The organism is Colwellia aquaemaris (assembly GCF_057548755.1).
In genome coordinates, this window is sequence record NZ_BAAJLV010000009.1 from 57,672 (window position 1) to 102,754 (window position 45,083).

Sequence of the window (45,083 nt, forward strand, 5' to 3'; positions counted from 1 at the left end):
GAACAACCAAGGGTTAGGCTGATTTAACGTAGCAACTAAATCATGACCACTCTTTGTTCGATATATATCTTCATCAACACCAGAGAAAACTTTTTCAATTTGTTCATCAAGCTCTGTTCTGTCGGTCACAATCAGTACGCGAGAATCGGTAACATTCTCTCTAATCCATTTTGCTAACCACACCATGGTTAGGCTTTTACCTGAACCTTGCGTATGCCAAATAATACCGTCTTGTTTTGACTTAACGTGCTTTTGTGCTGCTTGTATGCCAAAAAACTGATTGTGGCGGCAGGTTTTCTTAACCCCTGCATCAAACACAATATAATCATGTACTAGCTGTAAGAAGCGTCCTTTGTCACAAAGCTGTGCTACATGAGTATCTAATAAGGTTTCTGTTGAAACATCTGTTGATGGTAGGCTTCCAGAACCGTCAGGCTCTTTCCACTCTAAGTAATATTTCTCTGATGTTTCAATGGTGCCGTACCGAATACCTTGTGTGTCGTTACCTGCCATCACTAACTGCATGGTGGTGAAAAAGTTACGAATAAAATCTTTTTTCTGGTTATCTAAATTTTGACGAATGCCTTCACTTACAGACACTGACGAGCGCTTAAGTTCAATAACACCTAAGGCAATACCGTTAACGTAAATCACAATATCAGGACGCTTTTTAAGTTCACCTTTTACAGTAACCTCTTCAGCTATGGCAAAATCATTATTCTTAGGGTTTTCCCAATCAATCAGCCATACCGTTTGGTTTTGCTCACCCGTACCTTCTTTTTCTTTCACGCCATAACGCAGCAGGCGATAAACTTCCTTATTGGCATCATAGAGCTTTTTACCTTCACCAATAGCTGCGGCAGCATCTAATTTGCGTAATGTTCGCTTAATAAGCGCCTCAGGTACTCCACGATTATTTAGCCACTTGGTAAGCAAATCAGTTTCAATGTTGCTATTACCTTCACGGTATTCCCAATCGCCTAGGTAATCATAATCAAGTTGTTCTTTGAAAAATTTAACAACTCGGTTTTGGGTTTTTCTTTCTAATTGACCGACATTACTCATCCATGTGCTCCGCTTTAGAATCATTAGTTAAAATCGTTAGCATGTTTGTTTCATGCTTTTCTATTTGTGCTTCTGCCCACTCGCCATCGTTATTCATCAATTTAATCATTTCTAAAAGCTTGAGCGTATCAATACTTTTGCCTGCTATGGCAGCTTTAAAATGATCACGCTTTGCTGTCGGCTGTAGGTTGCTCAACTTTGAATTTTTACTGTGACTAATTAAACAGAGGTTGCCAAACCGATGCAGTTCGCTAGTTGCAAGCTGTCTATGTCCATCAAGTGGGTGTTGAGGGTAGAAATGCTCAACAGAACTCCTGAAAGTAAATTCAAATTGAGTAATGACATCACTAGCAGAGTTATTAACGCCTTCGCACCACAGCAAGTAATCCAAGTAGTTAAAAACTAAGTTATTTTCTATAACGCTATATTGAAGCAAACGCTTAACACTGTTACTGCTGGTATCGAGTGATGGGAAATTATGGCTTTTATAGATCATGTTGTAATAGTCTGCACCTTCATCACAAAGAAAGCGACTAAATACAAATTGACGCGCTAAATTCTCAAGCTTTTGCAAATAGCGCTGTGGAGTAATGTTTTCCATATAATACAAATTATACAGGGCACCATTAAGCCAATGCTTATAAACCAAGGTTGGGGTTGATACATGTAAAGCGCTTAGTAACATCAATATTTTGCGATTAACCCCTTCAAAACCATCTTCACTGTCTTTATCAAAAGTATTGATGTAGCTCTGACTTTTTGAATTATAAAAATGCAATCTTTTCAGGCTCCACTTGTCATCACCTTGGCTAAATTCTCGCTTAATAATATATTGATCAAACAGGTACTTACATTTGAGCAAAGCAAATATAAACGCTTTTACACAGGTAACGGGGTCTTGCTCATTATCTTTTAAATACTTATCAAATTGCTCCAGCAGTCGTTTATCGTCTAATGGCACATCATTCTTAGTAGCGACTCTCAAAACGTGTAATAAAAAGTTAGAAAAATTAATCACACTATTGAAACGCTCTGGCGTTAACGTTGTTTCAATGTTAGCTGAAGATTCTGGAGGGGTAGTTAACATGTCATAAAGTGAGCGAGACACATCAACTTTTGCTTTGTTTTCTTTGTTTGTTGCTGTTTTAATGCAATCGGCTAATTCAGTAAAGTTAGATGGAGTAAATTGTCCCCAATCTTCATTGCCAAACAAGTCGTGTCGCTCAGTAGTCGTAAAACCATACTGAACATAACGCTCCATATTCGCTGTGGCGTCCCATATTCTACTTAATAAGTTTTTGTCTTCCTCATCATTTAATACAGACATTAACCGGGCTTTAACAACCTCATGCTTTTCAAGTTGCTCTCCACGATTATTCATTACTTCAAAGTAATGATTTAAGTCAGTATCTTTGGGCACTGAAACCCGTGCAATTTGAACATGATTAAATAAGTAATCGCAAAATTCACTTAACTTATCACCTAAAGCTAACAATGCCTTTTCTAACAATTCATAGCCATTAATCACATCAAGATTATATTCGTCTGTTCTCAGATGTTTTAAATCAATCCCTTGAATTAAACTGGCAAAGGTCTCAGTTGATTTTATACGGCTTTCAAAATCTAGATTAGCTTGGACATACCAAGACATATCTACAGCGTTTTTTTGTGCCGCTAAGCGCTTTAGTGCAAATGCCAATAAGGTAAGTGAGGTAAATCGCTGTTGACCATCAATTACTTCAAAACTGCCATCGTTTCGCTCAAATGTCACCAAAGTACCAATGTAATAAGTTTGCTTAGGCTCTGTATTTTGATTTTTTTGTTGGTAATCTAAAACATCTTGAATAAGCTGATTTATCTCACTTTCACCCCACGCATAGTTCCTTTGGTACATAGGAACTAAATAACGATTAGCATCCGTAAGCAGTGCTCTAATACTATAGCTCAGTACCTTATTGCTCATAATACTTCATCCTTTTAAACAGCTCGGTAATCTCCGCTATTTTGGTGCCTTTGCATTCAGACTTCTTCATCGTTTTTAACGGCCAATTTAATACATCACTAGGCTTTACTGCTTGTTTTATAAGCTCAAATATATTGTTGGTTAGTGCGTGTTTATCCATTCTTTCTATTTGTATTACTTGCATTTCTAGGCGGCAGCTATAAGCCCAAATAAACAGCTTTTCAATTGCTTGTGATAACTGATGCGCCCCAAATTTATCCAAATAAAAAATGACAGCACAATCAAACAAAGTACGAATATAACCATCACCTGTGCGAGTACGAGATGGATAAGTGTTTAAGGTGCGTAAAATGTCGCAAGCTAATGGTTCAAGGTCATTATCTAATATTCGAATGGAGTTATTTTGCTCAGCCTTATAATTATCTGGATGTTCAGCACTCACAATTTCGGTAATTTTTTGTTGGTAATGGCTGGTCATTTCAAAAAAGCGTCTACCATTAATGATCATTTGATCTAGATGAAAGGGGAAGTTCATATGTTGATGGTCAATGTGGCGCTGGTATTGACCGTTATACTCATCAACAAAATGGTGCGAAATACGAAGTGGTTCAACGTAGGGGTAAAGTCCAACCTGTTCAAGGTTAACCCCTTTAAACAAACCAACCTGTGATTTACCAAAGTATTGCGCTGATTTCCCTTGCGCCCAATTTCTAATTCGAAAGAGATAATTCGCAAACAGTTGAGCAAGCTCTTTACTGGCAAGACTTTCCCAATGGCTAACCGATTGTGATTTAAGATGGCTTTCAGACTGCGAAAATTCACGCAAATGGAAAGCTTTTAATAAATCATGAGGGTCTAAATCTCGTCCTCTAGCATTTTGCGAGTCAAAAAACTGGAAGGCTTCAGACACATCGGTAAGCACAAACGTCACAACTTCACAGCGATTTAATACAAACTCAATATCTGCTTCGGTAAAATCACTACGTGCAACTGCGCGTTTAGCGGCCATAAAATTTTGGTGCAAATTTCGATACGAAATATCGTTATTAAAACGTTGTCGATTTAAAAAGTCAGATACAGGCTCAACAAGTGCATTGAGCATATCTTTTACATCTTGCCTTTTTAATGTAGTCAGTCGCTCATCTATGAGTGCCTTAACCAGTAAAACTAAGGTTAGGGTACGCTGCTGACCATCGACAATATCAAGTTGGTTTTCATCAACTTGATTATGTTGATGAAATACTACTGCTCCTAAACGATATGCAGATTTATCTCGATATATCTTTAAGTCACTGAGCAAATCAGCGAGGTTGGCTTGTGTCCATTTATAAGGGCGTTGATACTGGGGGATGCATAAGTCAGCCAGTGAGAGTAACTGGCTAACTGAGATAATTCTTTTATTTAGTTCTTCTGTCATGTGTGTCCTTACTAACTCCCTTTATTACTCCTGAATTTTTATGTCTAGAAGTCCTCACAAATTAATAATGCAGTTAAGTAAATTAACTTAAGATAATTTTTCCAAATTAGTTAAAGCAAATTCTATTTCTCTATCACCAAATAAGTTTAACTTTCGCTTTGCCCATTTAGCGCCAGCAGGCCAATTGGCTATACCTTCTTTAATAGACTCAACTGTTCTATCACAACCTTGCTTAGTAACAAGCCAATCTACTGTAGATAAAAGCTCTAGACCAAAAGGAGATTCAAAGCCATTAATCACTTCAGTTGCTTCTTCTAATGCGGGTAAATATTCTTTAGCTTCAGTATTTAAGTACGTTGAAACTTTTAGCTTCTCTGATTCATTAAACCAAATCACATCTAACGGTTCGCAATCAGGAATTCGTTTATCAGACTTTAAATAACTACCATCTAACGCATTCAATAAATGATCTAGATTATTGGCATATGGGCCATAATAGTTTGCTTCAAACTTGAGCTTTAATTCATTCTTCAAGCCTGTATTTTCGATGGTTCTTTGTAAAAACCAAGCGAGCTTTTGAATTTCCAATAAACTACATTCCATGCCCAAAATCCAATAGCGTCTCACTAATTCTGCAACCAATGCTCTTGCTGGAGTAAGTTTTTTAACGCCTGATTTTTTAGCCACATTTTGATATTTGTTGGTAGGCTCAAACACAATAATGTTTGTTGTTTCAATGTCTGATAATGCTTTTTCAATTTCTACTTTAACATCAGGCCAAGACAATCCACCTTGTCCTGCGCCAAGTGGTGGTATTGCTATAGAACTAACATTATTGGCCTCTAAAAAATGGCGAAGGTCGATTAAACCATCTTGTATCCATTCCATTTTAGATTTTGCACGCCAATGCTGCTTAGTAGGGAAATTAACAATCCACTGAGGACCCATTAACTCGCCTGTTTGAGTCACAAACATTTTGCCAGTATTTACTTGTTTAGCTTTACAAGCGCTAGCATACTCAGCCATGTTTTTAGGAAAGCGCTCTTTGAACATTAATGCAATGCCTTTCCCCATAACCCCAACAGTATTTACTGTATTAACGAGTGCATCTGCTTGTGCTTCGAGCAAATTACCTTGTGTATAAGTGATCATTAGAAGTACCATCCCGGACGTACAATAACGTCCAAATTCATATTGCGCTGTTGAATATGTTGTTTTAATTGTTGTTCAACTTGCGTGTTGTAACAAGCTATACCGACTAAAGCATTTATCGGACAATGCTGCTTTATTAATGCTTCTGCTTGGTATCGTTCAAACTTGGCTGGATCATTTAGATCCCTAGCAAAATTTCGCGTTTGTAAAATAGGCCAATCAATTTTTCCCAAGTGATTCAAATCAGAGTAAAAATTCGCCCACTGATAGTATGCATGCATGTCTGTATAGACAAAATCTAAGTTCAGTTGTTCAACTTTGTGTAACGATGATACCAAAATAACGATATCTTCGTTAGCCCTCTGTATAACACCTCGCCCCGACTTAATATTGAGTAACATTGGCGAGAAAGGGGTAAAGTAAAACGGCACATAGTCATTTAAAGAACCAAATGGTGAAATAGGCACTGGATGAGTTGCTCGTTTCTGTATCAACTCCGAGCTTCCTATTGCTTCCCAATTAGGTGATTGCACCTGACTATTGCCACAAAATAAACCGTTATCTAAAATCCACGGAATATTATTGCGATGCACAATACGCCATATCAGCGCTTTTTGTGGGTTAAGGGTCTGACTATAGTTATACAATTTACTCACCAACAAACATTACAGAATTAATATCTACATGACAATTAACATTATGTGAATTCACCAGTCTATCTACGACTGCTTTAACTCGTGCATCTTTGACATAAATACAGAAAATCAAGTTAGGGTTTACACTCGTAGGCGACAAACACTCAGCCATACAGGCTACTTTGCACGCTCTATCATCATAATCTCTTTCTTCCATCAATTCCCAATCAATCGCTGAAAAGCCAGCATCATAATCTAAAATTTGATAACCCTCTTCAGCTAAAGGATGTGTAGGAACAATTTGCCAACCATTTGCTCTAGCCGTAGCTCTCTGAAGAGAAATTAATACAAAATCTTTATCTGAGTGAGTACGTTGAACACCATAATCAAAAGGGTTCTTGGCAAAAAAGTGAAAAGGTACAAAATTATCTAAACTATGATTTGCCCGTGAATCTAAAATTTCACCATCAGCAACATCATTAAATTCATCATTGTTTAGTTCACATCTAGGTTGCAAACCATGCTGAAGGATTGATTCTAAATTCTCTAAATCGGTTAGGTGATATATTAAGCTTCTGTCTCTAATCATTAGTAATTCCTTTTATTTAATATGGCAACCTAGTGCGGCCTGTAAGTAGTTGTTGCATCATGCCTTGCTTGATTTGGCGAGTTTTCGTCAAGCGCTGTTCAAGTGTTTGGATTTCGTTATCCATATCTGAGAGGATATTGGCGATGGCGGTTTGTTCTTCTTTTGATGGTAGTGTAATCAACATGTCAGAAATCATTTCTCTGCGAACAGAATCCACAGAAGACTTTGCTGTCATAGACATGATCCTATCGTAGAAGAAATTACTGAAATAAATATAAAAGTAGTAACCATCAATACGTTCACCAAAGTTATGCATCAAATACACTCTTTGGTGATAGTCAAATTTTCCATTAATATAATGAAAAATTTTGCCAGTACCAACACCGTCTCCAGCAGTAAGCACCGCTTCACCATCGAATGAATAAGAATCAATTCGCTCAACGGTCTGCGATCTTACAAAGAATGGATATTGCCCATTTGATAACTTGTCTTGAGTGTTTCGGCTGCCTGTTGTAATGGACACAACAGAACCTATTTTATCAACCTCCCAATCCTCAGGGATTTCGCCTAGTTCGCTGGGTTTTGTGCCTTTTGGCTGGCCTTGGCTCTTACCTTGGGCTGCGCCTTCTGTGTAAGTGGCGAATTGCGGTAAACGGGTTTTGCCTGTTAGCAGTTGCTGCATGGTAGCGGTTTTAATCGCTTGTTTTTTCGCGATCAGGTTTTCTAATTCCATTAATAGCGCATCAACATCAGATAAGGCATTGGCAATAGCGGCTTGTTCTTTAGTGTGAGGAACAGGAAACTTAAACTTCAAGGTTGTACCTATACCAAAGAAGTTCATAGCGCTACCACTATCCTGACCCTGCACTTGATTTTGTACCCAAAATGATTTCATTATATGGTAGAGGTACAAAGGTTTTATTAAGTCATTAGATCTTAATAGCGTTAACTGAGGTCCAATATTTCCATTAGCGATACTTTCGTCAACGAAGGCTATTGCACCAACTGAAGCCCCTCGATTTGTAAATAAAACATCGTTTAGTTTTAGATGGGCTTTTGCAAGTTGTTGGTGCTTTTCTTTTGAAATGAAGTCTATTTTATGACTGTTAATATTTCCTGTTTTACCCAGCACTTTAGACGTTAGGAATGGTATACCAAAATCTATAAATTCAGATGATTTAGGATAAAAAGCGCCATAGTTACCGTCTTGTACTTTATTACATACATCTCCTAACTGTTTTACATCCCAATCTTGGGGAATTAATCCAACTTCAGTTTGTTTATATTCTTCAGCTATTTCCTGATTCGCGACTAAACTCATAGTGACCACTCCAATCCCATTGATTTTAGGTGGCCTGAGACCTTATCACCTAAGTCATAAACCGATTGAGTTAATGTTGGTAGTGGCGTGCTATAACGCAATTCTAGCTCTTTAACACGGTTAGCCATTTGTTGCGTGACACGTTCAATTTCAGCAACGATATTAGCTTGCAATGTGGCTAGCCATTTATCATCGACAATTAGGGTTTTTATTTCATCAATAGTTAGTTTTGAATATTGGTTAAATACGCTTAAATCGAGCGCTTCTTGAGCCTCTTTTACCGCTTTTTTAGCTGCGCTTTCAGCGTTAAACAATTTGGTTGCTTGTTTAAGTGCTTTAACTTCATCAATGTCAGTTGCCAGTTTAGTTCTAGCAGCAACGCTGGCTTTAGTGATTTTGTCTTTGTCGTTAAGTGCTTCAACTAATGAACCATCTTCACCACCATTTTCTTCAAGGTAACTTTCTAGTGCTTGAGTTGCTTCATCTTGTTTAGCTTGCAGGGCATCAACTTGCGACTGTTCATCAGCAAAGTAACGAGCGACAATAAGCCTTGGTGGAATAAGTTCAGCTTTGTATTTTTTCTTGTTGATAATTAAATCAGGTGTTTCTTTGCTCTTGCTAGAGACAGTCTCGCCTTTCTTAGCCACTAGCTCACGTAAAGTATTACCTGCTTGCCAATCGTCTTGCGCCAGTACATAAACATCGTCTTGAAGGGTATCAGCCCAGTAATCCATGAGGATTTGGTAAATATCGTATTTACTGAGTAGTTCGCTATTGGCATAGGCGCTAAGCAAGTTTTCTGAAATGTTAAAGATAAAGTTTTTCGGGTTATCCCCGACTTTTATCTCTTTTAATTTAGCTTCTGGTATCCAATTTTTAAATGGTAATAAGCTGCGGCTGGCAAAGTCTTTAAACTCTTGATGAGCAAGAATGCTGCTTTTAACCGCACTTGCTTCAATCATGCCGTGACTGTAACCGTCACGCGCAGGCTTGAAAAGAGTTGCACGAATGCTTGGGAATACTTGCCAGTAATGCTCAAGGGCATCAATATCACGATTAGGAATACCGCCTTGCAGGTGAGCGCTTAAATCGTGTAAATCTTCTGGCTCAGATGAGTCGATATAACGAGGGATATTAAGGTTAAAGTCATTCTTGGCTATTTCATCAAGCGGCACTATTCGGCTAAATCGATCTAACTCTAAACCTTTGTTAAATACATCAACAACTTTGTGAATGTCTTGGCTACGCAGGCGGTTTTTGTTACCGTCTTTGATAAAGCCTTTAGAGGCATCAATCATAAATATTGGCCGGCCTGATACGGTTGGTAGCTCTGTATCACCTTCATTAAAATTAGTGACTGCTTGTTGTGCATGTTCTTTATCAATCACAATAATACACGCAGGAATACCAGTGCCGTAGAACAAGTTAGCAGGTAGACCAATAATACCTTTGATGTAACCTTGTCTAATTAAATTTTCACGGATATTAGCTTCAGCATTACCACGGAATAATACACCGTGCGGTAGTATCACCGCGCCTTTACCCGTACTTTTTAAGCTTTTGATAATGTGCAGCAAGAAGGTGTAATCACCATTTTTCTCTGGTGGAATACCCCAGGTAAAACGATTGTATAAGTCATTCTCTGGATTTAGTCCGCTGGTCCAGTTCTTATTCGAAAATGGTGGGTTAGCCACTGAAAAATCAAAAGTTTTTAGTTGACCATCTGCATCTTTCCATTGCGGCTCTGAAAGCGTATTACCTTTGAATATTTTAGCCGTAGTGTTGTTATGCAAAATCATGTTCATACGAGCAAGTGCGCTGGTGGCGTTATCCATTTCTTGACCGTAAATAGATAAACCACGCGGTGCTTCATCACTGGCTTTCAATAATAATGAACCTGAGCCAGATGTGGGATCATATGCGGTTGCGTCTTGTGGTGTGTTTTCATTTATACCAACCACTTTAGCGAGTATTTGAGAAACCTCAGATGGCGTGTAAAACTGGCCTTTTGATTTACCAGACTCAGTAGCGAAATGACGCATTAAATACTCGTATGCATCACCTAATAAATCGTCTCCGCCAGCGCGGTTGCTAGATAAGTCTAATCCTTGAAATATGCCGACTAGCTTAGTGAGGCGGTCGATCATTTCTTTGCCTTTACCAAGCTTGTCTTCGTCATTGAAGTCGGCAACGTCAATTACGCCTTTTAGGTCGTTCTCTTCTGCAAGGGCTGCGATGATTTTATTAATTTTATCGCCAATTTCTTTATCGCCTTTGGCAGCCACCATGTCGTCATAGCTAGCGCCATCAGGCACAACAATCATACCGTAAGGGTCACCTTTGTATTTGTCGCTGACGTACTTCATGAATAACATCGTAAGTACGTAGTCTTTGTATTGACTGGCATCCATACCGCCACGAAGCTCGTCACAGCTAGCCCATAGTGATGAATAAAGTTCTGTCTTTTTAATTGCCATTTAATTGAAACCTTTAGGGAAATGCTTAAGAGTAAAAACGAAATTGAGCTGTAAACAATAAATCTAATTTTGACGTCGTTTAATATGAATAAAGCGCCATATTCTGTATTCTATGTAAGCGCATAGAATACTATAAAATATCTAACTACAATAATTAATTACCTGTAACAAATGCAATTTTTTACTAATCAGCAACCAATTTAGTAACCGCTGCCTTTAATACCTTTTTAGGCTTTCTTCCGTTCAACAAACAGCGCAACTAGTTCTTTGTTAATGTAATAGTTACTTCGGCCTATTTTTTCTTTATGCAACAAGCCTATATCAACTAATTGATCTAAGTACTTTGCAGCGGTTAAGCGGGTTACTTCAAGGTCATTCATAACAAACTCAATTTTTGTGTAGGGATGATTAAATAAGTTATTAAGTAATTCTTGGCGATATATCTTAGGTAGCTCACTACGAATTCTTTGTTTAAACTCTTGCATGAGCACTTTAATATTTTTGATCATGGCTATTGTTGCTTTGGCCGTTTCAGCTATACCATCAAGCATATATAGTAGCCATGGTTCCCATTCCCCAGTATCCCGAACAGCTTGCAGTTGCTTGTAATAGTCGGATTTGTTCTCAATTAAATATCGACTTAAATACAGTACAGGCAAATCAAGTAGATCTTGCGCCACCAAATACAGCATATTGATAATACGCCCTGTTCTACCATTACCATCATAGAATGGATGGATACTTTCAAATTGATGATGAATTATTGCCATTTTCACTAATGGGTCTGCACTACAAATTTCATCATCGTTAATATACTGAACAAGATTATCCATCAAGCGCTCAATATCTTGAGGATGCTGTGGGGGTGTATATATTATTTCTGCCGTCTGTGCATTTTTTAGTTCAGTGCCTGGTAGTTTTCGAAGGCCCGCTTTATTTCTTTCTAGCGTTTGTTGAATCTCTAATATATCAGAAAGCCTGATAAGTCCTGTTCCACGAACTAATGCAAACCCCTGTCTTAATGCTATTGCGTAATCTTGAACTTCTTTGGTTGTTGGGTTTATTGCAGCTTCAGTTAAAAGCTCAGCTTTGAATAGTTCATCATGAGTAGTAATTATATTTTCTATTTCAGAGCTGTGTTTAGCCTCTTGTAAAGTGAGGGTATTAATTAAAATGGCTTCATTAGGTATTGATTCTGCCACACCTTTTAGCTCAGCAAGGTACCTATGAGCAAGAGCGGTCTTTTTTAATACTGCCCGACTTTCCCATTTCTCGATATCTGCTAATGGTAGATTTTCCATTTTTGCACTCATAATTAACTGGTTAGATATGTATATAAACGGAGTTAGTTTATACATATCACCTTTATATGTATAGAAAATCAAAATATTTATACATGTCATATTATATATATATAGAAAATCGAGAAACTTATACATGTGACAGTACCATGTATAAATATATCAATAATTTCGATACGTCTTTATATGGTTTTGGTACAGAGATTAAGAATTGTGGCAAGGTCGTTTAGAAACGTGTAGACAACAATCTATTATTCCCTTCGCACTAAATAGTTATAACTTGCCCCTTAGCTTCCATCGATCTCCATCTATAGAAATAAGGTCTTTTTTAACGCCCTTTTTCCCAGACTTCAAAAAGCGAGTACCAAATAGAGAAAGATCACCCTTTGACGAAATATAAGCAGATTCGAATACAATTGATATTTTTCTTCCCTGATCATCAACATAATCAACAATGTCACCGATGTGGCCATCGATTTTCATTAGTGCATATTCTAGTACCAGCTCATCTCTTTTAGCTTCTAGTTCACAATAAGTTTTGTCGATAGTGCTAGATACATCAGTAATGTTTTTTAAAAACACCTTACAATCTTCACTTAAATCTAAACTAAGTATTTTAGCTAACTCTTCAGAGCACCCTAATATTCCCTCCCATTCACTACAAGTATGATCAAATTCATTAAAAGCGTTTTCTGCTTCTACAGCTTTTTTCTTAAGTTCAGATAACATATTTATTAAAAATTCCTTTATGATTCATAATGATTGAAAACTATTCTACTATGTCTAACAAAGCATGATCGCCTTGCTAAGTATTTGACGACATCTATACTTGATCAGCCTGATCAAATTCAAAAACAGTGATCAAACCCTAATCCATTGAAAAATAATAGATAACCATGAATTAAATAATTTTTTGATTGTTTGGTTAGTGAGTAATTTTAGTACGCTGCTTTAATTACCCTACGTGCAAGTACCATCAGGTCCGTATACCCTGCCATATAATAAGCTTTGCTTTTGTTCAGTTTTTCACGAAAAAAAATAGCACCTTTATATCTTTCTTTATGCTGTAAATATACTCCCGAAACCGAGCCCCAGTACTCATCTTGCTTTTTAATACTATCTAATTGTTCCATACACAAGGCTCGATACTCAAACCTTGTAAGCTCTATATCAAGCGGTACACCATAGCGCACCCTCGCTCTCCCTCCATGTTTTATAGCATTTTGATTACCTTTGGGTGCGCCAGCACCTTCTCGTTTACCACCTCTAGGCATAACTGACTTCCTATTAAATTTATTTAAGTATTGAATAATTTAACCATTAACTATCAAGGAGGTGGCTTCTCTACAACTGGTCTATTTCCTATTACCTTTTTAACTTTTTTATTTAAGTAATTATGGTTTCTATCTTTACTTTGATTGCGTGTTATACATCTTATTCTTAGCCTTTCTCTTTTAACGAGCACTAAACTATTATTTAATTCATGATCAGAAGTACAAGCTACGCTTGCCTTATTCAGCTTCTGCTTATTTTTATAGGTAATTTCAGGGTTAACAAATAATATGTCACTTTTCGGTATAATGTTTTTATTTCTGGAACGACTGAAACCGTAACTTTTAGCTAAGCCATTCTTTTCTTTCGTATAATTCTTAGTTAAATAACTTAAACGATAAATTACTGGGTCAATGCTATTTTTGTTACCACGTTCCATGACTGCCAATGAGTTTTCCACAAAATGAACTGTGCCAGAGCAATGTTCATTCCATGCCCCCTTAAGCCTCTGCTCCATTTCATATGCACTTTTAACTTTATGACCACTAAAGAACAATGCCAAGTGATAATGTTGTTTTTCAGATTCGTTTTGCTCCCGAGTATAAAAGTAAGTGAAAGTGCAACCATACGTTTTCTTTAGTTCCTTAACTTGCCTAGTTAAAAAATCAGACATGACCCTATTGTTGTTAGAAAATTCTTTTGGACTAAAATCAATTCTTAGACTCGCAAACTTTGAATAATCAAATGCTGCTTTCTGGATTATTGTTATGACTCTATTTAACGCATTAAAGTTTAGGCCTTTACTCGTTTTATACACGGGGTAAGAATGATCTTTAAAAGGGAAAAGCTCCGAATTATCTTTTGTTATTAAAAATGACATTGAAATATTTAGTACCGTTTATATTACTTATATATCCGCTTAAAAATATTTAAATAAAATAGATGTAAGCCATATTAAATAAGAGATTCTGAGGTTAGTTGCTGCTTGATATTAAATGGTAATAGTGTCTCAATGTGTATCATCACACTTGAAAAATATAATTAATTCTTTTCATTATCGTATTGCTCAGCTATCCATTGTTGAACATCTTTAAATAACCAGATAGACCTACCGCTCTGTTTCATTGAGGGTTGAATGAATTTGCCCGATTTAATCCACCTGGCTAATGTTGCACGACTAATGCTTAATAATTTCTGAAGTTCAGGCTTGCGCATCAATCGATTTTCTTCAATGTATTGCTCGATCGGTGGTTGAGAGTGATTCATTAATACTCTCCCTTTGAGTTCACCACTTCCCGAGTGTTAACAAATTCCATTAATTCTGAATAAAGCCAACATACAGCCGAGCCACCAGATGGGTTTAGCTTCCTTCTTTTAGGAAATAAGCCCTGTTGCTCTAAATTCCATGCAGATGTACGACTTAGTTGTGTGATTAATTGACGCTCTTTTTCACGCACCAAACGATCGGCTACAATTGTTTTATTTTGATCAATCATGTTTACTTCCGGTTATTGTTTCTTGGAAGTAATGTAAAAGTTTAATTTATTTTTAAAAATACCGATCTGCTAGCAGAATAGGTATTTAAAAAATAAATTATAAAAAATATGATTGAAATGACTCTTTAAAGTGCTTACTTATCCAAAGATTTATATCGTCCATCTCGTGACTTTTCCTCCCTCGCTTAATACCAATATTCAATTCTTTCATGACTAGCTTAATGTGGGTTTCAATTTCCTTAGTACTTAGAATAACTGAGGTTCGTTGACTCATAAAAAATTGTCTAATCGCTGAGGCTTTGGTATTTAAAGTTCGGTCATGATAAAGGTTCTCTTCCAACATTCTTGTAACGATATCTGCTACCAATTTCTTTTCTGGTAATTTCTTTTTTTCCTTTTCTTCAGGACCTTTTCTCTGGCTTTTTTTAGATTGTTTATGCTCATACAATGCTGGGATATTCTCAACATTCTCATTAAATTTGTTTATCTCGACGCCTGTTTCAATTGAGATAGTTAAAAGCTTTTCCAAAAAATGAAGGTCATTCTCATCTAGAGATTTGGACAAAACATGAAATATAGGTAATAGCTTACCTGCAACATTTTTTCGTATTAACTCTGAGCTATTTAAGTAGTGTTCTGCTAATGACTTTGATTCAAATTCTTTTCTAGGGATAAGTGTTATAGAAGTTAAAATATTTTGTAGAACTTCTGGTGTAGTTTGATCTGTAAATGAGTATGGGATCTCAAAGTCGACTTCTTCACTTTCTTTTTTATCTAAGGCTTCTATTAATAATGATCTATCAGTATAAATTAGCTGTTCTTGTGTAGGCTTCAAGTCAGGAAAAAGTTCTGTTTTTGTTTTCATTTTTTATTTGTTCACAATTGGTGCGGTTAAATTAGATACGATATTCAAAGCTGATTTTCTTTCATCAAAGTAGTCATACCTGTCATATATTCCTTCTACACCTTTTAGTTTATGATTTAAACAACGTTCCGCGATATGAACTGCTATACCAGCCTTAGCCAATAAACTGCGACATGTTCTACGTAAATCATGCACTGTAAAATGCTCGACGCCGGCATTACCAAGTAAATTAGGGTAGGGCTGTTTGTTACTATCTACTTTCTTGCCAAACATTTTTGCTAGGGCATGGTTTAGTGTGTCGTCAGAAATATACCCCCTACGTTTACTAGCTCTCCTTGATGGGAATACAAATTCAGAACCAGCAGATCTCACTTTTAATTCTTCAAGCCAACCTAAAACACTACCAGTTAAAGGGATGGTTATAGCAACGCCAGTTTTACTTCTATTTTTTGGTAAGTTCCATAACTGCTTTTCAAAATCAATCTCTTGCCATTGAGCAGCGATTAGTTCTCCTTTTCGCACGCCTAAACATACGAGTAGCGCCACAGCTAAGTAATTATCTCTTGTAAAAATATGCGAATTATCACGCAATATATGAAAAACAATTTCGAGTTCGCTGATATCGAGTATACGTGTTCGACTTTTCTCAATTCCGCCGGCGTCAGATATTTTAAAAGCACTAGCTGGATTCGAATTTGCTAGATCAAGTTTACAGGCATGGTTAAAGAGTTGTTTGCAATAAGCTAAAGTATCATTAGCAATTGACGGGCGCCCACTGACTGATACTTTTTGAAGTATAGCTCTAATGTCACGGGCGTTAACCTGCTTTATAGCTAAATCACCAATAAGTGGCTTTATTTCTTTTTCATAAATTCTTTTTGGAATGTTAGGAAACTTAAGCCTTTTTGATAAATCTATATACCAATCATCAAACAACTGATTGACTGTTTTTATTGTTAATTCATTTTCCCTAGCACGTTCCGCAAGCGGATCGACTCCTTCTCTAGTTTTTTGCTTAACCAACGCTGCTTCTAACTTAGCAACAGCTAAAGACATGCTAGGGTATTGACCGCCGGCAATACGCATAAACCTTCTTTTACCATTTATGCTATACCTAACCTCCCAATAAGCTTTGCCTATTGTTTGAACTCTAATATACAAACCGTCTCCAATTTGCTTTCTGGCAACTACTCCAGTTTTTATAAATGCTTTTATCTGTTTGTCATTCATAGAGATTTTTCTCAAATGGTTACTAATAATATTAGTAACCATTTTAGTAACCACTTTTTAGTTAACTTTACGAAACAGTATAGAACAACAAAAAACAAAAAGCCCCACAAAAGTGAGGCTTTACAATGTATTATTTACAAATCAGAACAAAACAAAGCACTATTCTATATTTTGGATCTGTTCACGCATTTGCTCAATCAAAACCTTTAATTCAACCGCTGAATTAGTGATTTCGGCATTAATAGATTTTGAACCTAAAGTATTCGCTTCACGGTTAAATTCTTGCATCATAAAATCTAAACGACGGCCTTGTGCACCACCCTTTTTCAATATGCTGCGAGTTTCTTTTACATGGCTGAATAGACGATCAATTTCTTCATCTACATCCATTTTTTGTGCTAATAGCACAAGCTCTTGTTCAACACGTGACGATTCAAGTTCAATGTTTGCATCTGCAAATTTGTCAGTAATACGCTTACGCTGCCAAGCAATAACTTCTGGCATATGGCCTTTTACTAGCTCAGCCTGTTCAACAATACCGTCTAGGCGTTGTTCAATCAGTAACTTCATATTGGCACCTTCATCTGCTCGCGCTACTATGAAGTCTTTCAATGCTTGATCAAAGCCGACGAGAATTTCAGCTTGAATAGCATTCATATCTGATTCTTCAGCTTCCATTACACCCGGCCAACGCATAATTTCTACAGGGTTAATTTGACTATTTAATGTTTGCTCATTGATCCAATTTGCATGTTTAAGCAAATTTTCAGCAAGTGCAGTATTCATTGTTAAATTACTTTTTTCACCAGCTTTAGCATTAAAACGCAGGTTACATTCAACTTTACCGCGGTTTAGCTGTTTACGAAAACGTTCACGTAACACGGGCTCTATGCTTCTAAATTGCTCAGGTAAACGAAAGTAAGTCTCTAGAAAACGTTGGTTTACGCTGCGAATTTCCCATACTGCATTACCCCATTCCCCTTTAACTTCATGGCGGGCGAATGCTGTCATACTGTGGATCATAGAATTTCCTAAATTTTGAATTTAACTAATATAGGAATTATGCCTGAGGTCGGTAATGGTATCTACTAGATTAAAGTGAATAAAAGCGAACTTTGAGGTCCGCCCTTATTCAAAAACAAAGCTTTGCTGACTAGCTAGCACTTTCCTGCCAGCGCTTTTTAAGATGATCCGCTACGCGGAACGAGTTGGCGTAAATAGTAAAAGTATACGGAACACTGCCGCCAGTAGGCATAAACGAGGCATCAGTAACAAATAAGTTTTCTACTTCGTGTGCTTGACAGTTTTTGTTTAACACCGACGTTTTTGGGTCATCACCAAAGCGGCAACCGCCAGCCATTAAGTTGGATGCTGGTGTGCTGCTTATTGATGATGAAACATTGGTCGCGCCCATTGCCACTAAAAGTTTTTCAGCTTTCTCCGCTAAATATTCCCCCACATCAATATCATGGTTATGGGCACCAATACGTATTTTAGCAACGGGATCGCCCCATTTATCGGTAACTTCATCATCTAAACTGACAAAGCAGTTATCATTTGGCAACCAGTCATTAAACACTTCAAAACGTAAAGTTTTATAGGTGGTGAATTCAGTTTTCATACTTTGCTTAAGCTCTTCACCCCATAATAACTTTTCGCTATCTAGTTCTTCATCATATTGCCATTTAGTGCCTTGCGCGCGAGCTATCGGGTTTTGATAAAATAAGAAATCTATGGTGCCCCCCTTAGCCTTGCCATTACGATTAACGCCGGTAAAGGCTTTGTCGTCAATTTGATACCAATCTTGCAAAGCACGATTAATAAATGGCCCAACTTGTTTCAATTGTGCCTGTTTCTCTTTGTTTAGGTCTTTATAAAAGAAATCACCTCGGCCAGTGCCGCCACCACTGAATATTAAGTTTTTACCTACTAAACCATTATTGTTGGCGATACCATTTGGGAATTTCTCGCCCTTTGACGCTAACAATAAACGTGATGTTTCAACCGCTTGGCAAGCCACAACATAAAATTTTGCTTGCGCTACTTTTTTACGCCCTGCTTTGTCGTAATAAAGCACACCTGATATTTCGCCTTGACTATCGGTTTCAATTTTATAAACTTTTGCATGCGGTGTTATAGTGCAGTTTCCTGTCGCTACGGCATGATTAAGTAATGCTGCACGGCCACTACCTTTAGCTCCTGATGAACAACCATAACTACTGCAATAGCCAGAATATTCACAACTATTTCGCCCCATTGCTGGTCGTGACAATATTGCCCTTGGTACAGGTACCGCGTGATAGCCAATTTCTTTTGCCCCCTCATCTATCCAAGACGATATTGCGTGTTCTGCAACAGGCGGATATGGAAAGTCAGTTGAACGAGGCTCTTGATGAGGATGCTCAGAAACATGGCCCGAAACACCCACGACTTGCTCAACCTGAGCGTAATATGGTTCAAGTTCATTATAACTAATTGGCCAGTCTTCAATATTAGCCCCTTCAATAGCACCAAACTCTGATTTCAATCGAAAATCAATTGGCTTTAAGCGATGAAAATAACCACTCATAAAGTTCGACGAGCCACCAACAACTTGGCCATTCCAAAAGCTCCAGCCAGATTCACTTGTAGCTTCACCTTGCCAAAAACTTTCACCGTCTTCAGTTTCATATTCTTCTTCAATAACGTGCTGTTCATCTTCAAGTTTCGGGTTATAAACATCACGTAAACTAATAGCCAACTCATCTTTGAAGAACTCTTTTTCAGTAAGCCATGCTCCCTTCTCAAGCACTAAAACTTTTGCGCCAGCTTTTGCCAAGGTATATGCAACAGGTGAAGCGCCAGCACCACTACCCACTATACAAATATCATATTTCATGCTTTTCGAGTTCCTACTTGCTTGCCCATATATTGCTGATGGCTAACCACTTGTGTGGTCGTTGTATTTGAAAATGGGCTTAGACGACTTAAATTGATCGGTTGTTGCCCTGGTAACTCATAATAACGTTGCCCAGCTTTTGGTAGCGGAAAACCTGCTTGATGCTCTAACCATTGCCACCCTATACCGTTAGGATTGCCACCATAACTAGGCGGGGCAAGCATGGCCTCAAAAATATAACCAACTAAATTGCTTAGCCAGTTTTCACCAGCACTTGACTTACTAATTGCTCGTAGAATAGTTTCTTTTTCATCAACACTTAACGAAACAAAATTTTTCTTCAATTGGCTATTGCTAAAGCCATTTAACCAACCAACACCTTTATAAATAAAATCTATCTCTTCAGCTTCTGTTGGTTGTTGAAAAACAATATTATATAAATACTGTGTCGCGTGAATTTCTTTGGCACTTGGCCCAGTTGGCGATTCTGGCAGTAAGTGCGCAAGTACCGCATCTAAAGTTAACCAAGGGTCAGTTTTCAAAGCATTATTAAGTTTATTACCAAGTGCTGCCGACCAACTGCGCATTGGCATTGCCGCAACCATAGTTGCTCCGGCTGCAGACTTTAAAGCAGTACGACGTGAAAGCTTTTTTTTCAACCATTTAGGTGTTTGATAATTATCGTCAACAAATGAATTAACTTGCGGCATTACGTTCACCTTTTGCTGTTGAACTGTTGTCATTTTTTTGATTATTTTTAACCTGCCATTTATCTAAAAATTGTGTCCAATATTCCACGGAATATTCCAAGTTATCTAATAATTCGGCAGTATCTTTTGATAGCAGCATACGGCCACTGTTAGTTGATACATACATATGCGGATAACCTTGTACTGGCGGTAATGACTTCATAAACGCTTCATTTTCATTACTATCACTAACGCTAATTTTAAGCACTACATAGTTATCATGTAACTGTTTATACACCGCTGGATTAGCTTCTAAAAAAGCATCCATTTTGTGACACCAAGTACACCAAGTGCCACCTATTTCGATAAGCACATTGCGATCAGTTGCTTGTGCCAACTTAATTGCTGCTTGTGCATCTTTAAACGGGTCACGATTGTCGCTGTAGATTTTACTGTATAACGGTAGTTCGTTAGCTACACTTTGCACGCTATCTTTGGCGCTCGCTTTATTTAAAATAAATAAACTCGATAGAAATAAAACAATAAGCAGATGAAATTTCATAAATTTTCTCTATTACGTTGGCATTTAATACCAACTGACGATAATTACACAATAGAATGACCTTACAACAATTAACTATATTTCAAATTAGTGAATTGTTGTACTCAGAAATACCTGATTCATGTTTTTTAAAAAATATTACACGACATTACACGCCATTGAATGACCTTATTCATACTGTTAGCCTGTTTAATTAAAAGTAGCTTGCTATTAAGAGACTTAGCATACGCATATCTAAAGGTGATTTATGTTTTATATTATAGCTTTTATAGCTTTGGTCATTGTTTTTTTACTTATTTCACGAGGAAATACAGTCAAAGAAGCGCCTGTTTCTTATTCACTGAAAGGGCCTTTATTTACCCCTGCAGAGAGAACATTTTTAGCTGCGCTTAATCAAGCATGTGGCGTAAACGCTATTGTTTTTGGCAAGGTCAGAGTGGCTGATGTTATTAAACCACAAGCGGGTTTAAACCAAAGCCAATGGAAAAGTGCCTTTAACCAAATTTCTGCAAAACACTTCGACTATATTTTATGTGACCCCATAAGCCTTGCCGTTATGGCAGTTGTTGAACTTGATGACAGCCGCCATACTCAACCTAAAAATGTTGAAAGGGACACATTCGTTGATGATGTTTGCGCAACGGCATCACTAAAATTACATCGTTTTTCTGCTGAATACGCCTACGATAAGGATGAAATACGCAAGATACTTTTCCCTGAATTAGAAAGTGCTAATGCGGCTTAATTAACTACAACAATAACAAGGTAACTGCGCGTAATTGCAATAATAAGCTCGCGTTGTTAATCGACGTACAAATTTCAAATTATACGCAATAACCTTTCCTTTCATTTAATCGCTATAGCGCATAAATTATTGGTTTTGTTAACGAGATAGCCAGCACCTTAAAACCTCTGAGGTGCTGCGCTGTTATATCAACAAATCAAAATAGCGATATTTCAAAATACTTGCGACATCATTATGTCAAATTGCTAGCCGAACGATTATAATGCGCAGCAATTATACTACGATAGGAAATTCCACATGCGTCCAAGCGGCAGAACTTTAGGGCAAATTCGTCCTGTAACCATTACTCGTCAATTTACAGCTCATGCAGAAGGTTCAGTACTTATTGAGTTTGGTGACACCAAAGTTATCTGTACTGCTACTGTTGAAGAAGGTGTGCCACGCTTCCTTAAAGGTCAAGGAAAAGGCTGGATTACTGCTGAATACGGTATGCTGCCTCGTTCTACTCATACTCGTATGCGTCGTGAAGCGGCAAATGGTAAGCAAAGTGGTCGTACATTAGAAATTTCTCGTTTAATTGCTCGTTCATTGCGCGCGGCGGTTGATCTAGTAGCACTTGGCGAAAATACCATTACTGTTGATTGTGATGTTATTCAAGCTGACGGTGGCACTCGTACAGCATCGATTACTGGTGCTTGTGTTGCTTTAGTTGATGCATTAAACCATATGCGCGCTAAAGGCATTATCAACAATAACCCGCTTAAGCATATGATTGCCGCAGTTTCAGTAGGTATTTATAAAGGCGAAGCAATTGCAGATTTAGAATATGTTGAAGATTCTGCTGCTGATACCGATATGAACGTAGTGATGACTGAAACAGGCAAGTTAATTGAAGTACAAGGTACCGCAGAAGAAGAGCCATTTAGCTTCGACGAAATGCAGCAAATGCTAAAACTTGCTAATGATGGTATTAACGAGTTATTTGATATCCAAAAAACGGCTTTAAATTAAGCTAGAGATAGGAACTAATAATGAAAGATTATCAACGCGAATTTATTGAATTTGCTTTATCTAAACAAGTATTACGTTTTGGTGAATTCACATTAAAGTCAGGTCGCACTAGCCCGTACTTTTTCAATGCGGGTTTATTTAACACGGGTGGTGATTTAGCTCGTTTAGGTCGCTTTTATGCGGCCGCTTTACAAGACTCTAAAATAGACTATAACTTGTTGTTTGGCCCTGCTTACAAAGGTATTCCAATTGCGACAACAACAGCCGTAGCATTGGCTGACGGTTACGATATTGATATGCCATATTGTTTTAACCGCAAAGAAGCAAAAACTCACGGTGAAGGTGGCAGCTTAGTTGGCTCAGCATTGACAGGTAAAGTGATGTTGGTTGACGATGTCATCACCGCAGGCACAGCTATTCGTGAGTCAATGCAAATTATTCAAGCCCATGGCGCAGAGCTTTCAGGCGTGCTTATTGCCTTAGATCGTCAGGAGAAAGGCAAGGCTGAACTTTCGGCTATTCAAGAAGTAGAGCGTGACTTTAACACTAAGGTTATTTCTATTGTGACCTTGGCTGATTTAATTAGCTACTTAGAAGAAAAGCCAGATATGGTAGACAGCTTAGCTAGTATTAAAAAGTATCGTGAAGATTACGGTATTTAAGTGATAGCTAAATGCGAAACTAAAAAAGCCTGCAATTGCAGGCTTTTTGTATTTTGGCTATATAAAATATACGCTAGGCCGTCAGTTCAAATTGATGGCTCGCTTGTTTATCATAAGCTTGATTAATATTTAAATAGAACTGTTCTATACGCCCTGCTCGCTGATCAACCTCAAGTGGTCGACTCGGTGCTAACGTCTCTTGTGATGACAAGGTATGATGAATGTGGCGATCAAAATCGGCACTACTTTCATTGCTGCCACGGTTATCATCATCTTGAAATATTGCTTTATCTCGATATAAATTTCCAGGCTCAGGCTTGGTTTTAGCATCTTCAGCATTTGTCGCTATTAGCTCAGCTTGTGCCTCAAGAATAATGTTTGCAGCAGACGCAGCAACTCGCACATCTTGTGCTGATGGCTGTGCCGGAGCAAGTGCAGCAGCTTGCACTTTTTTCATTTTAGCTATGGTTTCTTTCGGATCCCCCGCTACTGGAGTTAAGTCAACCGAAACCTCACCTTCAACAGCATATTTTTTACCATCGGGACCAATTTCAAATGAATATGACGGAGAGCCAGTAAATGCACCACCAACGGCAGCATGCGCCATTTCATGAGTGCGAACTTCTTTGTCGCGGTTTTCTAATTCTCGAATAACTTGTTTTTCAGCAAACACTTCAGCATCTGACTTACCGTCATTTTCTACTGATTCAGCATTCTCTTGCGAATTATTAGCTGTGGTATCTTCATTGTTATTTTCAGTCGGGTTGTCTGAGGCGTTTTGTTGAGAGCCTTCATTGCCATCAGCATCGCCATTTATAGAAGCACTTGCTTGCTCTGCCTGCTTACGTAGATTTGTGAAGTCGACCTGTTCATTAACTTGAGCAGGAGTACGGCCGCGTTCTTTGTCTGACGCTACCCCCTTTTCAGCCGCCGACTGACTCAAGGCTTCAGGTTTGGTAATGATTTCTCTTTGCTGATTTTCACGGCGCAAGCTATCTGTCTGCGGGTTAACTGCAGTTTGTATGGGTAAATTATAACTTTGCGGTGTGATATTCATCAGAGGTTAAACACGTACATCGATTAATGTGCCTAAGTTTTCATCAGCAGATTGAATTACTTCAGCTGACGCTTGCGCTTGCACTTCTGCAACCCGCAAGTTAACAATAGATTCTGTTAATCCATTCGGCTCATTTGTTGAGGCAGTTTGAGTTGGAGTATTAGTTTCTAGCGGCTGTTCACTTATCTCTGCACTTGCAGCAGAGCTTCGTGCAATATCGCTCGCAGCTCTGTTTGCTTCTTCGGTCGCGGTTTGAAAGCCTTGCACGCCAGCATTAAATGCTGATTGTATTTCCATAACTTTCTCCTAAATATATTCGTTTAATTATTAACCAAAACAGGTAAAAAGTAAACTATTTGGCCTTGTTTAAACGTTCGAACAGCCAGTCTGTCAAAATTGCAATGAACTCGCTTTGGTGGGAAATAAACGGTGCATGTGAAGCTTGTTCAAAAATATAGCTTTGGCTATTTGGTGTTAGTTGGTCAATAAGTGGTATAACTTGCTTTGGCACTAAACCATCGAGTTTGCCGTAAAGCCTTAAAAATGGCTGAGTGATATTTGCAATATCGTCAGTCATATCTGAAGTTTCTAAAAGTTTGAGCGAGTCATCTAATACATGCTGGCTTGGTAATTCATATTGCATGACTAAATCACGAATTTTCTTAATATCTTGACGAATATGCGGGCTGCCCATCGCCTGAATTTTTAAAAAATTATTAATAGTTTTTGTGGTGTCTTTTGCCAGTTGCTGATGGAACATTGCCAAGACATTTTCTTTAATGCCAGACCAGTTCTCACGCTCTACAAACTGTGGGGAACTCGCCACTGTAACTAGGCCAAGTACTTGCTCCTTGTAACTCGTGGCAATTTGACTAGCAACTAAACCACCCAATGACCAACCAATGTAAACAGCTGGTTTGCCAATTGCTTGCTGTATAGCAGTGGCAATTTCAATTAACGAGTATTCAGCAAGGCAATATGAGCTATTAGTAGCAAAACCTGGTAGGTCAACGGTAATCACTTCAAAGTCAGCTTTTAGCTGTTCAATACACGGTTGCCAAACTGCGGAATTTAATCCCCAGCCATGAATAAGTACTAACGGAATACCTTGCCCTTGGCTCGCAATTTTCAAACTTTCTGCCATGCTTACTACGCTCAATATAAAATGAGCGCATAGTTTAACGAATGGGTGCTAAAAATGGAATTTGGCAATCACATCCTTGCTGAAAATTTATTAAATATTAAACAAAAAGTAATCCAAGTATTATGCAAACTTAGACTGTCGATAAGTTGCTGTACTTTATGTGGCAATGCCTGCCAGCAGCATCAGCTACTTTGCCTGTTTTGCCAAGAAGATTTACCTTATTTTAAACGAGATCTCGTCGGGTTCAATTTATTGCTGTGGCCGGCAATTAATCAAATACTGCCTAAAGCCCAGTTTGACCATCTACTAAGTTTAGGGCCCTACCAATGGCCATATTCGCTGTGGATAAGCCAACTAAAATATCAAGGTCGAACTGAGTTAAGTGGGCTATTAGCTTTTTTGCTCAACCAGCATTGGAGTAGCTATTTAGCTGAAGAGAACCACAGCGCAATAACAAAAAATACCTTAGTATTGAGTGTGCCACTACATATTAGTAAATGGCAAAGTCGAGGCTTTAATCAAGCACACTTAATAGCCAAATGTTTTGCTCGACAATTTAACTACCGCTACCAACCCGAATTATTGCTACGCCAGAAAGTAACACAAAGCCAAGTAGGTAAGTCAGGTGTACAGCGTAGAAAAAATTTGGCTCAGGCTTTTATCATCAACCCAGCATATAAAAAGATAGCCACCGAACATGTTGTACTCATTGATGATGTCGTGACAACCGGTACAACTGCCAATGAAATTTGTAAATTACTTAAAAAAAGAGGAGTGCAAAAAATTACCCTCCTCAGTATTTGTTTAGCCTTACCTAACTAATCTAGCTTGTTAATGCTTACTCTGCAGGATTAGCACTAAAGGTTTTAGCAAAGAATAAGCTATTGGAAATTATTTTCATACTACCTAAAAAATAACCTCTAAATGCAAAGTTGTCGGTACTGGCAATAACCTTTCCCTTACCCACATTGTGCGCAACTAATGTCGGATTATTTGCCAAAAGATTCACTAAGTTTTGGTCGGTATAACCGCTTAATAACGGTGTATTACTGTATTTAGCAACACTCACAAACGGTGCCGAGGTTTGTTCCATTATAACGGTACTATTTCTAAACACAGGTAATGCATTTGCTTGATAACCATATGCTAAAGGATGACTGGTATCTAATTTCGCTTGAAAAATAGCACCTGCAATGCGTTTACGGCCTGCTAAAGTTTCTTTATCACCATACGTTAGGTGCTCAGTATCAAATAATTGATTCAAATGGTCTTTACTCACAAAGTCCATTTTCAGTAATTCTTTATCTGCTAACCAGCGAGCAGCACGTTTTTGAGCAAACACCACTCCACCAGCAGCCAACCACGATTTCAACTTATTCAACGCCGTACCATTTAACTTATTATACTTGCCATCAACCATAATAATATGACTGTATTTGGCCAAGTCGATAGCCGCCAAGCGTTGCCATTCAACCACAGTAACGGGAATTTCTAGCAAGCTGTCGATGTAATACAGCATTTCACCTGCTTCATATTGAGATGTGCCTTTACCACCCACCATTAACACTTTTGGTGTTGAAATTGGACGGAATGAACTACTACCAATATCAATACCTTGTGCGGTAAGCCCTGTTGTTAACGCCGACATGGCAATATTATTTTTCGATGCAAAGTTTGCTACTAAATCACGCCAATTATTTACAGTTTGATTACTTGCCGGGATTATGATGGTGCCTTTTTCAAACGCTTTTTCAACGCCATTAACAGTTGCAGAAAAGGTTTTCGTGGCGACCTTAGTATTTATCCCTGCCTTTGATAGTTTATAAAGTACTTTTGGCGCCAAAAAGTCGTACCATTCAAAAGCATAGACATACGCTGCAGTATTAATTCTATCGGATGCAGAAGCTTTAGCTTGCCATGGCGACTTTTCAGTTTTTAGGCCCCAAGTACTGTTTAGCTTCGCAAACTGAATATTCATCGCTAATGGTAAAGTCCAGCCAGAAACATCATAGAAAGTATTGTCTTGAAAGTTTTTCTGTTGGTTAAACAAAGCTTTAATAACACGATATTGAGGTTGGGCTAACGGAATATAATAACTACGTTTGGCTAGATAATTATTTTCTTGAACCTTAATGTCTTGCGTTACTGGGTAAACTTGAATTTGGTGTTGCTTTAATTTTGTTAGAAAGGCCTGTAAACGGTAGTCGTCTTTAGCTTCAGTAAATATATAACCATTAAAATTTTCATCGCTTGCTTGCTGCTTGGCAAGCTCAAAAAACTTCTCTCGGTAAGCTTTCAGCTTTGCTTGGTTTTTCCATGCACCTTCAATGGTCGACAACGAAGTTAACACATGATTTTGCACACCATATTCAAACGTTAGTAAACCATTCACCGTGTCTTGTTGAAAACCTCGGCTACTGGCCTGCTCAAATAAAATACCGATGCCACCATTAATATCTGGGTAGGTAGAGCCTTTGCCATAATAAAAATCATCAAAGCTTTCTTCACTGTAATACAAACGATCCTTAGCATCGAGCGCTTTGGCGTGATAGGTTGCTAATAATTGCGTCAGTTCAGTGTTCGTTGCCGGTGTCAAAGGATGAGTGCGAGTTGGAATACCCGGTTGAAAGAAATAGCTACCATTAGCGCCCATTTCATGAAAATCGCCTAAAACATTCGGCTGATATTGATGAAAATACGGAATTCGGTTTTGGCTTTCTTTTTGAGACAACAGCAACCAATCGCGATTTAAATCAAAACCGAAATGGTTAGTGCGACCTGTTCGCCAGTTTTGATGATGCTCAATATGGTTTGGATCGGGGTTGTTTGTAATGCCGCGATGTGTGGTAACCCAGTTTACAAATCTGTCCATACCATCTGGGTTAAGGCTAGGTTCAATTACAATAATGGTGTCGTTTAGCATATCTTCAACAAGCTTGTTTTCAGACGCTGCCAAATGATAAGCAACTACCATAGCAGCATTGGTGCCACTAATTTCATCTCCGTGCACACTATAGCCAAGCCAAACCACAAGCGGGTCGTTCGCCGAAGCGGCAATATCGCTTCTTCGTGCAAGTATTTGTTCAATATTTGCTAAATTCTTCGGGCTTGAAATTGTCAGTAGAACTTGTGAGCGAAACTGAGTGGTTCTGCCCATTTCTTCTATCATTACACGCGAAGAGCTTGCTGCTACCTGATTAAGGTACTGCACAACTTGATCATGACGAGGGTGACGTTCACCAATGCCAAAACCTAACGACGATTCTGGTGTTGGTACTAATGCGTTATAGCTTTCACTACTAGGTAAGTAGGTACTTACATCTGCACTGTATACTTTAAAATTAGCTAAGGTTGCAATGGTAACTAACATTAGCAACAAAGAACGACACGACAATAACAACATAAAAAGTTTCCTTATTCTATTGCCCGATAAAATAACAAAATAATGCTCTATGAACCAGTTATCTTATAAAATCAGCACTTAACAGCTAGATCTAAAGTAATTTTCTCGTGTTATTAATTGCAATATATAAATTATGCCAACAAGTACTAGCGCCAAAAGTCAGAGCAGAGTAAAATGCTCATACTTGAGTAGAATAGTCGGGTATTGAGGTCGTCAATCCCAGTAGTGAAGAGTAAAAAAGTATGATGATTAACATTTCAGAAACTGCACAAGAGCATTTTGTAAAACTACTTTCTCAGCAAGCTGAGGGAACTAGTATCCGTGTATTTGTTGTAAACCCTGGAACAGCTAGTGCTGAATGTGGAGTATCATATTGCCCTGCTGATGCGGTAGAAGCCGACGATATTGAACTAAAATACGAACATTTTTCAGCGTATATTGATGCTGATAGTAAGCCGTTTTTAGAAGAAGCAGAAATAGACTTCACCACTGACCAAATGGGCTCTCAATTAACCTTAAAAGCACCTAATGCTAAGTTACGTAAAGTGGCTGATGACGCGCCTTTATTTGATCGCGTAGATTACTTCTTAAAAGCAGAAGTTAACCCACAACTTGCAGGTCATGGCGGTGAATGTACATTAATGGAAATTACCGAAGATGGCTACGCTGTTCTACAATTTGGTGGCGGCTGTAACGGTTGTGCGCAAATTGACGTAACGGTTAAAGATGGCATTGAAAAACAATTGCTTGAGATAATGGCCGGTGAAATTAAAGGGGTTAAAGATATGACTGAGCACCAACGCGGTGAGCATTCATATTACTAAGTTTTTATAGCATAAATTAGCTATAACAATGTCATTATTAGAAAAATTAGGCCAAGATCCGCAGCGCAGCATGCAGCGCTTTTTATGTGGACTTGGTCTTTTTGCTTTTGGCGCCGGCTTAATATTCATAGGTGTGTACCACAGTCACATCTGGCAAATTGCGGGCATAGTTGTATTGGCGTTAGGTTGCTTATTTGCTATTTATGGTTATATCGGTTTATTTGCCAACCGTTTGTGCCATAGTTTTAATAGAAGAAAGCCTTAAAAAAGATATTTATTGGTTTGATAATGCCAAGCTAAGGTAGCTCCCCGCGCCAGCATAAATATTGAAAATGCTGCCCAAAGACCATGATTTCCATATCCATTGAGTAACCACCAAACCGGAAAGAAACAGCCAAATGTGGCAATAAGCATACTATTTCTCATAATATTGGCCTGCATTAAACCAACATAAATGCCATCGTAGAGATAACACCAACAAGCAAGTATCGGCAGCGCAATAATCCAGGCAATATGCTGTTGAGCATAATTTACCACAGCAGGAATACTTGAAATTGTCGCTATAAAGTAATCACCAAAAAAATAAAAAATCAAACAGTAAGCAAGCGCAAAAAGTGCTGTCCAAAACAACGCAACATTAACACTTACAAACATATTTTGTTGGTTCTTTTCCCCTTTTGCTTTACCCACCATAACCTCCGCGGCATTGGCAATACCATCTAACCCAAAGGAAATTAGTAGTAGAAAATTCATTAAAATTGCATTAGCCGCTACAACATCATCACCGAGTCGAGCCCCTTGAAAAGTCATAAAGACAAAACATATTTCTAGGCATAAAGTTCTGATCAAAATATCACGATTGAGTTTAAAGTAGCTGAGCAGCGCAACACGCTCAATGACGGCGGTAAGTAGTTGTCGAATATTAGCAAAGGCACTTAAAAATCGACTTTTAAAGTTTATGTATACCAGCGCAAGCCCAATGACCAAACCACTATATTCAGCAAGTAATGTTGCCCATGCTACACCTTTTACTTGCCACGAAAAACCAAGCACAAATAGCAAATCAAGCAGTAAATTAATAAGGTTTGTGGCAATCACCAACCACATGACGATTTTCGCTTTATGATTACCTAATAACCAGCCCAAAATCACCAAATTGGCTAATGCTGCTGGTAAGCCCCATACCCTAATAGTGCTGTATTCTCGCGCATAAAACTGTACTTGCTCTGAGCCACCAGCTAAAGACAATGCGACATCTAAGTAAATTCCCTGAAATAGAATAACAATCACACCAACGCTAAACGCCACGATAATACCGCGCAGCAATATCAAGCAGTTTAATTGGTTATTATTTTGTCCATACGCCTGTGCTGATAAACCTGTGGTCGACATACGTAAAAAACCACACAGCCAAGTAATAAAAGTGATGATCATGGCGCCAACAGTGCTGCCACCTAAATAGTAAGAATAATCTAAGTGACCAATCACTGCCGTATCAACCAAACCAAGTAATGGCGCAGTAATATTTGACAAAATCATCGGCAAAGCGAGAATAAATAACTGCTTATGACGTTCTATATCATGGAATCTCAAAAAAAGCCGACCTTTGTTGGCAAATGGGCTATATAAATAGTAGAAAAAACGCTATTTTAAGCGTGAGCTTAAAGCCCTATTATTATCTTAGGAAGATTACCATGAAATACCGTTTGTTGGCAGCACTATGCTATTGTCTTCACATGAGCAGCTTTGCCACTGTTATACTGCAATATCATCATGTCAGCGATACTACGCCAGCAAGTACCAGTATTTCTCCAACGCAATTTTCAATGCACATGCAGTACCTTAAAGATAAGAACTTTAATGTTATTGCGCTATCAACGATGATGGAATCGATAAAGCAGCAGCAACCCCTGCCAGATAAATCTGTGGTGATCACTTTTGATGATGCCTATTTAGATATTTTAACAAACGGTAAACCTATTTTAGACAAATATGGTTTTCCATTTACCATCTTTGTTAATCCCAGCATCGTTGAGCGAAACTCATCAAGTTACTTATCTTGGCAGCAACTAAAAGCTATGGCAGACGATGGTGTTATTATTGCCAACCATGGTATGAAGCACGACTCGTTAGCACGAATTCCTGATGACAAGTCTGAACAGCAATGGTTAGCAGAAAATACTCAGTCACTGCTAGCTGCCGAGCAGTTAATTAAAGAAAAAACCGGGCAAAGTTGGCATTACTTTGCTTATCCTTATGGCGAATACACACCAAACATTCAACAGTGGATTAAAGAAAATAATTTTGTAGCCTTTAGTCAGCAATCAGGCGCTGTAGGGCTAGCTACGGATACCACTGCAATTCCTCGTTTTCCTGCATCACAGCCGTATGATCAAATATCTAGCCTGCGCGATAAATTAAACGCTTTGCCTTTTAGCATTACGTTAACCGATGAAAACCAGCAAACACTATTTCTAAAAGGTCAATCAAGGTCAGTAACCTTTAATGTTGAAGTTGATGACTTTAATCCAGCTCAGCTAAATTGTTATATTTCAGGTTTAGGTCGTCAGAAAGTTGAATGGCAAGGTGATGAAATGTTTACCATAAATTATAGCGCTCCATTACCTGTAGGTCGTGTGCGTTGTAATTGTACAGCGCCAAGTATTAGTGAGCCAGGGCGCTATTATTGGTTTTCAAAACCCTGGTTTATCCTGAAAGAAAATGGAAAATGGTACTCGCTTTAAACGTTAGCTAACTCAATATAAGGCGACAATTTTCCCAAAATCACTAATTAACTTTTCACCATCAATAACAGGTACTTGCCCAAGTGCCTGTTCAGGTTTAAAAATTGCTTCCACTTGTCCAGCAGGATTAATTAATACCAGAGAAGCACTGTGGTCAACCAAATAGCTTTGACCACTTTGGCCATGGTTGTCTTTCTCCTGATCATCCGGTTCAGTTATCGCGTACATTAACCCAAGGTTACGGGCAAACGGGAATAACGCCCCATGATCGCCAAACAAAGCTTTAAACTCCGAATTAAAATAACCAATATAGCTGGCCAGCTTGTCTTGTGTATCGCGTTGTGGATCAACAGAAACTAGTAATACTTGCGTATCTGCTGTCACCTTCTTCAAGTCGTCATAAATAAAGTTCATCTCTTGCAAGGTAGTTGGGCAAACATCTGGGCAAGAGGTATAGCCAAAAAACACCCAACTCCAATTTCCCTGCAAGGATTGATTATTAAACCTTGCACCATTATGGTCAGTTAACTGAAATGGCTTAATGTCTCTTGGCTGCTGATAATGCAGAGCAAATTCAGCTGGCGCCTTTTGGTTTAATTGACCAAACAACAACACCCCAGCGACCAGTGCACCTAGAGCAATAATAATGGTAACAATTTTATTCATTATCCAGCCACCGGTAGTAAATAATGATCCAGTAATAAAATAATGAAAAGTGCCATTAAATGTACAATAGAAAACTTAAAGGTATCCATTGCAGTATTTTCGTCAGCATTAAACTTTAATTTCCATGCATAAGCAAAAAATACTAGGTTTAGAACTATGGCACCAATTAGGTATAACCAATTGCTCATGCCTACAAGGTAAGGCAACAAACCGACAACGAATAATAATACGGTATAAAGTAGAATTTGCGTTTTAGTAAAATTAACGCCATGGGTAACTGGCAGCATAGGAATATTTACTTTTGCATAATCATCTTTACGATGAATGGCTAATGCCCAGAAATGCGGTGGTGTCCAAGTGAAAATGAGCAGCACTAACAATAACGCATTTGGGTGTACTTCATTAGTCATGGCTGTCCAGCCCAATAAAGGTGGAATCGCACCAGCTAAGCCACCAATAGTGATATTTTGCGGCGTTGCCCGTTTTAAATACATGGTATAAACAAAGCTGTAACCTACTAATCCTGAAAACGTCAACCATGCGGTTAAAGGGTTAACAAAGCTAAACAATACAGCAAAGCCTGTTACTGCCAATGTTATTGCAAACAATGATGCATTACGGGCACTTAATCGCCCATTAGGCAAAGGACGGTTATGCGTTCGCCCCATTTCACTATCAATGCGTTCATCAACAATATGATTAATTGCCGCCGCCGCTGATGACAAAAAACCTATACCTATCATCGACGGCACTAACACTTGCCACGGAATAACACCAGGAACAGACAAGCACATACCCACCAGTGCCGTTAATACTAACAGTGCAACAACACGTGGTTTGGTAATCTCGTAATAATCGCGCCAAATTGGCGTACTAGGCGCTCTATGACTAGCTTCTAAAGTATTACTTTGACTCATATTTTGCCCCTAAATTTTACGTTTCAAACTATATGTCATGGTGATTAATGACATCATTAACATGGCAGCAACTACATTGTGACTCACTGCGACGCTTAACGGCAGCGAAAACCAAACATTACTAATGCCTAAACCAACTTGTACGCTAAGAATAAAGCCTAAACTCATTGCTGCATTTCTAAAAAATGGTGACTGTGCTTTACGATATACACTAAAGGCAAACCAAAATAAGTACAATGCTGTGACAATAGCGCCAATTCGATGCATGACATGAATTGTAACTCTTGAAGCATGGTCTAAATGACCGAACTCATAACTGTCTTTTTCCGGTGGAATTAAGTCAAACGAATGTTCAAAGGTGAGCTGTTCAGCCCAACCCGCTTGGCAAATTGGTAATTCTGTACAAGTTAATGCGGCATAGTTAGATGATGTCCAGCCTCCAAGGCCAATTTGCCCAACGAGGATGAATATTCCTAAAAAACCAAATTTGGCATATTTTTTTAAGGCGAAATCACCACCTGGAACACGATAATCACTTAAGCGCAAATACAACAAAAATAATAAGCATAAGGTTGTAAAACCACCTAACAAATGCCCCATGACCACTACCGGCATTAGTTTCATGGTAACGGTCCACATACCAAGTGCTGCTTGAAAAATAACAACAAGCAATATTAATATTGGCAAACCAAGTGGCCCACCTTGAGCTCGTCGCTTAAATGACATAAAGGCAATCAGTAATATTAACAAGCCCAACGCACCAGCAAAGTAACGGTGGATCATTTCATTCCACGCTTTTTCTGGCTCTACTGGTCGCTCGGGGAATGCCTGCTCTGCGGCAACTATTTGCTCTGTGGTTTCTGGCACGTCAATTAAACCATAGCAGCCCGGCCAATCAGGGCAACCAAGACCGGCATGGGTCAATCTGGTATAAGCACCTAAACTCACCACTAATATAGCGAGTAAAATGCTGACAAAAACAAGTTTTCTAATATCGGAAAAGCTTTGTGTTCTCATTAGCCAATCCTTGAGTATTTAAGTAATTTTTTAAAGTCAGCGAGAATTGCTTTACCAAAAGCAGGGAGTTGCTCAATATTCATTGGCGGTACATGACTTAGAACAACATTGCCGAGAGGGTCAACTATAAATACCTGAGATTGTGTAATTTCAGCTTTTGCGAGTGCCGGCATGGTTTGCATATGCCACTTATTAGTTTGAATTTTCTCAAGCTGCGCTTGTGTTAATTGCTGCTGTGTTAATGCTACCGGCTTAACACGTGGCATTTCTTTACCTAAAGCGATATAAGTATTATGCACACTGGCAAAGGTCTTCTCACATTGCGCATCACAAATTTTAGGTAAGGTGTATAGCATTAACCATTGATGATCAAACGCGTTAACGTCAAGGCCTAGTTTAGCGAGGGTTAATTCATTCTCAATTAGCTGACCTTTATTTGTTACACCATAATTAAACCATTGCTGGTTTAAGGCTAGTTTCGCCAATACTACGGGAATGATAAAAACAGCAAGTAAAATTAACATACTGCGGCGCGATTTTTTTAACTCGGAAGAACTCATACAACTCAGCCTTTTATTCTTATTATTCGGTTTCGGTACTTTTCTTATAAAATTATTAAACTACATAGTTAAATAGCTAGGACTGCTCTTTACCTGACATTTTCACTGCCGCCCATATCATCAAACTTAACCAAGCAATTGCTAAACTAAACCACTGAAATGCATATGCACGGTGTTTTTCTGGTGGCATAACAATCGGCTGCCAGTTCTTTTTATAACCAATACTTTCTTTTTTATCTAAGTAAACAACAAAGGGCAACAGTTTCTTTGCAATTAATGGTGAAAATTTATCTATTTCGATCTGTTGTACTCTCAGTGGCCAAATTGGATCCTCCAAGTTTTGTTCTTGCAACTGAATACCGACTTCTATTTCTCTAACATGACCTACTATTGTGTGTTGACCAGTAATTGCAGATAAATTCGGTAAAACATTGCGGTCAATAGAACCTGGTACCCAACCTAAATTAACCAGCACTGCATGTGTACTTGTTTCGATAACTTGATAAACCCGATAGCCCAATCGCCCATTATCTGGTTGGTTATCGAGTAAAAAGATAATGTCATTAACAAAGCTACCAGTGAATTTAATGGGTAAATCATTAATGCCATCTTGCAATTCATCAAGTGCAAGTACTTGTTGTAAAGACAAAGCTTGCTGTTGACTATGTTCAGCGATACGCTGCAAGCGCTGTTCTTTTTCAAGCGCTCTAGCACTTTGCCAAAATCCAAGCTTGATTAATAACGAAAATACCAGCATGGTAAATATAACCATCGGCCAATTAACGTGTTTTAATTTGTGCTGAAGTGATATCAAATTCATAGACTACCGCATGTTCACTAACTAAAAACAGACTATAAAAGAGAGAATGCTGTGTTAATTAAAATTATTGTTGTCGCCTTGTTAGCCTTTATGGTTTACAACCTTTTTAAGGCGCTGTTTATTATGAATAAAAACGACCCTAACAAACCACCTATGTCGAAGTTCATCGGTCGGCGTGTCATTTCATCTGTGGTTATTGTTTTACTGCTGCTATTAGGCATTCTTACTGGTGTAATAACACCTAACCCAAGGCCGTATTAATCAGGCTAAAGAACGTATTTGAATTACCAAATACGTTCTTTAAATACCCCAACCTACAACGATTCTCTGTTTAAATAATATAAACAAAGACAAATAGAAATACCCAAACAACATCAACAAAATGCCAGTACCAACTTGCGGCCTGGAACGCAAAATGGTTTTTCGGTGTAAAGTGTCCTTTTAATACTCTGATAAACATCACCAGTAGCATTATGGTACCTAACGTAACATGCATACCATGGAAACCAGTCAACATATAAAAAGTATTACCGTATATACCACTATCTAAATACAACTTCATTTCATCGGCATAGCCATGGGCATACTCTAGGCCTTGGCAATATAGGAACACCATACCTAACACCACCGTTGTACCCAGCCAAAACTTCAATTGCCCTCGTTTTTCTTGCTCTAGTGCAACATGTGCCAAATGAGCTGTTACCGAAGAAGTAAGTAATAAAATGGTATTGATTAAAGGTAAACCGTACCATCCCATCGCAGTAGTTTCAGTACCATCAGGCGTTTTAATTAACGGCCAAGTGGCAGTAAACTCTGGCCACAATATGGCTGCAGTCGCGGCATTATTGCCAGCACCGTCAAGCCATGGTACCGAAAACATGCGAGCATAAAGTAAAGCACCAAAGAAAGCGGCAAAAAACATTACTTCTGAAAAAATAAACCAGCTCATACCTTGGCGGAAAGAGTTATCCATTTGATGGCTATATTTACCAGACATCGACTCAGTAATAACATTGTTAAACCAGCCAAACATCATATAAATAACCATAGCAATACCAGCGAGTAGCACCCAGCCACCACCAACACTTTCAGGGTTATTTAAGTTTGCGACATAACTACCTGCACCTACAGCAATTAAAAATAATGCCACAGCGCCAACAATTGGCCATTTACTTTGCGCTGGTACGTAATAACTCTCGTATTCTTTTGTTGTCATTGTTGTTCCCCTTAATTAAGTGCAAAGCACTTAAGAATCAACTGCGCTTGTAATATCGTACAAGGTGTAAGATAACGTTATGGTAGAAACATCATCAGGTAAGTCTGAGTCAACATAAAATTGCAAGCCCATCTCTACATCTTCACTTGCTTTTAATGGCTGATTATTAAAACAAAAACATTCTATTTTTTGAAAATAAACAGCTGCTCTACCTGGTGATACTGAAGGTACAGCTTGACCAACAATATCACTTACCGATTCATTCTTAGCGTAAAACTTAACAACCTTGCGCTCTCCAGGGTGTACCTTCACCTCGTTAATCATTGGTTCAAATTTCCAAGGAATGCCCTTGGCCGTTCGAGTCAAAAATTGCACGGTGACCGTACGTTCAGTATCAATACTGGTAGCGTTGTAACTAGCTGCCACATTTGAAGTTTTCCCATTTAACCCTGTAATATCACAAAACACGTCATATAACGGCACCATCGCAAAACCAAACCCAAACATACCAAACACAATTAGCATCAGCTTTTTTACTGTTTTTTGCACCGATGCATCTTTAGCATTTGACTGCTTTTGATCTGGCTGCATTTTTTGCGATCCGCTGTTAGTCATATTCAATCCAATTAATCAATTTTCGGTGGTTTTTCAAAAGTGTGATATGGCGCAGGGCTTGGCACTGTCCACTCTAATCCTTCTGCACCATCCCATGGTTTCGCCGGAGCTTTTTCGCCACCTTTAATACACTTAATAACAAGTACCAAGAAAATTAATTGCGAAAGTCCAAAGGCAAAGCCACCAATACTGACCCATTTGTTAAAATCAGCGAACTGCAACGCATAATCAGGAATACGGCGTGGCATGCCAGCTAATCCTAAAAAGTGCATTGGGAAAAATAGTAAGTTTACTGAAACTAACGAACACCAAAAATGCCATTTACTTAACGTATCGTTGTACATGTAGCCAGTCCATTTTGGTAGCCAGTAATAAGCACCTGCAAAAATAGAAAACAAGGCACCTGTTACCAGTACATAATGGAAATGAGCAACAACGAAATATGTGTCATGGTATTGGAAATCAACCGGCGTCATTGCCAGCATCAAGCCAGAGAAGCCACCAATGGTAAACAGAATGACGAAGGCAATTGAAAACAGCATTGGTGTTTCAAAACTAATCGCGCCACGCCACATAGTGGCTGCCCAGTTGAATACCTTCACGCCTGTAGGTACTGCAATCAACATAGTACAATACATAAAAAACAGCTCACCAAACAATGGCATACCTGTAGTAAACATATGGTGCGCCCAAACGATAAACGACAAGAATGCAATTGACGCGGTTGCATATACCATAGAACTATAACCAAACAGCTTCTTACGAGAGAACGCAGGAATAGTTGTAGATACAATACCGAATGCTGGCAAAATCATGATATAGACTTCAGGGTGACCGAAGAACCAGAAAATATGCTGGAACATTACAGGGTCACCACCACCGGCAGCATCAAAGAAACTTGTGCCAAAATAGGTATCCGTTAATACCATAGTGACAGTTCCGGCGAGCACGGGCATAACCGCAATAAGTAAGTAGGCGGTAATAAAAAAGGTCCAAACAAACAATGGCATTTTCATATATGTCATGCCAGGAGCACGCATATTCATGATAGTTACCACAATGTTAATCGCGCCCATAATTGAGGAAATCCCCATGATATGAACGGCAAAAACAAAGAACGCCGTACTACCATTACTATAGGTTGTCGATAATGGCGCGTAGAAGGTCCAACCAAAGTTAGGAGCACCACTTTCCATAAAGAAAGACGCCAATAAAATACTAAAAGCAAATGGTAAAATCCAAAAACTCCAGTTGTTCAGTCTTGGCAGTGCCATATCTGGAGCACCTACCATCATAGGTAGCATCCAGTTAGCAAGGCCGGTAAAGGCTGGCATTATGGCGCCAAACACCATAATAAGGCCATGTACTGTGGTCATTTGGTTAAAGAAATCAGGCTCAACTATCTGTAACCCTGGTTGAAAAAGCTCAGCACGAATGACAAGTGCCATTGCTCCACCGGTTAAAAACATGATAAATGAGAACCATAAATACAATGAACCAATATCTTTATGGTTGGTGGTATATAACCAGCGCTTCAGGCCAGTCATTTTATGATCATGATGTTCATCGCCATGTGAATCATGCTCTGACTGATCATTAATTACATCTGTAGTCATTATAACGCCTCCCTACTTCGCGCTAGCAGCAACATCTGCTGGCTGGACTAAATCACCGGTATTATTTCCCCAAGCATTACGCTCATAGGTTACTACTGCGGCAATTTGCGTTTTCGTTAATTGGCCGCCAAAAGCTGCCATCGATGGATTTTTCTTGCTGCCGTTTACGACCATATCAATATGTGTAGCAACATCACCTTTGACAATGGCACTATCTTTTAGCCCTGGGAATACTGGAGCCATACCTTCACCATTGGCTTGATGACAAGCAACACAGGCGCTCATATAAACTTTTTCACCCATGCTCATCAATTCATCTTGGCTGTAAACTTTAGATAAATCTTCTTCTGGAATAACCTTCGCAACTTCTTCTTTTATTTCTGCAACGGCCTCTTTTACCGTATCAGTAGCACTTTCAATTGCACCACCCACGGCGGCTTTAACATCAGCTGCTTGCACAGCATCGCCGGTATTGTTACCCCAGGCATTACGTTCATAAGTTACAACAGCAGCAATTTCTTTTAAGCTCAATTGCTTGCCATAACCTTGCATACCAGTGCCCGCTTTACCGTTATAAACAATATCAATATGTTCACTTACTGGCCCTGTTGTTGCTATAGCACTGCCTTTAAGCGCTGGAAATGCAGGTGGTAAACCTTGACCGCTGACTTGGTGACAAGCGGCACAATAAGCAGTGTAGGTTGTTTCACCTAACTGCATTAATTCATCCATAGAAACTGAGGCATTTAAAGACGCAGCTTCAGCAGCTGCCGCGTTCGCTTTCAATTGTTTTTGCTCTTCAATCCAAAGTGCATAATCTGCTTCAGATTTAACTTCAACAACAATTGGCATAAAGCCGTGGTCTTTACCACATAGCTCCGCACATTGGCCACGATACGTGCCCGGATTGTCAACTTTGGTCCATGCTTCATTAATAAAGCCAGGGTTTGCATCTTGCTTAACAGCAAATGCCGGCACCCACCATGCATGAATAACATCATCTGAGGTGATCACAAACCGAACTTTTTTATTGGTTGGGATAACTAAAGGTCGGTCAACTTCGAGTAAGTAATTTTCACCTTTTTCAGCAGAGCTGCCGTCAAGGTTTTCGTATTGCTCTCTAGGAGTCGAAAGTACTGAATAAAACTCAATATCTTGATCAAAATATTTATAATGCCACTTCCACTGTGAACCAGTAATTTGCACGGTTAAATCGGCGTCATCATTATTTTCCATTTCGATGAGCGTGTACGTTGCAGGCACTGCCATGGCGATTAGAATAACGACAGGTATTGCCGTCCAGAGAATTTCAATTTTTGTGCTTTCATGGAAGGTTGCTGGTTTAACCCCTTTTGATTTACGGTGGAATACCATAGACCAAAACATGGCACCAAATACCACAACACCAATAGCCGTACAGATGTAGAGCACCAACATATGTAAATCATATACGTCTCTACTAACGTCCGTAACACCTTTGGTCAAATTCAGCGGCATATCTGCCCAAACTGAACTAGATAACAAGCCCCCTAGCAACAGCAAACCTAGGTTACGTCTTTTCACTCGACATCTCCTTCACCCTTTAAGGCAAAAACAGCAGTTAATCTTTAATTTATTGTGATAAACCAGTGATTTTGCTCATACATTTATTATTATTTAAGCGGTGCAATTTTGAACAACCATCAATTGCGCCCTATTGTTATATTTGTACGTTTTCTAGACTAGAATTACTTAAAACTTGATCTGGGTCAATTTAAAATTTAAAAAGCATAAATAATAAAACCTAATAAATACAATAGAGTAATAACCCTAAATCGGGATTTTCGTGCATTTTTAAAGGCTTCAGAGGTATGTTTAATTTTTATTCAGCATGTGATCATCATACCGAAAATTTAATAAAAGCTCCTCACCAAAATCGTATAAAAAACAATCTACATGAGCGTTTCAGGAGTAAGAATGATAATTATTCTTAAAAAACAAACCTTAAAGAAAGGAAACAAACTTAAAGAAGGGAAAGTGCAGGTTTAAAATGTAAGCACCTTTAGAAACCTGCACAATAATAAAACAAAAGTTAACCTTGATAGTAGGAAATAAAAATAGAATTTACATCCAGTCAGCAGCGCGAATAACACCAACCGCAATACCTTCAACATTAAAATGTTGCGAGGTTAAATCAACTTCTATTGGTGAAAAATCTTCATTTTCAGCATGCAAATAAACAAGGTTACCTTCGCGTTTAAAGCGTTTAACTGTTACGTCTTCTTCGACCCGTGCAACAATCACTTGACCATTTTTTACATCGGTAGTTTGATGTACCGCCAACAAATCGCCATCCAAAATACCAATGTCTTTCATACTTTCGCCATTTACGCGTAGTAAATAATCGGCTGCTGGGTGAAATAAACTACCATCAATTTTGTAATGCTCTTCAACATGTTCTTGCGCAAGAATTGGTTCACCAGCAGCAACTCGGCCAATCAAAGGTAAACCTTCTTCTTCAGCAAACTCTTCTGCTAAACGAATACCGCGCGAAGTGCCTGGCAACATTTCTATATAGCCCTTTTTAGCAAGTGCCTTTAAGTGCTCTTCTGCGGCATTAGCCGACTTAAAGCCAAAAAATTCAGCAATTTCCGCACGTGTTGGTGGCATGCCGGTTTCAGAAATTTTTTCTCGGATCAGATCAAATATCTGTTGTTGTCTGGGTGTTAAAGGGCGCATATTTTTTCCTTAAGCAACGATTAGGCAGCCTGTATTTTTAAACAGTATCACTGTCATTGTATACAGGCTGTAAATAAACGCAAGTTATGATTTATTGTAATGTAATTACACTTTAATCAACTTTCATTTTCACTTTAATAAAAAATGGTAATTGATAATCTCCATAGTTAACGTTTAAGAACAAGTAATCAGTATGTTCAAAATCAAAGATAAAGTTATCTACTTGCAACTTCAACTGAATGCCTTCATCAGTACGTATCACCTCAGCTACGTCGAAAGTATTGCTGGTATTAGTGGTATCAAGAGACATTGCATCTACAAGACCGTGATCATCAGTAAAGGTTAAGTTTACTTGGGTTTCAACGCCCTCATGCACAACAATCTCTGCCGAAGTATCTAAAGATAAAGATGTTCTAGCGATAGCTTCAGAGAGTATTGTTACATTAGCCGTTTTAAGGACTTCAGAATTGTCGACTAATTTAGCACGGTAAATGATGCTCAGTGTTTGCTGGCCACTTACTCCTGGAGCGATAACTTCAAAGTGCTGCTTCGAATCACTAACTTTAACACCTTGAACACCCGAGGTACCCCAATACCACTCTTTAATCTGTTCATAATCTTCGGTTATCACATTAAAGTTAATGGCTTGCCCTTTCACTGCAACAAGTCGTGAAATGGTGTAATTCATTTCACTCAATGTTATATCATTTTTAATTTTTAATTCAGCGCTGACAGTTTTGCTAAGCTGCCCCATCGTGACTGTAAGTGACAATTGCCCACTCATATCAGATTCGACTCTAGGTGCCGAGATGCTTAAAGTTTTATTATTTGGTGTAAGTAAGTGCAATTCTTGATCAGACGTCCATTGCCACTGATATGAATCAATACTATGTGAACTTTCAATAGTAGGAGTAATCGATATAGTGCTATCTTCGGTTATTTCCATATTATTCGGTAGCGACACTTCCAAATTTTGTGAACTTTCAGCTGAAACATATACCTGACATTTGCTGGTAAATTGAATATTATTCTCAGTAATAGCGACAACACTAATTGGAAACTTAGTTAACTCAGTAACTATTGGCGCCGTAAACGTAGCAGACATCGTTGTAATATTATTCGTTGTAATAATTTCGGTCATAGCATCTGAAACCATTAAGGATGTTAAATCCCATTCTATAGAGTCTAACGCTACATTACTCGTTAAGCGCGCATTGAGCACAGTAGTATCACCCGATAACGTGTCAAACTGTTCTAACAGCTCAATATATACAAACGCTTCCTCATTATCATCCGCAGGTGTAATTGTCAGCTCTAGCGTTTTCTCACTACGATTATTATCACTATCCGTTGCGGATAAACTTAATAACACAACTCTTGTACTGGCAACGTCAGGTACAGTAATGGTTGGAGATAGCACACTTTTATCTGAAAAAGCTATTTCAATATCATCAGAATCCCACTCAAGAACAATATTATCTCCTTGTGGGTCTTGAACATTTGCAACAATAACAATGCTTTCACCACCTCGTACTTGCTGTGATGTTGCCATAGAAATCACCGGCGATTGACTGGTTTGCGCATTCCTTTCTAATGTCACAGTGATGGCTTTTTGACTTGTATTACCTTGGCTATCTTTTGCAGTAACAGATATAACGATAACTTGTTCAACACTAGAGGTAGGAAAAGCAACATCTACTGATGAGCCTTCTTTAGTTAAAAAGCGCACATTTTCATTGTCACTTTGCCAGCTTATCTCTACTGCATCACCATCTGGGTCAGAAACATTCACCTCAAAAGTTACAATTTCGCCACTAGAAACGATTTGCGATGTATTCGCTACGATCACCGGAGCTCGATTTACTTCAACGGGAGCACTTTTTTCACTAGAGCCGCTACATGCTCCTAAGCACATAGACAGCAAAAGGCAGATAAATAAAAAATTAATAGACATATCAATCCTTGATAATTCGTTTGATTAAAATTCATACATAATCATAAAGTCAGTTTAAAAAAAATAAAGCAATAAATTGCAAATTAAACATGCAGTTACAATTGAGAAAAAGTTGACCAAATATCTAGAGGTGGACCAGAAATGAATATTATTTGATACCAGCTTCGTAGGTCTAGTTGCTAGCTTACTAAACCGATAGCTATTCAATGCAGTATTGAAGACTCTATAGATATTTTATTCTACGAAAAGTAAAAAAGGTTATCCGTTAAGATAGCCTTTCTTTTAATGGAGCCTAGCGTGGCCCGCGAATTCGCAGCTCATTCGGAAAAAACCTGACAAAGCCAAACAATCAGTTTTAGTAAGTCCTGTTACTTCAGTAGGGGACTTACTAATGTCGCGATACCAAGGATGGCAGGGAGCGACCGAGTAGGTATTTTTAATCATCTTTAAACAAAAAACCCGCAGCGTAAGCTGCGGGTTTC

At 38.5% G+C, this 45,083-nt stretch carries 44 protein-coding genes (1 of these 44 only partly in view); 8 read left to right on the forward strand and 36 right to left on the reverse strand.

Features of this window, described 5'->3' with window-relative positions:
* The 20 genes from AC27HL_RS17900 to AC27HL_RS17995 form a co-directional block, all read right to left on the reverse strand.
* Positions 1-1,065 carry the 5' end (the start) of a type I restriction endonuclease subunit R gene (locus AC27HL_RS17900; protein ID WP_487082421.1) on the reverse strand. 2,076 nt of this gene lie to the left of the window's left edge, so 1,065 of the gene's 3,141 nt are visible here — the first part of the coding sequence; it begins with the start codon at positions 1,063-1,065; its stop codon lies beyond the left edge, outside the window.
* The gene (locus AC27HL_RS17905) at positions 1,058-3,028 is read right to left on the reverse strand and encodes a DUF262 domain-containing protein (protein WP_487082422.1); all 1,971 of its coding nucleotides are present in this window, start codon (positions 3,026-3,028) and stop codon (positions 1,058-1,060) included. Before AC27HL_RS17905 ends, AC27HL_RS17900 begins: the two co-directional genes overlap by 8 nt.
* Entirely contained in the window at positions 3,018-4,445 is a 1,428-nt protein-coding gene (locus AC27HL_RS17910) for a DUF262 domain-containing protein (RefSeq protein ID WP_487082423.1), read from the reverse strand. The genes AC27HL_RS17905 and AC27HL_RS17910 overlap by 11 nt, the downstream gene beginning before the upstream one ends.
* Positions 4,446-4,532: 87 nt before the next feature.
* Positions 4,533-5,597 (reverse strand): type II toxin-antitoxin system antitoxin DNA ADP-ribosyl glycohydrolase DarG, encoded by a 1,065-nt coding sequence (darG, locus tag AC27HL_RS17915; RefSeq protein ID WP_487082424.1) that lies wholly within the window; start codon positions 5,595-5,597, stop codon positions 4,533-4,535.
* Entirely contained in the window at positions 5,597-6,244 is a 648-nt protein-coding gene (darT, locus tag AC27HL_RS17920) for a type II toxin-antitoxin system toxin DNA ADP-ribosyl transferase DarT (protein ID WP_487082425.1), read from the reverse strand. Before darT ends, darG begins: the two co-directional genes overlap by 1 nt.
* Position 6,245: 1 nt before the next feature.
* Complete coding sequence (locus AC27HL_RS17925) at positions 6,246-6,821, reverse strand: DarT ssDNA thymidine ADP-ribosyltransferase family protein (RefSeq protein WP_487082426.1); 576 nt, start codon at positions 6,819-6,821, stop codon at positions 6,246-6,248.
* 16 nt (positions 6,822-6,837) lie between these two features.
* Positions 6,838-8,142, reverse strand: a complete 1,305-nt coding sequence (locus AC27HL_RS17930; protein WP_487082427.1) for a restriction endonuclease subunit S — start codon at positions 8,140-8,142, stop codon at positions 6,838-6,840.
* On the reverse strand, positions 8,139-10,619 hold the full coding sequence (locus AC27HL_RS17935; protein ID WP_487082428.1) for a type I restriction-modification system subunit M: 2,481 nt from the start codon (positions 10,617-10,619) through the stop codon (positions 8,139-8,141). Before AC27HL_RS17935 ends, AC27HL_RS17930 begins: the two co-directional genes overlap by 4 nt.
* 227 nt (positions 10,620-10,846) lie before the next feature.
* A complete protein-coding gene (locus AC27HL_RS17940) occupies positions 10,847-12,058 on the reverse strand; it encodes a Fic family protein (protein ID WP_487082429.1) in 1,212 nt (403 codons plus the stop codon).
* A 135-nt stretch (positions 12,059-12,193) separates the two neighbouring features.
* The gene (locus tag AC27HL_RS17945; protein ID WP_487082430.1) at positions 12,194-12,649 is read right to left on the reverse strand and encodes a hypothetical protein; all 456 of its coding nucleotides are present in this window, start codon (positions 12,647-12,649) and stop codon (positions 12,194-12,196) included.
* A 209-nt stretch (positions 12,650-12,858) separates the two neighbouring features.
* Positions 12,859-13,194, reverse strand: coding sequence for a hypothetical protein (locus AC27HL_RS17950; RefSeq protein ID WP_487082431.1), 336 nt, complete (start codon positions 13,192-13,194; stop codon positions 12,859-12,861).
* Positions 13,195-13,247: 53 nt separating this feature from the next.
* Positions 13,248-14,072 carry a YagK/YfjJ domain-containing protein gene (locus tag AC27HL_RS17955; RefSeq protein WP_487082432.1) on the reverse strand — a complete coding sequence of 275 codons (825 nt, stop codon included), beginning with the start codon at positions 14,070-14,072 and terminating at the stop codon, positions 13,248-13,250.
* Positions 14,073-14,233: 161 nt separating this feature from the next.
* On the reverse strand, positions 14,234-14,458 hold the full coding sequence (locus AC27HL_RS17960; protein ID WP_487082433.1) for a helix-turn-helix transcriptional regulator: 225 nt from the start codon (positions 14,456-14,458) through the stop codon (positions 14,234-14,236).
* On the reverse strand, positions 14,458-14,688 hold the full coding sequence (locus tag AC27HL_RS17965; protein WP_487082434.1) for a helix-turn-helix transcriptional regulator: 231 nt from the start codon (positions 14,686-14,688) through the stop codon (positions 14,458-14,460). The genes AC27HL_RS17960 and AC27HL_RS17965 overlap by 1 nt, the downstream gene beginning before the upstream one ends.
* A 97-nt stretch (positions 14,689-14,785) precedes the next feature.
* The gene (locus tag AC27HL_RS17970) at positions 14,786-15,553 is read right to left on the reverse strand and encodes a hypothetical protein (protein ID WP_487082435.1); all 768 of its coding nucleotides are present in this window, start codon (positions 15,551-15,553) and stop codon (positions 14,786-14,788) included.
* Positions 15,554-15,556: 3 nt separating this feature from the next.
* Positions 15,557-16,783 (reverse strand): tyrosine-type recombinase/integrase, encoded by a 1,227-nt coding sequence (locus AC27HL_RS17975; protein WP_487082462.1) that lies wholly within the window; start codon positions 16,781-16,783, stop codon positions 15,557-15,559.
* Positions 16,784-16,942: 159 nt separating this feature from the next.
* Positions 16,943-17,806, reverse strand: coding sequence for a YicC/YloC family endoribonuclease (locus AC27HL_RS17980; RefSeq protein WP_487082436.1), 864 nt, complete (start codon positions 17,804-17,806; stop codon positions 16,943-16,945).
* Positions 17,807-17,936: 130 nt separating this feature from the next.
* On the reverse strand, positions 17,937-19,661 hold the full coding sequence (locus AC27HL_RS17985) for a GMC family oxidoreductase (protein ID WP_487082437.1): 1,725 nt from the start codon (positions 19,659-19,661) through the stop codon (positions 17,937-17,939).
* Entirely contained in the window at positions 19,658-20,371 is a 714-nt protein-coding gene (locus AC27HL_RS17990) for a gluconate 2-dehydrogenase subunit 3 family protein (RefSeq protein WP_487082438.1), read from the reverse strand. The genes AC27HL_RS17985 and AC27HL_RS17990 overlap by 4 nt, the downstream gene beginning before the upstream one ends.
* Positions 20,358-20,912 carry a thioredoxin family protein gene (locus tag AC27HL_RS17995; RefSeq protein ID WP_487082439.1) on the reverse strand — a complete coding sequence of 185 codons (555 nt, stop codon included), beginning with the start codon at positions 20,910-20,912 and terminating at the stop codon, positions 20,358-20,360. Before AC27HL_RS17995 ends, AC27HL_RS17990 begins: the two co-directional genes overlap by 14 nt.
* Before the next feature lie 247 nt (positions 20,913-21,159).
* Between AC27HL_RS17995 and AC27HL_RS18000 the strand changes: the two genes are divergently transcribed.
* The 3 genes from AC27HL_RS18000 to pyrE all read left to right on the forward strand — a co-directional run bounded on the left by AC27HL_RS18000 (position 21,160) and on the right by pyrE (position 23,330).
* Positions 21,160-21,657, forward strand: a complete 498-nt coding sequence (locus tag AC27HL_RS18000) for a DUF2726 domain-containing protein (RefSeq protein ID WP_487082440.1) — start codon at positions 21,160-21,162, stop codon at positions 21,655-21,657.
* A gap of 297 nt (positions 21,658-21,954) precedes the next feature.
* A complete protein-coding gene (gene rph, locus AC27HL_RS18005) occupies positions 21,955-22,668 on the forward strand; it encodes a ribonuclease PH (protein ID WP_487082441.1) in 714 nt (237 codons plus the stop codon).
* A 20-nt stretch (positions 22,669-22,688) separates the two neighbouring features.
* Positions 22,689-23,330, forward strand: a complete 642-nt coding sequence (pyrE, locus tag AC27HL_RS18010; protein ID WP_487082442.1) for an orotate phosphoribosyltransferase — start codon at positions 22,689-22,691, stop codon at positions 23,328-23,330.
* A 73-nt stretch (positions 23,331-23,403) separates the two neighbouring features.
* On the opposite strand, the gene AC27HL_RS18015 is transcribed toward pyrE, so the two are convergent.
* Genes AC27HL_RS18015 through bioH form a run of 3 tightly spaced genes read right to left on the reverse strand, consistent with a single transcriptional unit; the run spans position 23,404 to position 25,531 of the window.
* On the reverse strand, positions 23,404-24,387 hold the full coding sequence (locus tag AC27HL_RS18015) for a putative metalloprotease CJM1_0395 family protein (RefSeq protein ID WP_487082443.1): 984 nt from the start codon (positions 24,385-24,387) through the stop codon (positions 23,404-23,406).
* Positions 24,388-24,393: 6 nt separating this feature from the next.
* Positions 24,394-24,684 (reverse strand): hypothetical protein, encoded by a 291-nt coding sequence (locus tag AC27HL_RS18020; RefSeq protein ID WP_487082444.1) that lies wholly within the window; start codon positions 24,682-24,684, stop codon positions 24,394-24,396.
* 55 nt (positions 24,685-24,739) lie between these two features.
* Positions 24,740-25,531 carry a pimeloyl-ACP methyl ester esterase BioH gene (gene bioH / locus AC27HL_RS18025; RefSeq protein ID WP_487082445.1) on the reverse strand — a complete coding sequence of 264 codons (792 nt, stop codon included), beginning with the start codon at positions 25,529-25,531 and terminating at the stop codon, positions 24,740-24,742.
* A 54-nt stretch (positions 25,532-25,585) separates the two neighbouring features.
* On the opposite strand from bioH, the gene AC27HL_RS18030 reads away from it, so the two are divergent.
* Complete coding sequence (locus AC27HL_RS18030; protein ID WP_487082446.1) at positions 25,586-26,353, forward strand: ComF family protein; 768 nt, start codon at positions 25,586-25,588, stop codon at positions 26,351-26,353.
* A gap of 16 nt (positions 26,354-26,369) precedes the next feature.
* On the opposite strand, the gene AC27HL_RS18035 is transcribed toward AC27HL_RS18030, so the two are convergent.
* Complete coding sequence (locus tag AC27HL_RS18035; protein WP_487082447.1) at positions 26,370-28,934, reverse strand: M14 family zinc carboxypeptidase; 2,565 nt, start codon at positions 28,932-28,934, stop codon at positions 26,370-26,372.
* A gap of 245 nt (positions 28,935-29,179) precedes the next feature.
* Here AC27HL_RS18035 and nfuA point away from each other — a divergent pair, with 245 nt between their 5' ends.
* Entirely contained in the window at positions 29,180-29,758 is a 579-nt protein-coding gene (gene nfuA / locus AC27HL_RS18040; RefSeq protein WP_487082463.1) for a Fe-S biogenesis protein NfuA, read from the forward strand.
* 28 nt (positions 29,759-29,786) lie between these two features.
* Positions 29,787-30,023, forward strand: coding sequence for a hypothetical protein (locus tag AC27HL_RS18045; RefSeq protein WP_487082448.1), 237 nt, complete (start codon positions 29,787-29,789; stop codon positions 30,021-30,023).
* On the opposite strand, the gene AC27HL_RS18050 is transcribed toward AC27HL_RS18045, so the two are convergent.
* Entirely contained in the window at positions 30,020-31,351 is a 1,332-nt protein-coding gene (locus AC27HL_RS18050; RefSeq protein ID WP_487082449.1) for an MATE family efflux transporter, read from the reverse strand. The genes AC27HL_RS18045 and AC27HL_RS18050 overlap by 4 nt on opposite strands.
* A gap of 101 nt (positions 31,352-31,452) precedes the next feature.
* Between AC27HL_RS18050 and AC27HL_RS18055 the strand changes: the two genes are divergently transcribed.
* Positions 31,453-32,502: a polysaccharide deacetylase family protein gene (locus AC27HL_RS18055; protein ID WP_487082450.1), complete on the forward strand. Its 1,050-nt coding sequence runs from the start codon at positions 31,453-31,455 to the stop codon at positions 32,500-32,502.
* A gap of 12 nt (positions 32,503-32,514) precedes the next feature.
* On the opposite strand, the gene AC27HL_RS18060 is transcribed toward AC27HL_RS18055, so the two are convergent.
* The 5 genes from AC27HL_RS18060 to AC27HL_RS18080 all read right to left on the reverse strand — a co-directional run bounded on the left by AC27HL_RS18060 (position 32,515) and on the right by AC27HL_RS18080 (position 36,482).
* A complete protein-coding gene (locus AC27HL_RS18060; protein WP_487082451.1) occupies positions 32,515-33,168 on the reverse strand; it encodes an SCO family protein in 654 nt (217 codons plus the stop codon).
* Positions 33,168-34,085, reverse strand: coding sequence for a heme o synthase (cyoE, locus tag AC27HL_RS18065; protein ID WP_487082452.1), 918 nt, complete (start codon positions 34,083-34,085; stop codon positions 33,168-33,170). Before cyoE ends, AC27HL_RS18060 begins: the two co-directional genes overlap by 1 nt.
* Before the next feature lie 9 nt (positions 34,086-34,094).
* Entirely contained in the window at positions 34,095-35,078 is a 984-nt protein-coding gene (locus AC27HL_RS18070) for a COX15/CtaA family protein (RefSeq protein ID WP_487082464.1), read from the reverse strand.
* A gap of 23 nt (positions 35,079-35,101) precedes the next feature.
* Positions 35,102-35,662 (reverse strand): hypothetical protein, encoded by a 561-nt coding sequence (locus AC27HL_RS18075; protein WP_487082453.1) that lies wholly within the window; start codon positions 35,660-35,662, stop codon positions 35,102-35,104.
* A 76-nt stretch (positions 35,663-35,738) separates the two neighbouring features.
* The gene (locus AC27HL_RS18080; protein WP_487082454.1) at positions 35,739-36,482 is read right to left on the reverse strand and encodes an SURF1 family protein; all 744 of its coding nucleotides are present in this window, start codon (positions 36,480-36,482) and stop codon (positions 35,739-35,741) included.
* Between the two features lie 51 nt (positions 36,483-36,533).
* Here AC27HL_RS18080 and AC27HL_RS18085 point away from each other — a divergent pair, with 51 nt between their 5' ends.
* Entirely contained in the window at positions 36,534-36,743 is a 210-nt protein-coding gene (locus AC27HL_RS18085; protein WP_487082455.1) for a DUF2909 domain-containing protein, read from the forward strand.
* A gap of 70 nt (positions 36,744-36,813) precedes the next feature.
* On the opposite strand, the gene AC27HL_RS18090 is transcribed toward AC27HL_RS18085, so the two are convergent.
* The 6 genes from AC27HL_RS18090 to AC27HL_RS18115 all read right to left on the reverse strand — a co-directional run bounded on the left by AC27HL_RS18090 (position 36,814) and on the right by AC27HL_RS18115 (position 44,601).
* Complete coding sequence (locus AC27HL_RS18090; protein WP_487082456.1) at positions 36,814-37,698, reverse strand: cytochrome c oxidase subunit 3; 885 nt, start codon at positions 37,696-37,698, stop codon at positions 36,814-36,816.
* Between the two features lie 30 nt (positions 37,699-37,728).
* Positions 37,729-38,313, reverse strand: coding sequence for a cytochrome c oxidase assembly protein (locus AC27HL_RS18095; protein WP_487082457.1), 585 nt, complete (start codon positions 38,311-38,313; stop codon positions 37,729-37,731).
* A gap of 11 nt (positions 38,314-38,324) precedes the next feature.
* Positions 38,325-39,929, reverse strand: a complete 1,605-nt coding sequence (gene ctaD / locus AC27HL_RS18100; RefSeq protein WP_487082458.1) for a cytochrome c oxidase subunit I — start codon at positions 39,927-39,929, stop codon at positions 38,325-38,327.
* Between the two features lie 12 nt (positions 39,930-39,941).
* Complete coding sequence (gene coxB / locus AC27HL_RS18105) at positions 39,942-41,492, reverse strand: cytochrome c oxidase subunit II (protein WP_487082459.1); 1,551 nt, start codon at positions 41,490-41,492, stop codon at positions 39,942-39,944.
* A 540-nt stretch (positions 41,493-42,032) separates the two neighbouring features.
* Positions 42,033-42,647: a transcriptional repressor LexA gene (gene lexA / locus AC27HL_RS18110; protein ID WP_487082460.1), complete on the reverse strand. Its 615-nt coding sequence runs from the start codon at positions 42,645-42,647 to the stop codon at positions 42,033-42,035.
* A gap of 112 nt (positions 42,648-42,759) precedes the next feature.
* Positions 42,760-44,601 (reverse strand): Ig-like domain-containing protein, encoded by a 1,842-nt coding sequence (locus tag AC27HL_RS18115; protein ID WP_487082461.1) that lies wholly within the window; start codon positions 44,599-44,601, stop codon positions 42,760-42,762.
* Positions 44,602-45,083 lie beyond the last annotated feature (482 nt).

What these genes read in the sequence shown, in the direction of transcription:
- AC27HL_RS18055 (WP_487082450.1), top strand. Translation starts at nt 31,453, where the DNA reads ATGAAATACCGTTTGTTGGCAGCACTATGCTATTGTCTTCACATGAGC.
- AC27HL_RS17950 (WP_487082431.1), bottom strand. Translation starts at nt 13,194, where the DNA reads ATGCCTAGAGGTGGTAAACGAGAAGGTGCTGGCGCACCCAAAGGTAAT.
- AC27HL_RS17975 (WP_487082462.1), bottom strand. Translation starts at nt 16,783, where the DNA reads ATGAATGACAAACAGATAAAAGCATTTATAAAAACTGGAGTAGTTGCC.
- ctaD (WP_487082458.1), bottom strand. Translation starts at nt 39,929, where the DNA reads ATGACTACAGATGTAATTAATGATCAGTCAGAGCATGATTCACATGGC.
- AC27HL_RS17960 (WP_487082433.1), bottom strand. Translation starts at nt 14,458, where the DNA reads ATGAATCACTCTCAACCACCGATCGAGCAATACATTGAAGAAAATCGA.
- AC27HL_RS18090 (WP_487082456.1), bottom strand. Translation starts at nt 37,698, where the DNA reads ATGACAACAAAAGAATACGAGAGTTATTACGTACCAGCGCAAAGTAAA.
- AC27HL_RS18020 (WP_487082444.1), bottom strand. Translation starts at nt 24,684, where the DNA reads ATGGAAATACAATCAGCATTTAATGCTGGCGTGCAAGGCTTTCAAACC.
- AC27HL_RS18075 (WP_487082453.1), bottom strand. Translation starts at nt 35,662, where the DNA reads ATGAGTTCTTCCGAGTTAAAAAAATCGCGCCGCAGTATGTTAATTTTA.
- pyrE (WP_487082442.1), top strand. Translation starts at nt 22,689, where the DNA reads ATGAAAGATTATCAACGCGAATTTATTGAATTTGCTTTATCTAAACAA.
- AC27HL_RS18015 (WP_487082443.1), bottom strand. Translation starts at nt 24,387, where the DNA reads ATGAATATCACACCGCAAAGTTATAATTTACCCATACAAACTGCAGTT.
- AC27HL_RS17925 (WP_487082426.1), bottom strand. Translation starts at nt 6,821, where the DNA reads ATGATTAGAGACAGAAGCTTAATATATCACCTAACCGATTTAGAGAAT.
- AC27HL_RS17930 (WP_487082427.1), bottom strand. Translation starts at nt 8,142, where the DNA reads ATGAGTTTAGTCGCGAATCAGGAAATAGCTGAAGAATATAAACAAACT.
- bioH (WP_487082445.1), bottom strand. Translation starts at nt 25,531, where the DNA reads ATGGCAGAAAGTTTGAAAATTGCGAGCCAAGGGCAAGGTATTCCGTTA.
- AC27HL_RS18080 (WP_487082454.1), bottom strand. Translation starts at nt 36,482, where the DNA reads ATGAATTTGATATCACTTCAGCACAAATTAAAACACGTTAATTGGCCG.
- AC27HL_RS18030 (WP_487082446.1), top strand. Translation starts at nt 25,586, where the DNA reads ATGGAATTTGGCAATCACATCCTTGCTGAAAATTTATTAAATATTAAA.
- AC27HL_RS18095 (WP_487082457.1), bottom strand. Translation starts at nt 38,313, where the DNA reads ATGACTAACAGCGGATCGCAAAAAATGCAGCCAGATCAAAAGCAGTCA.
- AC27HL_RS18045 (WP_487082448.1), top strand. Translation starts at nt 29,787, where the DNA reads ATGTCATTATTAGAAAAATTAGGCCAAGATCCGCAGCGCAGCATGCAG.
- AC27HL_RS17965 (WP_487082434.1), bottom strand. Translation starts at nt 14,688, where the DNA reads ATGATTGATCAAAATAAAACAATTGTAGCCGATCGTTTGGTGCGTGAA.
- AC27HL_RS17940 (WP_487082429.1), bottom strand. Translation starts at nt 12,058, where the DNA reads ATGTATAAGTTTCTCGATTTTCTATATATATATAATATGACATGTATA.
- AC27HL_RS17955 (WP_487082432.1), bottom strand. Translation starts at nt 14,072, where the DNA reads ATGTCATTTTTAATAACAAAAGATAATTCGGAGCTTTTCCCTTTTAAA.
- AC27HL_RS18035 (WP_487082447.1), bottom strand. Translation starts at nt 28,934, where the DNA reads ATGTTGTTATTGTCGTGTCGTTCTTTGTTGCTAATGTTAGTTACCATT.
- AC27HL_RS17990 (WP_487082438.1), bottom strand. Translation starts at nt 20,371, where the DNA reads ATGCCGCAAGTTAATTCATTTGTTGACGATAATTATCAAACACCTAAA.
- darG (WP_487082424.1), bottom strand. Translation starts at nt 5,597, where the DNA reads ATGATCACTTATACACAAGGTAATTTGCTCGAAGCACAAGCAGATGCA.
- AC27HL_RS17995 (WP_487082439.1), bottom strand. Translation starts at nt 20,912, where the DNA reads ATGAAATTTCATCTGCTTATTGTTTTATTTCTATCGAGTTTATTTATT.
- AC27HL_RS17910 (WP_487082423.1), bottom strand. Translation starts at nt 4,445, where the DNA reads ATGACAGAAGAACTAAATAAAAGAATTATCTCAGTTAGCCAGTTACTC.
- AC27HL_RS18060 (WP_487082451.1), bottom strand. Translation starts at nt 33,168, where the DNA reads ATGAATAAAATTGTTACCATTATTATTGCTCTAGGTGCACTGGTCGCT.
- AC27HL_RS17905 (WP_487082422.1), bottom strand. Translation starts at nt 3,028, where the DNA reads ATGAGCAATAAGGTACTGAGCTATAGTATTAGAGCACTGCTTACGGAT.
- AC27HL_RS18115 (WP_487082461.1), bottom strand. Translation starts at nt 44,601, where the DNA reads ATGTCTATTAATTTTTTATTTATCTGCCTTTTGCTGTCTATGTGCTTA.
- AC27HL_RS18000 (WP_487082440.1), top strand. Translation starts at nt 21,160, where the DNA reads ATGTTTTATATTATAGCTTTTATAGCTTTGGTCATTGTTTTTTTACTT.
- AC27HL_RS17935 (WP_487082428.1), bottom strand. Translation starts at nt 10,619, where the DNA reads ATGGCAATTAAAAAGACAGAACTTTATTCATCACTATGGGCTAGCTGT.
- cyoE (WP_487082452.1), bottom strand. Translation starts at nt 34,085, where the DNA reads ATGAGTCAAAGTAATACTTTAGAAGCTAGTCATAGAGCGCCTAGTACG.
- AC27HL_RS17945 (WP_487082430.1), bottom strand. Translation starts at nt 12,649, where the DNA reads ATGTTATCTGAACTTAAGAAAAAAGCTGTAGAAGCAGAAAACGCTTTT.
- AC27HL_RS17970 (WP_487082435.1), bottom strand. Translation starts at nt 15,553, where the DNA reads ATGAAAACAAAAACAGAACTTTTTCCTGACTTGAAGCCTACACAAGAA.
- AC27HL_RS17980 (WP_487082436.1), bottom strand. Translation starts at nt 17,806, where the DNA reads ATGATCCACAGTATGACAGCATTCGCCCGCCATGAAGTTAAAGGGGAA.
- AC27HL_RS17985 (WP_487082437.1), bottom strand. Translation starts at nt 19,661, where the DNA reads ATGAAATATGATATTTGTATAGTGGGTAGTGGTGCTGGCGCTTCACCT.
- nfuA (WP_487082463.1), top strand. Translation starts at nt 29,180, where the DNA reads ATGATTAACATTTCAGAAACTGCACAAGAGCATTTTGTAAAACTACTT.
- rph (WP_487082441.1), top strand. Translation starts at nt 21,955, where the DNA reads ATGCGTCCAAGCGGCAGAACTTTAGGGCAAATTCGTCCTGTAACCATT.
- lexA (WP_487082460.1), bottom strand. Translation starts at nt 42,647, where the DNA reads ATGCGCCCTTTAACACCCAGACAACAACAGATATTTGATCTGATCCGA.